This is a genomic window from Bradyrhizobium sp. USDA 4502, assembly GCF_054063355.1.
In genome coordinates this window covers 2295121-2352791 of record NZ_JBSSGF010000001.1, presented here as the reverse complement: position 1 = coordinate 2352791, position 57671 = coordinate 2295121, and the positions used below count along the sequence as shown (strand labels likewise).

Annotated in this window: 50 protein-coding genes and 2 pseudogenes (2 of these 52 only partly in view); 33 read left to right on the top strand and 19 right to left on the bottom strand. The window is 63.2% G+C overall.

Annotation, left to right across the window (positions count from 1 at the left end; all coding sequences use genetic code 11):
* The 9 genes from ACVW1B_RS10490 to ACVW1B_RS10450 all read left to right on the top strand — a co-directional run.
* Positions 1-223, top strand: partial view of a gluconate 2-dehydrogenase subunit 3 family protein gene (locus tag ACVW1B_RS10490; RefSeq protein ID WP_456780803.1) — the end only. The gene continues 572 nt to the left of window position 1, outside the view; 223 of the gene's 795 nt are visible here — the last part of the coding sequence; the start codon falls outside the window, past its left edge; it ends in the stop codon at positions 221-223.
* 11 nt (positions 224-234) lie between these two features.
* Entirely contained in the window at positions 235-1995 is a 1761-nt protein-coding gene (locus tag ACVW1B_RS10485) for a GMC family oxidoreductase (protein ID WP_456821590.1), read from the top strand.
* A 25-nt stretch (positions 1996-2020) separates the two neighbouring features.
* On the top strand, positions 2021-2398 hold the full coding sequence (locus ACVW1B_RS10480) for a c-type cytochrome (protein WP_456780805.1): 378 nt from the start codon (positions 2021-2023) through the stop codon (positions 2396-2398).
* A gap of 712 nt (positions 2399-3110) precedes the next feature.
* Entirely contained in the window at positions 3111-3746 is a 636-nt protein-coding gene (locus ACVW1B_RS10475; RefSeq protein WP_456780806.1) for a nitroreductase family protein, read from the top strand.
* Between the two features lie 35 nt (positions 3747-3781).
* Positions 3782-4327, top strand: coding sequence for a carboxymuconolactone decarboxylase family protein (locus ACVW1B_RS10470; RefSeq protein ID WP_456780807.1), 546 nt, complete (start codon positions 3782-3784; stop codon positions 4325-4327).
* A gap of 470 nt (positions 4328-4797) precedes the next feature.
* Positions 4798-5715, top strand: a complete 918-nt coding sequence (locus ACVW1B_RS10465) for an NADP-dependent oxidoreductase (RefSeq protein WP_456780808.1) — start codon at positions 4798-4800, stop codon at positions 5713-5715.
* Between the two features lie 64 nt (positions 5716-5779).
* Positions 5780-6697 (top strand): NADP-dependent oxidoreductase, encoded by a 918-nt coding sequence (locus tag ACVW1B_RS10460; RefSeq protein ID WP_456780809.1) that lies wholly within the window; start codon positions 5780-5782, stop codon positions 6695-6697.
* Positions 6698-6788: 91 nt separating this feature from the next.
* Positions 6789-7244, top strand: coding sequence for a (2Fe-2S)-binding protein (locus ACVW1B_RS10455; RefSeq protein ID WP_456780810.1), 456 nt, complete (start codon positions 6789-6791; stop codon positions 7242-7244).
* Positions 7245-7249: 5 nt separating this feature from the next.
* Complete coding sequence (locus ACVW1B_RS10450) at positions 7250-9457, top strand: molybdopterin cofactor-binding domain-containing protein (RefSeq protein WP_456780811.1); 2208 nt, start codon at positions 7250-7252, stop codon at positions 9455-9457.
* A 114-nt stretch (positions 9458-9571) separates the two neighbouring features.
* Here ACVW1B_RS10450 and ACVW1B_RS10445 read toward each other — a convergent pair whose 3' ends face one another.
* The 5 genes and pseudogenes from ACVW1B_RS10445 to ACVW1B_RS10425 form a co-directional block, all read right to left on the bottom strand.
* Positions 9572-11293 carry a glutamine--tRNA ligase/YqeY domain fusion protein gene (locus tag ACVW1B_RS10445; protein WP_456821589.1) on the bottom strand — a complete coding sequence of 574 codons (1722 nt, stop codon included), beginning with the start codon at positions 11291-11293 and terminating at the stop codon, positions 9572-9574.
* Positions 11294-11301: 8 nt separating this feature from the next.
* Positions 11302-11751: a DUF983 domain-containing protein gene (locus ACVW1B_RS10440; RefSeq protein WP_456780813.1), complete on the bottom strand. Its 450-nt coding sequence runs from the start codon at positions 11749-11751 to the stop codon at positions 11302-11304.
* A 70-nt stretch (positions 11752-11821) separates the two neighbouring features.
* Positions 11822-15002, bottom strand: a pseudogene (locus ACVW1B_RS10435) (efflux RND transporter permease subunit).
* The gene (locus ACVW1B_RS10430; RefSeq protein ID WP_456794083.1) at positions 14999-16126 is read right to left on the bottom strand and encodes an efflux RND transporter periplasmic adaptor subunit; all 1128 of its coding nucleotides are present in this window, start codon (positions 16124-16126) and stop codon (positions 14999-15001) included. The pseudogene ACVW1B_RS10435 and the gene ACVW1B_RS10430 overlap by 4 nt, the downstream one beginning before the upstream one ends.
* An 89-nt stretch (positions 16127-16215) precedes the next feature.
* On the bottom strand, positions 16216-17910 hold the full coding sequence (locus ACVW1B_RS10425; RefSeq protein WP_456780815.1) for a GMC family oxidoreductase: 1695 nt from the start codon (positions 17908-17910) through the stop codon (positions 16216-16218).
* Positions 17911-18185: 275 nt separating this feature from the next.
* On the opposite strand from ACVW1B_RS10425, the gene ACVW1B_RS10420 reads away from it, so the two are divergent.
* The 4 genes from ACVW1B_RS10420 to ACVW1B_RS10405 all read left to right on the top strand — a co-directional run bounded on the left by ACVW1B_RS10420 (position 18186) and on the right by ACVW1B_RS10405 (position 21439).
* Complete coding sequence (locus ACVW1B_RS10420) at positions 18186-19223, top strand: hypothetical protein (RefSeq protein ID WP_456780816.1); 1038 nt, start codon at positions 18186-18188, stop codon at positions 19221-19223.
* Positions 19224-19545: 322 nt separating this feature from the next.
* Complete coding sequence (locus ACVW1B_RS10415) at positions 19546-20097, top strand: cytochrome P460 family protein (RefSeq protein WP_456780817.1); 552 nt, start codon at positions 19546-19548, stop codon at positions 20095-20097.
* Positions 20098-20275: 178 nt separating this feature from the next.
* A complete protein-coding gene (locus ACVW1B_RS10410) occupies positions 20276-20809 on the top strand; it encodes a DUF1993 domain-containing protein (protein WP_456780818.1) in 534 nt (177 codons plus the stop codon).
* A gap of 69 nt (positions 20810-20878) precedes the next feature.
* Positions 20879-21439, top strand: coding sequence for a hypothetical protein (locus ACVW1B_RS10405; RefSeq protein ID WP_456780819.1), 561 nt, complete (start codon positions 20879-20881; stop codon positions 21437-21439).
* 7 nt (positions 21440-21446) lie between these two features.
* Here the strand turns inward: ACVW1B_RS10405 and msrA are convergent, their stop codons facing one another.
* Positions 21447-21977, bottom strand: coding sequence for a peptide-methionine (S)-S-oxide reductase MsrA (gene msrA, locus ACVW1B_RS10400; RefSeq protein ID WP_456780820.1), 531 nt, complete (start codon positions 21975-21977; stop codon positions 21447-21449).
* Positions 21978-22053: 76 nt separating this feature from the next.
* Complete coding sequence (locus ACVW1B_RS10395) at positions 22054-22500, bottom strand: DUF983 domain-containing protein (protein WP_456780821.1); 447 nt, start codon at positions 22498-22500, stop codon at positions 22054-22056.
* Between the two features lie 362 nt (positions 22501-22862).
* Between ACVW1B_RS10395 and ACVW1B_RS10390 the strand changes: the two genes are divergently transcribed.
* The 5 genes from ACVW1B_RS10390 (at position 22863) to ACVW1B_RS10370 (ending at position 27003) form a co-directional block, all read left to right on the top strand.
* Positions 22863-23264 (top strand): SPW repeat domain-containing protein, encoded by a 402-nt coding sequence (locus ACVW1B_RS10390; RefSeq protein WP_316396936.1) that lies wholly within the window; start codon positions 22863-22865, stop codon positions 23262-23264.
* A 244-nt stretch (positions 23265-23508) separates the two neighbouring features.
* Entirely contained in the window at positions 23509-24945 is a 1437-nt protein-coding gene (locus tag ACVW1B_RS10385; RefSeq protein ID WP_456792115.1) for an MFS transporter, read from the top strand.
* Positions 24946-25034: 89 nt separating this feature from the next.
* Positions 25035-25454 carry a cupin domain-containing protein gene (locus tag ACVW1B_RS10380; protein WP_456792114.1) on the top strand — a complete coding sequence of 140 codons (420 nt, stop codon included), beginning with the start codon at positions 25035-25037 and terminating at the stop codon, positions 25452-25454.
* A 434-nt stretch (positions 25455-25888) separates the two neighbouring features.
* Positions 25889-26152, top strand: coding sequence for a hypothetical protein (locus ACVW1B_RS10375; RefSeq protein ID WP_456780824.1), 264 nt, complete (start codon positions 25889-25891; stop codon positions 26150-26152).
* A 53-nt stretch (positions 26153-26205) separates the two neighbouring features.
* Complete coding sequence (locus tag ACVW1B_RS10370) at positions 26206-27003, top strand: hypothetical protein (RefSeq protein WP_456780825.1); 798 nt, start codon at positions 26206-26208, stop codon at positions 27001-27003.
* Between the two features lie 442 nt (positions 27004-27445).
* Here ACVW1B_RS10370 and guaA read toward each other — a convergent pair whose 3' ends face one another.
* On the bottom strand, positions 27446-29056 hold the full coding sequence (gene guaA / locus ACVW1B_RS10365) for a glutamine-hydrolyzing GMP synthase (protein WP_456821588.1): 1611 nt from the start codon (positions 29054-29056) through the stop codon (positions 27446-27448).
* Positions 29057-29193: 137 nt separating this feature from the next.
* Between guaA and ACVW1B_RS10360 the strand changes: the two genes are divergently transcribed.
* Positions 29194-29565: a nuclear transport factor 2 family protein gene (locus ACVW1B_RS10360; protein ID WP_456780827.1), complete on the top strand. Its 372-nt coding sequence runs from the start codon at positions 29194-29196 to the stop codon at positions 29563-29565.
* A gap of 222 nt (positions 29566-29787) precedes the next feature.
* The gene (locus ACVW1B_RS10355) at positions 29788-30120 is read left to right on the top strand and encodes a DHCW motif cupin fold protein (RefSeq protein WP_456780828.1); all 333 of its coding nucleotides are present in this window, start codon (positions 29788-29790) and stop codon (positions 30118-30120) included.
* 200 nt (positions 30121-30320) lie between these two features.
* Here ACVW1B_RS10355 and ACVW1B_RS10350 read toward each other — a convergent pair whose 3' ends face one another.
* Positions 30321-30770, bottom strand: coding sequence for a winged helix-turn-helix transcriptional regulator (locus ACVW1B_RS10350; RefSeq protein WP_456780829.1), 450 nt, complete (start codon positions 30768-30770; stop codon positions 30321-30323).
* Positions 30771-30885: 115 nt separating this feature from the next.
* Between ACVW1B_RS10350 and ACVW1B_RS10345 the strand changes: the two genes are divergently transcribed.
* On the top strand, positions 30886-32169 hold the full coding sequence (locus tag ACVW1B_RS10345) for an MFS transporter (RefSeq protein ID WP_456780830.1): 1284 nt from the start codon (positions 30886-30888) through the stop codon (positions 32167-32169).
* Positions 32170-32266: 97 nt separating this feature from the next.
* Here the strand turns inward: ACVW1B_RS10345 and ACVW1B_RS10340 are convergent, their stop codons facing one another.
* Positions 32267-33565: an RsmB/NOP family class I SAM-dependent RNA methyltransferase gene (locus ACVW1B_RS10340; protein ID WP_456821587.1), complete on the bottom strand. Its 1299-nt coding sequence runs from the start codon at positions 33563-33565 to the stop codon at positions 32267-32269.
* Between the two features lie 22 nt (positions 33566-33587).
* The gene (locus ACVW1B_RS10335; protein WP_456780832.1) at positions 33588-34010 is read right to left on the bottom strand and encodes an MAPEG family protein; all 423 of its coding nucleotides are present in this window, start codon (positions 34008-34010) and stop codon (positions 33588-33590) included.
* A 389-nt stretch (positions 34011-34399) separates the two neighbouring features.
* Between ACVW1B_RS10335 and ACVW1B_RS10330 the strand changes: the two genes are divergently transcribed.
* Positions 34400-35236 carry a metallophosphoesterase family protein gene (locus ACVW1B_RS10330; RefSeq protein ID WP_456780833.1) on the top strand — a complete coding sequence of 279 codons (837 nt, stop codon included), beginning with the start codon at positions 34400-34402 and terminating at the stop codon, positions 35234-35236.
* A gap of 6 nt (positions 35237-35242) precedes the next feature.
* Here the strand turns inward: ACVW1B_RS10330 and ACVW1B_RS10325 are convergent, their stop codons facing one another.
* Positions 35243-35500: a hypothetical protein gene (locus tag ACVW1B_RS10325; RefSeq protein ID WP_456823022.1), complete on the bottom strand. Its 258-nt coding sequence runs from the start codon at positions 35498-35500 to the stop codon at positions 35243-35245.
* Positions 35501-35644: 144 nt separating this feature from the next.
* A complete protein-coding gene (locus ACVW1B_RS10320) occupies positions 35645-36667 on the bottom strand; it encodes an NADP-dependent oxidoreductase (RefSeq protein ID WP_456821586.1) in 1023 nt (340 codons plus the stop codon).
* 704 nt (positions 36668-37371) lie between these two features.
* Here ACVW1B_RS10320 and ACVW1B_RS10315 point away from each other — a divergent pair.
* The 6 genes from ACVW1B_RS10315 to ACVW1B_RS10290 all read left to right on the top strand — a co-directional run bounded on the left by ACVW1B_RS10315 (position 37372) and on the right by ACVW1B_RS10290 (position 44532).
* Entirely contained in the window at positions 37372-39342 is a 1971-nt protein-coding gene (locus ACVW1B_RS10315; RefSeq protein WP_456821585.1) for an AMP-binding protein, read from the top strand.
* Positions 39339-40124 (top strand): ABC transporter ATP-binding protein, encoded by a 786-nt coding sequence (locus tag ACVW1B_RS10310; protein ID WP_050386723.1) that lies wholly within the window; start codon positions 39339-39341, stop codon positions 40122-40124. Before ACVW1B_RS10315 ends, ACVW1B_RS10310 begins: the two co-directional genes overlap by 4 nt.
* A 9-nt stretch (positions 40125-40133) precedes the next feature.
* Positions 40134-41063, top strand: coding sequence for a branched-chain amino acid ABC transporter permease (locus tag ACVW1B_RS10305; protein ID WP_080667122.1), 930 nt, complete (start codon positions 40134-40136; stop codon positions 41061-41063).
* 15 nt (positions 41064-41078) lie between these two features.
* Positions 41079-42206: a branched-chain amino acid ABC transporter permease gene (locus ACVW1B_RS10300; RefSeq protein WP_456821584.1), complete on the top strand. Its 1128-nt coding sequence runs from the start codon at positions 41079-41081 to the stop codon at positions 42204-42206.
* An 83-nt stretch (positions 42207-42289) separates the two neighbouring features.
* The gene (locus tag ACVW1B_RS10295; protein WP_456780837.1) at positions 42290-43615 is read left to right on the top strand and encodes an ABC transporter substrate-binding protein; all 1326 of its coding nucleotides are present in this window, start codon (positions 42290-42292) and stop codon (positions 43613-43615) included.
* A gap of 74 nt (positions 43616-43689) precedes the next feature.
* Positions 43690-44532 carry an ABC transporter ATP-binding protein gene (locus tag ACVW1B_RS10290; RefSeq protein WP_456780838.1) on the top strand — a complete coding sequence of 281 codons (843 nt, stop codon included), beginning with the start codon at positions 43690-43692 and terminating at the stop codon, positions 44530-44532.
* A 75-nt stretch (positions 44533-44607) separates the two neighbouring features.
* Here ACVW1B_RS10290 and guaB read toward each other — a convergent pair whose 3' ends face one another.
* Together guaB and ACVW1B_RS10280 are read right to left on the bottom strand one after the other, a co-directional pair.
* Positions 44608-46098, bottom strand: coding sequence for an IMP dehydrogenase (guaB, locus tag ACVW1B_RS10285; protein WP_456821583.1), 1491 nt, complete (start codon positions 46096-46098; stop codon positions 44608-44610).
* 182 nt (positions 46099-46280) lie between these two features.
* Positions 46281-46532: a hypothetical protein gene (locus ACVW1B_RS10280; protein ID WP_253609095.1), complete on the bottom strand. Its 252-nt coding sequence runs from the start codon at positions 46530-46532 to the stop codon at positions 46281-46283.
* A 139-nt stretch (positions 46533-46671) separates the two neighbouring features.
* On the opposite strand from ACVW1B_RS10280, the gene ACVW1B_RS10275 reads away from it, so the two are divergent.
* A complete protein-coding gene (locus ACVW1B_RS10275; protein WP_456821582.1) occupies positions 46672-48159 on the top strand; it encodes a DHA2 family efflux MFS transporter permease subunit in 1488 nt (495 codons plus the stop codon).
* A 694-nt stretch (positions 48160-48853) separates the two neighbouring features.
* Positions 48854-49435, top strand: coding sequence for a phasin (locus ACVW1B_RS10270; protein ID WP_456821581.1), 582 nt, complete (start codon positions 48854-48856; stop codon positions 49433-49435).
* A gap of 344 nt (positions 49436-49779) precedes the next feature.
* On the opposite strand, the gene ACVW1B_RS10265 is transcribed toward ACVW1B_RS10270, so the two are convergent.
* From ACVW1B_RS10265 to ACVW1B_RS10255, 3 genes and pseudogenes are all read right to left on the bottom strand, one after another.
* The gene (locus ACVW1B_RS10265) at positions 49780-50616 is read right to left on the bottom strand and encodes a Crp/Fnr family transcriptional regulator (RefSeq protein ID WP_083714948.1); all 837 of its coding nucleotides are present in this window, start codon (positions 50614-50616) and stop codon (positions 49780-49782) included.
* 233 nt (positions 50617-50849) lie between these two features.
* Positions 50850-51551 carry an RlmE family RNA methyltransferase gene (locus ACVW1B_RS10260; RefSeq protein ID WP_456821580.1) on the bottom strand — a complete coding sequence of 234 codons (702 nt, stop codon included), beginning with the start codon at positions 51549-51551 and terminating at the stop codon, positions 50850-50852.
* Positions 51552-51717: 166 nt separating this feature from the next.
* A pseudogene (locus ACVW1B_RS10255) lies at positions 51718-52762 on the bottom strand (Ppx/GppA phosphatase family protein).
* Between the two features lie 218 nt (positions 52763-52980).
* On the opposite strand from ACVW1B_RS10255, the gene ACVW1B_RS10250 reads away from it, so the two are divergent.
* Positions 52981-55353 carry a xanthine dehydrogenase family protein molybdopterin-binding subunit gene (locus ACVW1B_RS10250; RefSeq protein ID WP_456821579.1) on the top strand — a complete coding sequence of 791 codons (2373 nt, stop codon included), beginning with the start codon at positions 52981-52983 and terminating at the stop codon, positions 55351-55353.
* Positions 55354-55520: 167 nt separating this feature from the next.
* On the opposite strand, the gene ACVW1B_RS10245 is transcribed toward ACVW1B_RS10250, so the two are convergent.
* Positions 55521-56324: a hypothetical protein gene (locus ACVW1B_RS10245; protein ID WP_456821578.1), complete on the bottom strand. Its 804-nt coding sequence runs from the start codon at positions 56322-56324 to the stop codon at positions 55521-55523.
* 135 nt (positions 56325-56459) lie between these two features.
* Between ACVW1B_RS10245 and ACVW1B_RS10240 the strand changes: the two genes are divergently transcribed.
* Positions 56460-56960 (top strand): YaiI/YqxD family protein, encoded by a 501-nt coding sequence (locus ACVW1B_RS10240; protein WP_456821577.1) that lies wholly within the window; start codon positions 56460-56462, stop codon positions 56958-56960.
* A gap of 4 nt (positions 56961-56964) precedes the next feature.
* Positions 56965-57671 carry the 5' portion of an ABC-F family ATP-binding cassette domain-containing protein gene (locus ACVW1B_RS10235; protein ID WP_456780847.1) on the top strand. The gene runs 1111 nt beyond the window's last position, so the window shows 707 of its 1818 coding nt (coding positions 1-707); it begins with the start codon at positions 56965-56967; its stop codon lies beyond the right edge, outside the window.

Below are 57671 nucleotides of genomic sequence, written 5' to 3'. Positions count from 1 at the left end.
CGAGCGCGTCCAGCTCGCCTCGTGGTTCAACGAACTCGTCTATCCGCTATTTGAGCAAGCTTGTTTCGCCGATCCCGTTTACGGCGGCAATGTCGGCAAGGTGTTTTGGAAGGCGATCGGCTATCCAGGTCTCCCCGCGGTTCATTCCCAGGACATGGTCGATTTCCGTGGCAAGCCCTTCCCGGATGCCGCCAATCCGAAATCCATCGCCGACTTCGCGTAAGGGTAGAAATCATGGCTACACGCTTGAAACATCGCACCGTCGTTTTCGTTGGCGGCGGATTTACGGCGGCGCTGGCTGCTCGCCAGCTAACAGCCAAGGGCGTCGATGTCCTCGTCCTTGAACGTGGAATCGACCGCACCCACACTGCCGCAACAAGCCTGCCATCGCAGCGCGACGAACTGCGCTGGGACGTGCATGGTGATCTCTTTCAGGATTGGTCCGTCCAGACCTACACGCTTCGCCATAATGATGGCGAAGCGGCTCTGCCGATACGACGTCTCCAGGCCTTCAAGCCCGGCGAGGGAATGGGCGGTGCGGCCAATCACTGGAACGGGCAGACCTGGCGCTGGAGCGAGTCTGACCCTGTTTTGCGCACCCACCTTGAGAACCGGTATGGAAAGAAGGCCATTCCAGCTGAAATGGCGATCCAGGATTGGGGCGTCACCTATGCAGAGATGGAGTCCTATCACGATCAGTTCGAAAAGCTGTTCGGCATTGCCGGCAAGGCAGGAAATCTGCGTGGAAAGGTGCAGGAAGGCGGAAATCCGTTCGAGGGACCACGGCAGAGCGAGTTTCCGCAAAACCCTCTGCCTATCACCGAAGCGGGCGTGATCTTCAGCGAGGCAACCAAGAAGCTAGGCTACAAACCTTTTCCCTTGCCGGCAGCAAATTCGCCGGAGGCCTACACCAATCCCGATGGTATGCAGCTTGGTCAGTGCCAGTTCTGCGGCCATTGCGAGCGCTTCATCTGCGAAGCCAACGCCAAGGCGAGCCCCGAAGTTCTGCTTTATCCGATGCTGAGAAAGCGCGAGAGCTTCGAATTGCGTCTGGAAACGCATGTTCTCGATATTCTTTATGATCGTAAGGCAAAACGCGTGAGAGGCGTTCGCTACATCGATTGCGTAACCGGCGAGGAGTATGAACAGCCGGCCGACGTCGTCGTACTTTCTTCCTTCACGATGTCGAATATCAAGTTTCTGCTGATGGCGGGGATCGGGACGCCTTACAATCCCAAGACTGGTCACGGGCTGGTCGGCAAGAATTTCTGCCACCAGACGATGTTCGGCACGCGTGTCTTCTTCAAGGACCGCTGGATCAACCCGTTCCTGGCATCCGGTGCGTCACAGACCGTGATCGACGAGTTCAACGGGGACAATTTCGACCACAGCAGTCTTGGCTTCTTCGGAGGCGGCTACATCTACGCCAACGTGACGAACGGACGGCCGATTACGAGCCGGGCTGTGCCGCCCGGCACGCCGAAATGGGGCGCGGAGTGGAAAAAAGCCAACGCGGATTGGTACGCACATAATTTCAGCATAACTGCCCATGGCAGCTGGTATCCGCATCGGGAGAACTATGTCGACCTCGACCCGACCTATGTCGACGCCTATGGGCAACCGCTCTTGCGCATGACGTTCGACGTTCGCGAGAACGAGCGCAAGATGTCGGTATATCTGTCGAAAAAGATCGACGAGATCGCCAAAGCGACCGGTGCCGACATCGCACCGCCGACAGCCCCCCGCAAGGGGCCGTACGATAGTCGCGTGTATCAGACCACCCATGTCACTGGTGGCACGATTATGGGAAGCGATCCTGCGACGAGCGTCGTCTCCCCTCACCTGCAGCACTGGAATGCGCAAAACCTGTTTGTCGTCGGTGCATCCGTCTACCCCTTCAATGCAGGCTACAACCCGACAGGCCCGCTAGGGGCTCTCGCGCTTCGACTCGGCGACGACCTCAACGATTATGTCGCGCGCCCGCGCCACCTCTGATCCCGACCTAAAAAGGACGTTCCCTATGAAAAGCGCGGGAAAGATTGGCGCGTTTATCGCGGTGCTCGTACTTGCGGGAGCAACCGCGAATCGCGGCTACGCACAGGACGCCGAGCACGGAAAACCCATCTTCAAAGCTTGCGCAGCTTGCCATGCGACAGATCATGCCAGTCGCGCCGGGCCGGGCCTGGGGGGACTCATTGGCAGGAAGGCGGGTACGGTTCCCGGCTTCAGCTATAGTAACGCGATGAAGAAGTCCGACATTGTCTGGGATACGAAGACCCTCGATGCGTATCTGGAATCGCCACAGCAAGTGGTTCCCGGAAACAGGATGCCCTACGCAGGGCTGAAGAACCCGACGGACCGAACGGACCTCGTTGCCTATCTTGCTACGTTGAAGTAACGGCTCATTGAGCGAGGCGTCAGCAAGACGCCATCCATTCGCACGCTAAACATCGATGCCGCCGACCAATGTGTGCGGGCGTCGGAATTGCGTGATGCTGTGTCTGAAATCCTCACCGCCATGCGTTCTGGGCGTGCTGCCTGTGCGCTTCGAGAGCAGCGGCGATACGCGATGCGGTTCCCTGAAAAGACCGAAGGGGCGCACGCGCACAGCGCTTTTAGGAACGATACCCCGCGCTTATCGAATGCATGACCAAACGGAATTTCTAATTTCGCCGGCTGCGTCCGATCCTGAGGACCACTGGGTCGGCCGAGCACGCGGCCGCCTCGACATCGCATGAAGCCATTGCACCGGGCCACCGCGCCGCGCGCGGGCAACAAAGGAGACCCCCATGAAATTACCGAAGACCGTCGGCCCAGCTGTTGCGGTCTCCCTGGTCGCGGCCACCAAGGCGGCGCTCGCGTAGATGAGCGAAGCCGCTCCAGCCGGTCCGACCGCGAACGTGGTGGACGCTGATATGTGACTGGTCAAGCCGCCGCCCTACACCAAGCAGTTCTGGAAGCGAGGTCACACTGTTCTGCCTTCGTTTTCGGAAAACTACCCGTGGTTCCTGGCATTAGATGTCGAACGGACCCATCGCCGCAGCATTTTCAACAGAGAAAGCGAAAGCACTCTCGTACCTCAACCTATCCCTTCACCCATAGGAATCGCCATGACCGACGGAATCACCATGACCAACGGCGTCATCGAATGCATCCTGAGCCGCAGCGCCACCAAGTACTTCGACCCTGCCGCCACCTTGAGCGACGAACAAATCCGCGAGCTGGTGAGAATCGGCACCACCGCGCCGACGTCCTTCCACCTGCAGAACTGGCGCTTCATCGCCGTACGCACGCCTGAAGCCAAGGCTCGGTTGCGTCCGCTCGCTTGGGATCAGCCCGCGATCACCGAAGCAGCCGTTACCTTCATCGTCTGCGGTGTGTTGGCCGATTCCAGCGTTGTACCAGAGCGTCTGGCACCGCTGGTGGAAGCGGGCATCATGCCGGCAACGATGGTGCCTGAATGGGAAATCCCCGCACGCAATCTGTACATGGAATACCCGCAGCGCCAGCGCGACGAGGCAGTACGCACCGGCACGTTCGGCGCGGCGGCGATGATCTATGCGGCCCGCTCGCTGGGCCTGGGTTCGACGCCGATGATCGGTTTCGACGCCGAAGCGGTGCACCGCGAGTTCGGACTGGCCGAGGACGAAGTACCGGTCATGCTGTTGTCCGTGGGGCCGGAGCGTCCGGGAAACTGGGCGCAGAAGCCGCGCCGTCCGGTCGCAGACGTGCTGGATCTCGTATAAGTATTAGTAAAGCCCGAAACTTGCGGAAGAAGACGATGCAAAGAAGTGCAGCTCTAAAGCCGGAACAGGTGCCGGCCGATTCGAAACTGACCCTCGATACGATCACCAAGAACATCGGGTTCACCCCAAATATGATGGCGATCTTCGCGCAGAGCCCGATCGCGTTCAACGCGTGGGCCGCCCTGCTCGGCTCCTTGAGCAAGGCGCTGGACGTGAAGACGCGTGACAGCATCGGCCTCGCCGTCTCGGAAGTGAATGGCTGCAACTATTGCCTGACGGTTCACAGCTTTACGGCCGAGCATATGGCCAAGCTGCCGGCCGATGAAATCATTCTCGCTCGGAAGGGCCATGCCAGCGACCCGAAGCGGGATGCCGCCGTACAGTTTGCGCGCAAAGTCATCGAGACCCGCGGTAAAGTCAGTGACGCCGATCTGAAAGCCGTTCGCGATGCAGGCTACACGGATGCGAACGTCATAGAGATCGTCGCGCTGGTGGCTATGTACTCCCTGACGAACTTTTTCAATAACGTGTTCGATCCCGAGAAGGACTTTCCTGCCGTTGCGCGGGCTGGCTCGACCTGAACCGCACCGAGTTTCTCCGAGGGTGCCTGCAGGCGTCGCGTGATGCGAGCGTAACGCCAAAGCCCAGATGCAACCGGGAAAGTTTCCCGGGAACGAGTCTGGGCTTTTCGTATGTATCGACAAGGCTAGGATGATTTAGCACCACACCAAAATTCCACGATTATCTCCGCGGCCGAGCATGAAAAACCATATGCAGCTCCGGAGGATCGAAGGCGAAATCAAAGAGAGTCTCCCGCCGTGGATATTTTTTCCAAGTTAAAGGTGACGAGCGGCCGATCGTCATTGTGATGGCCGGCCCTATGGCGTGAGAAGCAGATGCTTGTTTCGCACCGTTGATTTCTGCGCGCCGAGCCGGTGGCATCGATTCCATACCCGAAGGTCATTGGACCATCGACTTTCTCCGTTCTATTTGCGCTCATCTGCAAGGTAATTCTGAAAATGACGGCATCCCACACATCGGGAGGTAGACGATGAAGGCGATCGTGGTAACGGACCAGGCTGCGGGAACGTCCGGGATGAAGCTGGCGGAGCGGCCCGAGCCGCAGGCAGCGATAAACGACGTCGTCGTTGAGGTTCACGCATCGGGATTCACCTCGGGTGAGCTGACATGGCCCTCGACCTGGACCGATCGCCTCGACCGTGACCGAACGCCGTCGATCCCCGGGCAGGAGCTGGCCGGAGTGGTCACCGCTCTCGGCTACGGCACGACGGGGCTGTCGGTCGGACAGCGGGTATTCGGCCTCTCGGACTCATATCGCGGCGGCACCCTGGCGGAATACGTGGCCGTCGAGGCACGCAACCTCGCGCCACTGCCGGGCGACGTCGACTTCACAGTGGGCGCGAGCGTGGCGATGCCGGGCCTGACCGCATGGCAAGGGCTGTTCCAGCATGGCCGTCTTCAGGCGGGGCAGAGCGTCCTCGTGCACGGCGCGGCCGGTGCAGTCGGTTCGATGGTGACGCAGCTCGCACGAGAGGCCGGCGCTTACGTCATCGGCACCGGACGCGCCCCCGACCGTCAGAAGGCGCTCGACTTCGGCGCGCAGGAGTTCGTCGACCTCAACAACGACGCGCTGGAAGACGTCGGCGGCGTCGATCTGGTGTTCGATGTCATCGGCGGCGACATCGGGAAGCGGTCCACAGGCTTGATTCGAGCCGGAGGAACACTGGTGACCATCGCCGGGCCAACCGAGGCGCGGCCGGCCAATGGCCTGACGATCGACTTTGTTCTCGTGTCCGATCGCGCCCAACTGAGTGAGATCGTCCAGCGAGTGCGTGACGGGCGACTGCGGACGAACATCGGCAACATCGCGACCCTCGACGATGCCGTCGCCGCTTTCAATCTGACCAAGCGGATCAGCGGGAAGACGATCATCCGCGTTCGTCCGTGAGCGACATGCGCCTGTCACTGCGACATTTCGACCAAAGAGACAAATAACCAAGGAGACAATTCACATGAAGGCGATCGTTGTGATGGACCAGGCCGCGGGAACGGCCGGGATGAAGCTGGCGGAGCGGCCCGAGCCGCAGGCAGCGATAAATGACGTCGTCGTTCAGATTCATGCGTCGGGATTCGTCCCGACTGAGCTGACGTGGCTCCCGACCTGGACCGATCGCCGCGACCGTGACCGAACACCGTCGATCCCTGGCCACGAGCTGGCCGGAGTGGTCACCTCTCTCGGCTACGGCACGACGGGACTGTCGGTCGGTCAGCGGGTGTTCGGCCTCGCCGACTGGTATCGCGACGGCACCCTGGCGGAGTATGTAGCCATCGAGGCACGCAAACTCGCGCCGCTGCCGGGCGACGTCGACTTCACGGTGGGCGCGAGCCTGCCGATCTCAGGCCTAACCGCGTGGCAGGGACTGTTCGAGCACGGCCGTCTTCAGGCGGGGCAGAGCGTGCTCGCGCACGGCGCGGCCGGCGCAGTCGGGTCGATGGTGACGCAACTCGCACGAGAGGCCGGCGCCCACGTCATCGGCACCGGACGCACCGCCGACCGTCAGAAGGCGCTCGACTTCGGCGCGAAAGAGTTCGTCGTCCTCGAGAACGACGCCCTGGAAGACGTCGGCAAAGTCGATCTGGTGTTTGATGTCATCGGCGGCGACATCCAGAAGCGGTCCGCGGGCCTGATTCGAGCCGGAGGAACGCTGGTGACCGTCGTCGGACCGGCCGAGGCGCGGCCCGCCGACGGCCGGGCGGTCGACTTCGTTGTCGACTCCGATCGTGCCCAACTAACTGAGATCGTCCAGCGGGTGCGGGATGGACGACTGCGGACGAACATCGGCACCGTCTCGAGCCTCGACGATGCCGTCGCCACCTTCAACGCGACCGAGCGACGCGCGGGGAAGACGGTCATCCGCGTTCGTCGATGAGCAACGCGCGCCCAGTGATCCGTGCAGCCGGACGATTGCAATCCAGGTCGGCTGGCTGTGTCCTATCAGCCCCAGCCACCAAGAGGCACGCATGGCTTTCACGTTGAAGATCAACGGCACACCTCATGAGGTCGATGTCGACGGCGACACCCCGCTTTTGTGGGTGTTGCGCGACGTGCTCGGCATGACGGGAACCAAGTTCGGTTGCGGCCAAGCGCTTTGCGGCGCCTGCACCGTGCATCTCGACGGCCGGCCGGTCCGCTCCTGCCAGACCCCGGTCGACAGCGTCGGCGATAGTCCGATCACCACGATCGAGGCGATCGGCCAAGCGCCGCAGGGCGCGGCCTTGCAGAAGGCGTGGCTGGAGCTGGAGGTGGTGCAATGCGGCTACTGCCAGTCCGGCCAGATCATGTCGGCGGCGGCGCTGCTGAAGGACACGCCGAAGCCGACGGATGACGACATCGACGCCGCCATGTCGGGCAATGTGTGCCGATGCGGCACGTATCAGCGCATCCGCGCTGCGATCAAACACGCGGCGGGAGTCTGAGATTCATGGATGAGCTTATTCTGAGACAGCAGATTGCCGATGAAACAGCGGTGTCACGGCGCGCCGTTCTTCAGGGCACAGGTTTGCTGCTTGGTTTTGCGCTGACCGGTGCAAGCACGGACTCCGTGTTCGCGGCGCCCGCTTCGCGGGTGGTTGAAAACGAGGTCATGGGTACTTTCGCCCCGAATGGATTTATACGGATCAATCCAACCGGCACCGTGGCCCTGGTCATGCCGATGGCCGAGATGGGTCAGGGGGTTTACACCGCGCTCTCGATGCTTCTGGCCGAAGAACTGGAAGTGGGGCTTGACCAGATTCAGGTTCTGCATGCGCCGGCAAATGATGCGCTTTACGCCAACACGTTCCTGCACATTCAAACTACAGGTGCTTCCTCCTCTGTACGAGCCTTCTGGACGCCCCTGCGTCAGGCAGGGGCAATGGGTCGTGATCTGCTGATTGCGGCTGCTGCCAAGCAGTGGAACGTCGATTCAAAGACTTGCCATGCCAAGAACGGCGTCGTGTTCAATGCGTCCGGATCGAAGCATCTGAGCTACGGCGAACTTGCGAAGGCTGCGGCGAAATTGCCTGTGCCGCCTGCAGCAAACGCCAAATTGAAGGATCCGAAGGCTTTCACACTGATCGGCACGCGTGCCAAGCGCGTGGATTCATCGATAAAGGTCGATGGGCGCGCGCTCTACGGCATCGATACGCTATTGCCGGGAATGAAGTTCGCCGCGGTTGCTATTTCGCCTGTGCTCGGCGGCAAGGCGAAAACGGTGGACGAGAGGGCTGCGCTGGCAGTGAAGGGCGTCCGGCAGGTGGTCAATATCGATGAAGCGGTTGCCGTCGTGGCGGATCACATGGGTGCGGCGAAGAAGGGCCTCGCGGCGGCGGCCATCACGTGGGACGACGGGCCGAACGGCAAGGTTAGCAACGCCGATATCGTCAAGCAATTGGAGGAGAACTCCAAGAAGCCGGGTGCGGTTGCCCGTAACGATGGTGATGCAGGGAAAGCTCTTTCCCAAGCGGCGCAACGGCTCGAAGCCGTCTATCAGGTGCCTTTCCTGGCCCATGCGGCGATGGAGCCGATGAACTGCACCGTTCATCTGCAGAAGGATCGTTGCGACGTTTGGGTCGGGACGCAGGCGATGTCGCTCACGCGGTCTCTGGTCGCCGAACTCAGCGGTCTGCCAAGGGATGCGATCAAAATTCACAATCATCTGATTGGCGGTGGCTTCGGCCGAAGGCTGGAGGCCGATGGCACGGTGCTGGCCGTCAAGATCGCCAAGCACGTCGATGGCCCGGTGAAGGTGATCTGGAGCCGCGAGGAAGACATCCAGCACGATATGTATCGGCCGTACTACTTCGATCGACTGTCGGCCGGACTTGATGCGGTCGGCGAGCCGGTTGCCTGGACGCATCGGATCGCCGGCTCCTCAATCGCCGCTCGCTATATTCCCTATTGGTTCAAGGACGGATTGGATCTCGATGCCGTAGAAGCGGCGGCCAAGCCGCCATATGCGCTGCCCAATATCCACGTCGACTATGTCCGGGTCGAGCCCCCTGGTGTCCGGACGGCTTTCTGGCGCGGCGTCGGACCAACTCACAATGTTTTTGTGGTCGAAAGCTTCATGGATGAGCTCGCGCATGCCGCAAAGCAGGATCCTGTCGCTTATCGCAAGGGATTGCTGGGTCACAATCCGCGAGCGCTTGCTGTTCTGTCCCTTGCCGCGGAAAAATCAAGGTGGGGATCACCACTTCCCGCACGGCATGGCCGCGGGATTTCGGTACAATTCGCATTCGGAAGCTACCTGTCGCAGGTCGCTGAGGTCGAAGTGGCGGCCGATGGCTCTGTCAAGGTCAAGCGGATCGTCTGTGCGGTTGATTGCGGCATGTACGTCAATCCGGATACGATCGAAGCACAGGTTGAGGGTGGAACGCTTTTCGGGCTGACCGCTGCGCTCCATGGGTCAATCACTTTCAAGGATGGACGCGTCGAGCAGAGCAATTTCGACAGCTATCTGCCGATGCGTATCGACGAGGTGCCGGTGGTGGAGACGCACTTGATTAAGAGCGCAGAGGCTCCAGGTGGAATTGGTGAAGCTCCGACAGCCATTGTCAGTGCTGCAGTGACAAATGCGATCTTCGCCGCCACCGGCAAGCGCCTGCGCAGCCTGCCGATCGATACGAATTCGCTGAAGTCGTCGTCATAGTCCTTGCCCATCATCCGTCATCCCTGCCCGTCGCAGCGCGTACGCGATGACTGTCCGGAGCCGACTGGCCCGACTGGGACGATTCCGCGAGACGCACCACTCGAGGGACTGGCCTCAGATGGTATGGCTCTGCGAGGGTCGTAGCAAGGAGTTGCTCCGTGGGTGCTGTAGCTTTCTCGGGCTCTCGCGCAACGAGGCGGTTCGATTGAAGACCAGCCGTTCGGGGCGGGAATCATCATCGTGGCTGAAATAGCCTTGGCGCTCAAACTGCAACGCCTCGCCATGGGGATCGGAGGCGGTTGCGCGCTCGACGAGGCAGCCGCGTAGCGTATGCATGGAATGTGGGTCGAGGTCGGCTGCGAGGTCCGTCGGGCTCGGCCTCGCTGCTAAGAAGAGCCGGCCGTAGAGCCTGACCTCTGCTGGCAACGCATCCACGGCGCTGATCCAGTGGATTGTCGCCCCGACTTTTCGCCCGCCGGCGCCCCCCCTGCTGTCGGGGTCGTAGGTGCAGCGTAGCTCGACCACACGGCCCGCCGCGTCCTTCACGACATCACGGCAAGTGATGAGGTAGGCGTAGCGGAGCCTCACCTCGCGGCCCGGCGCCAGGCGCCGGAAACCGTGTGGTGGCGCCTCGTGGAAGTCGTCTTGCTCGATGTACACCTCGCGGGAGAACCGGACGACTCTCGTCCCGAAGGCCGGGTCCGCCGGGTGGTTTGGCGCATCAAACTCCTCTATCCGGCCCGCATAGTAGTTCTCGATTGTCAATTTGAGCGGCTTGAGCACCGCCAGTCGTCGGGGAGCCCGCTCATTAAGGACATCCCGGATCGCTGCGTCCAGGACACCGTCGTCGACCGTGCTGTTGGCCTTCGAAACTCCGATGCCGCGTATGAACCGACGCACCGCCTCGGGAGGCACGCCGCGTCGGCGCAGGCCTGCAAGCGTCGGCATTCTCGGGGCATCCCGGCCCGCCACGCGGCCGTCGCGCACTAGCTCCGTCAGCACGCGTTTTGAGAGGACGGTATGCGTAATACCCAGGCGAGCGAACTCATACTGTCGGGGTCGCGATGGCATCGGGAGGTTGTCGAGGAACCAGTCGTAAAGAGGTCGGTGATCCTCGAACTCGAGGGTGCACAGCGAGTGGCTCACCCCTTCGATGGCGTCGCACTGGCCGTGCGCGAAGACATAGCTCGGGTAGATGTGCCAGGCCGTGCCGGTGCGCGGATGGCTGGCGTTGAGAATACGGTAGATGACGGGGTCGCGCAGGTTGACGTTCGCTGACGCCATGTCGATTTTCGCGCGGAGAACCCGCTCGCCGTTCCTGAACTCGCCGGCGCGCATCCGCGCGAACAACTCAGCATTTTCCTTCACGCTGCGGTCGCGAAACGGGCTGTTCCGGCCATGGCTCGTCAATGTCCCCCTGCCCTCTCTGATATCGTGTGCGGACTGGTCGTCCACGTAGGCCTTGCCGATGCGAATGAGATGGCAGGCCCAAGCGTAGAGCTGCTCGAAGTAGTCGGAGGCGAAGTGGAGGCCCTGCGCCCAATCGAATCCGAGCCACTGGACGTCGCGCTTGATCGCGTCGATGTACTCCACCCTCTCCTTTGCCGGGTTCGTATCGTCGAGGCGCAAGTTGCAGCGGCCACCGAATTCCTTCGCAAGCTCGTAATTCAGCACGATCGACTTCGCGTGCCCCAGGTGGAGGAAGCCGTTCGGCTCGGGTGGAAAGCGCGTGACCACGACACGCGTGCGGCCGGTCTCGACGTCAGACGCTATGATGCCGCGAATGAAATTGCTGGCGCTCGCGCCCGCTTCTCCGAAGTCGTTCTGCTGAGACACCTTCCGCCTCAAGCCTGGAGTTCGTCGGGCGGGTGCACGCCGAATCCGTGCATCCTGAGCGCCCATTGCAGCGCCACGACGGCGCCCTTGACCGGCTGCAGGAGAGCTATCGAGGCCAAGGCCGTACTCGGAAGGTAGACGCCAAGCTGAAACGTCAGCGACGGTGCATAGTCCACCTCGATCCAGAGAATTACCGGAACCAAGACGTGTCCGACGATGACGATCACCAAGTATGCCGGCAGGTCGTCGGCCCGGTGGCCGGTGAAATCGAGGTGGCAGACAGAGCAGTGGTTATCGACCTTGAGAAACGCACAAAACAGGCGACCCCGCCCGCAGCGCGCGCACCTTCCTCGAATGCCCCTCCAAAGGGAGAGGCTAACTTTGCGCCCGGCGGCAGTTTCTGCTGACGTCCAGTCATGGTCGTGACTTCCAACATTGCCTTCAACCGTCGTGGCCATCGCCCGTCCTCCTGCCTTACACGGCAGCATGAGTTGTTCCGGCTTCATCGCGCATCGGCGTCACCGCAACTCACTCCGCCGCGACCGCTGTCGTCTGGGTCGGCTTGCCCTCGTTGTTGCCTTCCGCGAGATTGCGCACCACCATGTAAAAGATCGGCGTGAAGATCAGCCCAAACAGCGTGACGCCGAGCATACCGAAAAACACGGCGACGCCGACCGCCTGGCGCATTTCCGATCCGGAGCCGGTGGAGATCACGAGCGGCAGCACGCCGAGGATGAAGGCGAACGAGGTCATCAGGATCGGCCGCAGTCGCAACCGGCAGGCCTCGATCACCGCCTCCAGCCGCGGTTTACCCTCAAGCTCAATGTCCCGCGCGAACTCGACGATCAGGATCGCGTTCTTGGCGGCCAATCCCACCAGCACAATGAACCCGATCTGGGTGAGAATGTTGACGTCCTGGCCCATGATGCGGACCCCGATAGTGGCGGCAAGCAAGCACATTGGCACGATCAGGATGACGGAAAACGGCAAGCTCCAGCTCCCGTATTGCGCGGCCAGAACCAGATAGACGAACAGCACGCAAATCGGGAACACGAACAATCCGGTGTTGCCGCCGGTAACCTGCTGATAGGACAGGTCGGTCCATTCGAAGGAAAAGCCACTCGGCAATTTGTCCTCGGCGAGCTTCTTCATAGCGGCGATCACGGTCGCCGAACTCGTCCCCGGCAAGCCTTCGCCTTGTAGCTCGGCCGTCGGATAGAGATTGTAGCGGGCGACGCGATCGGGGCCCGAGACGTCCTTGAACTCTACGACGCTGCCGAGCATCACCGTGTCGGCATTGGCGTTGCGGGTCCGTAGTCGCGCAAGATCAGGACGCTCCTTCCGGAACGGCAGATCGGCCTGCGCGGTGACATGATAGGTACGGCCGAATAAGTTGAAGTCGTTGACATAAGTCGAGCCGAAATAGGTCTGGATCGTGTCGGTGATGTTCTGGATGGGAACGCCGAGCTTCTGCGCTTTGACTTGATCGATGTCGACGAAGACCTGCGGGGTGTTCGAGGAGAACGGCGAGAACACAGTGGGGGCGAGGAGCAGAGGCGACTTGCGCGCCGCTGCGACGAGTTCGTCAGTCGCAGCCGCCAACAGCTTCGGACCACGGCCTTGCCGGTCCTGGATGCGCATGGTGAAGCCGCCGCCGGTGCCGATGCCGGGGATCGGCGGTGGCGGGATCACGATGATGAACGCACCTTCAATGGCCGATAGCCGCTTGCGCAGATTTGCCGTTATCACCTGCGCGTTCAGCCCCTTCTTGCGGCGCACCTCCGGTTCTTCGAACACTGGAAACAGCGCCGCCGAGTTGCTTGCCTGTGTGCGGGTCGCTCCCGACAGACCTGCAAAGACCGCGATATGCGAAATTCCGGGCGTATCGAGCGCGATGCTCTCGATCCTGCGAACGATCTCAGTGGTCCGCGCCAGCGAGGCCGCGCCCGGCAGTTGCGCGGATATGATCACGTAGCCGCGATCCTGTGCCGGAATGTAGCCCTGGGGCGTGGTGACAAGCAGCCAGCCGGCGCTGCCGATCAGGACCACATAGACGAGCAGCATCACCACGCGATGCCGGATCACGAAGCCTGCAACGTCAGCATAATAACGCGACAGCCAGTCGAAGCCGCGGTTGAACAGCCTGATGAACCATTCCCAGCCGCGCGCGATCAGATTCCAGCCGGCCGACGGCCGCTTCTCCTCGTGCGGAAGGAGGATCTGCGAAGCCAGTGCCGGCGACAGGGTCAGCGAACAGAAGCAGGAAATTGCTGTCGCGACCGCGATGGTGACCGCGAACTGCTGGAAGAACTGCCCGGTAATGCCACCGAGAAACGCGGTCGGCACGAACACCGCGCACAGCACCAGCGCAATCGAGACCAGTGCGCCGCCGACTTCCTCCATGGTCTTCAGCGTGGCTTCGCGCCGGCTCAAGCCGCGCGCGAGATGCCGCTCAACATTTTCGACCACGACAATGGCGTCGTCGACCACGATGCCCACCGCGAGCACGAGGCCGAACAGCGTGAGATTGTTGATGCCGTAGCCGAGGGCTGCCATGGCCGCAAAGGTACCAACCAGCGATACCGGGATCGCCACGATCGGGATGATCGCCGGACGCCAGCCTTGCAGGAACACCAGCACCACGACGACAACCAGTGCCATCGCTTCATAGATCGTCTTGATCAGCTCGCTGATGGACTGCCGGATGAACTCGGTCGGGTTGTAGCCGATATTGTAGTCGAGCCCCTTGGGGAAGCCGACCTTCAGCTTCTCCATCGTGTCCTTAATGCCCTTGGCGGTCGCAAGCGCGTTCGATCCTGGCCGCTGTGTCACCCGCAACGCCACCGCTGACTTGCGGAACAGGAAGCTGTTGGTGGAATAGTCGAGCGCGCCGAGGTCGATCCGCGCCACGTCGCGCAGGCGAACGATGCGGCCGTCCTGGCCCGACTTGACAACGATGTCCTCGAATTGGGATGGATCCTTCAGCCGGCCAACGAAGGTAAGGTTCGGCTGGAAGGCGCGGTCAGCAATCGGTGGGCTCGCAAGCTGGCCGCCCCGCGATCTGCAGGTTCTGGGTGCGGACCGCCGCAACCACGTCGTTCGAAGTCAGGCCGAGATTGGCGATCTTGTCGGGATCGAGCCAGAGCCGCATCGAATAATCGCGCGCGCCGAAGATCTGGATGTCGCCGATGCCGTCAAGCCGCAGCAACTGGTCGCGCACCTGCAGCAACGCATAGTTGGAGATGTAGAGCTGGTCGAGCGAGTCGTCGGGCGACAGCATGAACACGACCATGAGGATGTCGGGCGAGTCCTTCTTGGTGACGACGCCGTTGCGCTGCACTTCCTCCGGCAATTGCGGCTGGGCGATTGCGACGCGGTTCTGCACCAGCACCTGCGCCTTGTCGAGGTCAGTTCCGAGCTTGAAGGTGATGGTGATGGTGAGCTGGCCATTCGAGGTCGCCTGGCTGTACATATACAGCATATCCTCGACGCCGTTGATCTGTTGCTCGATGGGAGCGGCCACGGTATCCGAGATGGTCTGCGCGGAGGCGCCCGGATATTGCGCGGTTATCACCACGGTCGGCGGCACCACTTCCGGATATTCGGCGACCGGTAGCGTCCGATAGGCGATCGCGCCCACGATCAGGAGCACGATCGACAGCACCATCGCCAGGATGGGCTGGTTGACGGAAAGACGCCCGAGATTCATGTCTTGCTCCCGCCAATTTCGATCATGTGCGGGTTAACCTTGGCGCCGACGCGGGCACGCTGGATGCCGTCGATGATGACGCGGTCTTCGGGTTTGAGGCCCGTGCGGATCACGCGCAGGCCCTCGTTGATCGGTCCGAGCTCGACCGCGCGCGCTTCCACCGTGTCGTCATCCTTCACCACGAATACGATCTTGCGCGACTGGTCAGTCGCGATAGCCGCATCCGGCAACAGCAGCGCTTCATAGGGCGAGGAGCCGATCAGCCGCACGCGACCGAATTGTCCGGGCAGAATGGACAGATCGTGGTTGGGGATGATCGCGCGGTTGCGCAGCGTGCCGGTCGACGCGTCCAGCCGGTTGTCGAGGAAATCCATCTTTCCTTCATGCGAGGGTTTGGTCTCGCCGGTGAGCGTCACCTGCACGGGGTTGGCCGTGTCGCGCGAGCTCGGCCGCCTGCCCTCGAACCACAGCTTGTTGTTCTTCAGATAGGTCGCCTCGTCCAGGTCGAAATAGATGTAGATCGGATCGAGCGATACGATCGAGGTCAATAGCGTCGCGCTGCCCTCGCTGCCCTGCACGAGATTGCCCTCGGTCACCAGATGGCGGCTGACGCGGCCGGTGATCGGCGCCACCACATGCGTGAATTCGACATTGAGCTGTGCGGCCTTCAACGCGCCGTCGGCCTGGGTCTCGGCGGCACGCGCCGCCTGCAGCTGCTGGCGGCGCTGATCGACGACTTGTTCGGAGACCGCGCTGGTCTGCACGAGGGTCAGGCCGCGCTCGAGATCGCGCTTGGCAAGCTCCCCTTTGGCGCGCGCGTCGGCGAGTTGCCCTTCGGCTTGCAGCTTAACCGCCTCGAACGGGCGCGGATCGATGATATAAAGCAGATCGCCAGCGCGGACGGTCGCACCATCCTTGAACTCTACACTATTGACGAAGCCGCCGACGCGGGCACGGACCTGAACCTCCTGGATCGCCTCGAAGCGGCCGGTGAACTCGTCCCAGTCTGTGACGGTCCGTTTGACCGGTTGTGCCACCATCACCCGCGGCGGCGGAGGCGCGGCCGCCTGCGATTGCGCCCTCTCGTGGCAGCCAGCAAGCGCGAGCGCGAACAGCAGACCGATCGGAGCGCCGCCGCATCGTGCAAAGCGGCGAAACGAACCGCGATCGAGCCGGGGCGCCGGAGCCGGGTACTCCGTTTTGTCAGTCGCACTCACTTCCGCATCCCCGAGGACCTAGAATGTTGCAATTGAAGGAGAGATCGACGGGCTGGGAAACTGCCAGCGCCGTCGCCAGCTTGCGCCGGAGCTTCCCAAGACCGGTTCATATCCTCGACCAGCATTGCCGCGGCGTGGCGCGCGAGCGCCTGGGTCGGGGCGTTCGTGTTGCCGCTAGTGATGTTTGGCATGATAGAGGCGTCAATCACCCGGAGGCCCTCGGCCCCGCGGACCCTGAGCCTTGCGTCAACCACCGCTCGCGCATCCTGGCCCATCCGGCACGTGCCCACCGGATGAAACATCGTCGTGACGGCACGCTTCACCCATTCGCCGATCTCGGCATCCGACTGGATGCGCGGGCCGGGCTCGATCTCTTCCGTGATCACCAGCGCCAGCGACTCCTGCGCCATTACCTTGCGGATCGCGCGCACCGATTCCACCGCGGCCCTCAAGTCTTCTTCCTCGCCGACGAAGTTCGGGTTGATGAGCGGCATCGACGTGGGGTCGCTGTCGGCCAGCCGCACCCAGCCACGGCTCTTGGGCTGAAGCACCACGAGTTCGAAGGTGATGCCCGAGCGGTCGCCCGTCGGGCTGATTCCATCGGCCGCGATGATTGGCACGTGATAGCATTGGATCGTGGGTTCGGCGGTGAAGTCGGACGGATTCCAGTGAGAAACCGTCTCGATGCCGTTGCCCGACGCCGGGCCATCCTTGGTGACGAAATAGCGCAGGCCCGCCTTCACGCTGCCGAGGCCCTGCGCGGCAGCCTGATAGCCGAGATCGCCCTTCACATAGGCACGGACTGGCACGATCGCGTGGTCGTGGAGATTTTCGCCGACCTCCGGAGAATCGATGATCACCGCGATACCGTGCTGGCGAAGTTGCTCGGCTGGCCCGATGCCCGAGTGCATGAGGATCGTTGGGCTATGGACCGTGCCGGCCGACAGCACAACCTCGCCGGCCATGATCCTCCGCAGACCGTTGTCCACGAGCTCGACGCCGACAGCCCGCTTGTTCTCGACGAGAATGCGAAGGACCATCTTGCCGGTGAGAAGAGTAACGCGGCCCGAGGCGAGGTGTGGACGCAGATAAGCGTCGACCGCGCTGCACCGCCGCTGGTTCCCGACTGTCGATTGCACCGGCGAGACGCCGATCTGGCTCTTGCCGTTATAGTCGGGATTATAGGGGATCCCATATTCCTGGAAGGCCTTGAGGCAGTATTGATTCAGCTCGTTGATGCCCTTGGGCAACTGAACCGCCAGACCACCATTGATGCCGTGATATTCGTCGTGGAAGGTGTCGTTGTCTTCCTGCGCCACGAAGACGGGAAGCAGGTCTTCATACGACCACTTGCCAGTGTCGCCGACCGCGTCCTGCCACGCGGCGTAGTCGCGCATCTGACCCCGGACGTAGGCCATCGCGTTGATCGAGGAGCCGCCGCCGAGCACCTTGCCCGAGCGATATGCTCGCTTGGTGCCGTGCTGGGGAACCGTCTCATATTTCCAGACATGCCGGTCGTGGGCCAGTATTTTGGCGAAGCCGGCAGGAATGTGGATGAACGGATCGCGATCCGTGTCGCCCGCTTCGATCAGCGCGATCGAAGCATCGGTGTGTACGGCGAGATAACTCGCAACGACGCAGCCGGCCGCGCCCGCACCAACAATGACGACGTCGTATTGTTCCTGGGACATCAATTTCTTTCTGTTTCGCGATATTTGTATCGTTCAATCAACAACAGGAGCTGGCGCAGCAAGATCGCTGCGCCGGATGCTGAGATTAGTTGGACCAACTTTTGGAAAATGACTTTGCAATGCCGGCAAGGGAAATCACCTCTCGCCATGGAGTCGATAGACGCTTGTTATTGCCGCTTGCCGCGCAGCGTGATACGCGAAGGCAACTTTTCAAACCTGCCTTGGAAGTCGTCTCGCACACCGGTTTCTTTGTTGTGGCTTTATAGGTGTCTATGATGGAAGCACTCGTTCGCCCTCAGAACCGCAGAAGTTTTCTTGAGAAGCACGTTGATTACGTGGCTCTGGTTCCCGCAGCGGCGGCGATTTGTTATCCATTTCTGCTCAATGCTTTTCATGCCATCGTCGACACGCAGGCCGTAAGCCTGCCACCGCTCGCAATCGCCAGCGCGACCTCCATCCTGGTCGTTGCGTTTATCGTGCCGTTTCTTGGGATCGCTCTGGCTTGTCGTCCGACGTCCAATCCCGGTTCAAGACGCCTCGCCTATGCCAGCGTGGTATCGCCAACGCTCTATGTCTTTCTCGGCGTTGTCCAGACCTTGATCAAGAGTCCCATTCCCGACGAGGTCGTCTGGTGCGCAATTTGGCTCGCAATTGCGATCTGGTCGCAGTCTGCCCGAGATCCGGTCGCTGCAGCTGTGCCTGCAGTCGGGACCTGGCGCGTGGTCCACGGGGTAACGGCTGTGGTCCTGTCCCTATATGTGGTGTTTCATCTCACCAATCATCTGTTCGGCCTTATAGGGCCGGATGCGCATGCGGCCGTCATGAAAATCGGACGCGTGGTTTATCGCTCTGCCGTAGGTGAACCGTTGTTGGTGGCGGCCATGCTTTTCCAGATCGGTACCGGCCTCTTTCTGGCGTGGCGCTGGAGCGCCGCAACGCATGACTTCCAGCGGACCTACCAGGTCGCTTCGGGAGCCTATCTCTCAGTGTACATTCTCGGCCACATGAACTCGGTCTTCGTCTACGCCCGAAGCTTCCTCGGCATACCGACAGATTGGAATTTCGCGATCGGAGCCCCGACTGGGCTCATTCATGACGCATGGAATATCCGTCTGCTGCCTCACTACGCGCTCGGCGCCTTCTTTGTCCTGAGCCACCTTGCTTCAGGGCTGAGAGTGGTGCTGATCACGCACGGTGTCGACCAACGTAATGCCGATCGCCTTTGGGGTGTCTGTGTCGCGATGAGCGCCATCGTCGCGGCCGCGATCATCGCGGGAATGTGCGGCGTCAGGATCGGTGCATTGGCTTCGTGACTAGCGAACGTGATTATCGCGGTCGCATACGCCGTTCTGCCTAAGACGCGCGGGAATTCCCGAGTACGGCGCACTCCTCGACGGCTGATCGCAGATGGCCGGTCGCCGACGCCCCGCAGCGCTTTTGGACGACGATACCCACGCTTATCGAATGCATGTCCAAACGGAATTTCCAATTTCGCCGTCTCCGTCCGATTCTGAAGCCCACTGGGCTGGCCGAACACGCGACCGCCTCGACATCGATTGAAGGCATTGCGCCGAGTCGCCGTGCCGCGCGCAGGCAGCAAAGGAGACCCCCGTGAAATTATCGAGGAAAGTCGGCTTGGCTGTCGCCATCTCGCTGGCCGCCGGCACCGTGGCGGCGCTCGCTCAGTATAGCGGCGCGGCACCGGCAGGCCCTACTGCGAACGTGGTGGACGCTGCCGGACACCTTCGCGTGCCGGCCGACTACCGAACCCTCTACCAAGCGCTCGGGAGCTGGGCGATTGCCGCCGACAGCGGTCAAGGTTCGAAGGAAATGCACGCCGTCTACGCATCCCCGGGGGCGATCGACGCCTACCGGAAGACGGGGCATTTCCCGGACGGCGCCGTTCTGGTGAAAGAGGTCTTCGCGACCTCGACGAACGAGATGACCACCGGCACAGTAAGCCACGCCGACAAGCTTAAGGGCTGGTTCGTCATGGTGAAAGACAGCAAGGGAACGCATCCCGGCAATCCGCTGTGGGGCGACGGGTGGGGATGGTCGTGGTTCGACTCGGACAAGCCGCTCAAGACTACCTCGACCGACTACCACACCGATTGCCAAGGATGCCACGTGCCCGCCAAGGACACCGACTGGATTTACGTGAATGGATATCCCGTCCTGCGTCGCTAGGCGGCCGCATACGCAGGCGTTCTCCTCTTGCAGCGGTTTCGCGGAGGCCAGTGTCGTGTCTGGCGAGTTGGTGCGGCGAGCCAGAAGATTGAAGAGCTTATTGTGACGATTTGCTTCGGTCCGCGACCTTTCGGGTCCGTCCGACGTTCAGATTACAAACGAGCGCATGGAGGTCGGCATGTCCTTCTCGGTATATGACATCACAGTCCCTGTCATGCTGCATGGCTTGAACGTGATGGACGACTATCTTGATCACGCCCAAGCGCTCGAGCGGACCAAGGGATTTGAGCCTGGGAGGATCCTTGCTGAACGGCTCGCGCTCGACATGCTCACTTTCGGAGAACAGTTCTCCGTAAGCTGCAACAAGGTCGAGGCGCACATGGCAAAGTTGATGCAGCACGATCCGCCAGCACCCAGTAACACCCCGATGATGTATCCGGCGTTGAAAGGGCGGCTCCTTGAGACTCGCGGATTCCTGCAAAGCGTGCAGCCGGACGAGATTTCTGGCGCCCAGTCCCACACATACGAGCTGACGCCGCCTATAGTGCGCGGGTGGTTTGGCGGCGAAGACTACATCCGCCACCTGGTGCTGCCCGACTTCTTCTTCCACATCTCGATTGCGCACGCGATCCTCCGTCACCTCGGAGCGAAGATCGGGAAGCGTGCCTACCTCGGCAACCTCACTCAGCAAAGCGGCGGTGACTACTCGTGAGAGCCGGGCGCGGTGCGCGGCACGCGCCGAGGCCCTCAAGACAGGAAAGCAAGCTCAGGGGATGACATTGTGAGCGATTTGCGAGAGGTCATTGGCGCGCTGCAAAGTGAAGTTGAATTCGAGGCTGCTGTAAGAGAGTTGGGAGCCGCGGGGATCGACCGCGCTCGCATAAGCTTCCTCGCGCAGGAAGAGATCGCAGCGTCTTGTGCGGGCGCTGTTGGCTGCGACATCAAGCAGCTGCCTCGCATCGAGATCGGCTTGAGCGATGACCGCCAGCAGGTTCGCACGCTTGCGACCTCGCTCGCGGCCACTGTCGCGTCGTTCGCCGGCGCCGGTGCCGTCTTGGCAACAACGGGCGGAGCGGCCGCGCCGGCTATGCTAGCTGGGTTGGCTGCCGGGGGTGGTGTGGGCGGGCTCGCGGCCTTGTTCGGGCAGCGACACGAAGCCCAGGTGCATGAGTGGACCGAGAGCCAGATACTCAACGGCGGCATCGTGGTGATCGTCCACCCCGCCAGTGCAGAACAGTTCGAGGCCGCTACCGCTATTATGCGCCGGCACCGCGGAGCCGACGTGTTCGCGACGCCATCAGCCCTAGCAACGAGCCTCACCCTGACTCAGCATCGCCGCTAGTTGCAGGTCAGTTTCCGTCGGTTCGCGACTTCTGGAATGCTTTAGCTGACGGCAGTCGCCAGTTCGGTCGGAAGAAGTGGCAGCTGTAGCCGCCCGGGTGTCGTTGCAGATAGTCCTGATGCTCGGGCTCCGCCTGCCAGAACAGTTCCTCGGGGTTGATTTCAGTCACCAAGGGACCGGGCCACAAACCAGAGGCTTCGATTTCGTCAATCGTCGCGAGCGCCGTGTCCTTCTGCTGCTCGTCCGTGTAGAAGATGGCGGAACGGTAGCTCGGCCCAAAGTCACTCCCCTGCTGCTCGTACGTTGTCGGGTCGTGGACCTGGAAGAAGCATTCAAGGATGGCCCGGTAGGTTACGACCGTGGGATCGAAGACGATCTCGATTGCCTCGGCGTGCCCCTGGTGGTTGCAGTAGCTCGGATTGGGGAGATCGCCGCCAGTATAGCCGACTCGCGTCGAGACCACGCCTCGCAGTCGGCGGAACATATCCTGCATGCCCCAGAAGCATCCGCCGGCCAACACCGCCTTCTCAGTCGTCATGTCAGGATTCCTCCGACCGGCCAAACGCCGCTGCGCGAGAGTAGCGGCTGCCAATTCTGTTGAGGCACCTTCCCCCTCAAGTCTGGAATTCGTCGGACGGATGCTCGTCGAAGCCGTGCATCCTGAGTGACCATTGCAGCGCCACGACGGCGCCCTTGACCGGCTGCAAGAGAGCTATCGAGGCCAAGGCCGTAATCGGAAGGTAGACGCCAAGCTGAAACGCTAGCGACGGCGCATAGTCCACCTCGATCCAGAGTATTATCGGAACCAAGACGTGTCCGACGATGACGATCACCAGGTAGGCCGGCAGGTCGTCGGCCCGGTGTCCGATGAAATCGAGGCTGCAGATAGAGCAGTGGTCGTCGACCTTGAGAAATGCGCAAAACAGACGACCGCGCCCGCAGCGCGGGCACCTTCCTCGAACGCCCCTCCAAAGGGAGAGGCCGACGTTGCGCCCGGCAGCAGTCTCTGCAGACCTCCAGTCGTTGTTACTTCCAGCAGGGCCTGCAACCGTCGTGGCCATCGCCAGTCCTCCTGCTTCACACCGCAACACAGTATTCGGCGACGGCGCGCAAACGTCATGAAGATAGGGCATGTAGTCGATAACCCGGCGTGATCGCGATGGCCTGCGCGGGTCGTGCGTCAACTGCGCGCGGCGCGATCGACGGCGCGCCGCGCCGGGCGAGCGGAATAGAAACAATAACGACCGGGCATTTCTAATGGTCGGCGTATCGGCATAGCCTTTCTGTGCGTCCAGCCGGGCTGACCCGTGGCGGTCGTACGGAGTGCTCGCCAGCAAAGGACGGCGTGATCGTCCTCGTGGGTGGCTGGTCCTCCGCGTCGCAAGGATCCGCTCGAACAACCAAGCACATGGGAGTATCGCCGATGTCGTTCCGCTTCATCACCAAGTCCATCCACGCCTACCTGATCGATTATCCCGTCGCGATCGTTTTGATCGCAGCGCCGTTCGCGCTGAAGCTCGGCCAGAGCGGACCGGTCGCAATGTGGCTTTCGGTTGTTGTCGGTGTCGCGGCGCTACTCTTGGCCGCCCTGACCGACCATCCCACCGGGCTCGTCCGCATCATTCCCTACTGGCTGCACCTTTGGGTCGATCGCGCGGTCGGGGTGGTGTTTGTCGTCGCCCCGTTTGCCTTCAAATTCTTCGGACTCGACGCCTGGTACTACTGGGTCCTCGCTGCCGCTGTCCTACTCACGACGTCGGTTTTCAACGCGCCTGAGAAGCCAGTCGCGATGCGTTCGGGATTGGACACGCGCACGGCGGGTTGAAGGCGGCAAAGAGCTCGTCGGCTTCGACCGCTTTCTTGACGTGCAGGCGTGCCTCAACCGTGGTGTCGCGCGTCCGGCGGCGCCGCGCGGGCCGGAAGTGACGGTGGCTTAGCGAGAGGCTGCTTGAGGTCAAATTGATGTTGCGAGGAGTGTTCCGCGAACGGACACGGCGGCGCGGCTTCTGGCTGCTGGCCAATGAGCGCGCGCGCCGCGAATCGCGCGACCTGACCTGAGAGATTAGGTCGTGAGCAGCGCGTCTCTAATCCTGACCGACCGCAGCCTGGCGCTCTCTGAGCCTAAGGCCGTCGGCGCGCAGGGCAGCACAAAGGTGCTCGCCGCGTCGAGCCTGGGCAGCTGCCTCGTGTTCGTCAGCGGCGCCGTCGTCACGGTCGCGCTCGCGGCGATTGGCCGAGACATGCGCCTGTCGCCGCTCGACCTGCAGTGGGTGATGAACGCCGAACTCCTGCCGCTCGCGGCCCTGACCTTGGTCGCCGGCGCTCTGGGTGACCGGTTTGGACAGAAGCGGATCTTCCTCGCGGGGATTGCTCTCTATGGCCTCGGCGCGACCGCGATTGGTTTCGCGCCGAGTTTCGCCCTGCTCATCGCCAGCCGGTTCCTGCAAGGCTTGGGCGAAGCCTTGATCCTGCCCAACGGCCTTTCCGTGCTCGGGCGGGCCTTTCCCTCAGAGAAGAAAGCCCGCGCGGTCGGCATCTGGTCCGCCGCCGCGGCTGTCGCCAGCGCAGTCGCGCCCGCAATCGCCGGCGCGATCCTGGATCACGGGTCGTGGCGGATGACCTTTCTAATGCTCCTGCCCGTGGTCGCCGGCGCGCTGGCCGCCGGCATTGTGTGGATACCCACGGACTCCCCGACCAGCCACGCCCGGGTCGACGTCGGCGGGGCGATCTCTTCGACAGCCGGCCTCGGCGGGCTGGGCGCGGGCCTGACCAGCCTCACCAACGGTTCCGGTCTGACCCTTTGGGTGCTCGTCACCCTGATCATCGGTCTGGGCGGCTTAGCCTGCCTCATCGTGACCGAACAGCGATTGGGCGAGAACGCCATGCTGCCCCCGTCCCTCATCACCTCGCGGTCGGTCGTCGGCGCGAACCTGTTCACCGCGCTCCTCTACGGAGCGCTCACGGTCATGCTAACCTTGATCCCGTTCGTGATGATCCGGGGCGCACACCTGCCGACGCTGATGGCGGGGCTGGCCTTCATTCCCCTGCAAGTGCTGATTACGGTCGTCTCGCCACTCGCCGGCATACTCTGCCGCGGGTTCGGCCGGCGCTTGCCATTGTTCGCCGGCGGCGCCGTCGTCGCCTTGGGATGCGCCCTGACGCTACGTGTCGGTTCGAACGCGACCTATTGGGCGGACATCTTCCCGCCAATCCTGTTGCTGTCGCTGGGCATGAGCCTGGCAATCGCACCGTTGACGACCCTCGTCCTCACCTCCGTCGAGTCCGATCGCGCCGGGACCGCATCCGGTGTCAACAGCGCGGTCTCACGCGCCGGGTCCCTCTTCGCCATCGCCCTGCTCGGCGGCGTCCTGCAGCAGGGCGGTTCTGCGCTGTTCTCGGGATTTCACATAGCGATGGCTGTCGCCGCGGTCGCGTGCGTTCTCGCCACGCTCGCGGTGTTCATTATCGAGCCGGGGCCCCACATCGACTTCATCCCACCAGACTGACCCGTTCGGTGTCCGCAATCAGCAAGCCGGCGAGGCGGGAGGAAGCAATGAAGAACGAAGACCAACCTATAGGCAGAAGGAGAAAGTCCATGAAGATCCGAACCGTCATCTCCGCCACCTGCGCCGCCCTCACCTTCTCGATGGCCAGCCCCATGCTCGCCCATGACAGTGACGCCGAAACCGTCACGAAGAACTTCGAGGCGACCATTCCCAATATCGCTGGCAAGTCGCTAATCGCCGTGGAAGTCGTTTACGCGCCCGGCGCGGCCTCCGCACCCCACACTCACGCGAATTCGGCTTTCATCTACGCCTATGTGGTTTCCGGCGCCATCAAGTCGAAGGTGAACGACGGAGAGACGCGCGTCTATCGGGCAGGCGAGAGCTGGTCCGAACCGCCGGGCGCTACCCATTCGATCAGCCGAAACGCGAGCAAGACCGAGCCGGCAAAGCTGCTCGCTGTCTTCGTCCTCGACACCAATGACGCCCCTCTGACCAAGCCCATCAAGTAAACCTTCAGACGGATTGAAAAAGAACGAGTATCCGGAAGCCATGAAAGGCTCTCGCTCCGCCGGTACCCGACGAGGCTCATTCGGGTCATGCGTTACTGGCTGCATCTCTGGGCGGACCGCGCATTCGGTGTGGTCTCCATCACTGCCCCTCCGGTTTCCATTTCACTCGGCTTGTCGCCTGCCACTACCGCACCTCGCAAATTTGAGGCAGCGTCTGAAAGCGATAATGCGCCATGAAGGAGGTGCGACCTTCCCATCAGTCGCAAGGCCCTCGTGGGCAGGGCCTAAACCTTGGTGTGGTCCTCTCAGCCAAAGATCCGATGAGGATCAACCTCTGTGCAATGGCTTGGCCCATCTCTCGGAGGCTACGCTTCGGCATAGCGGCTGATGTGTTGAGCGGCATCAGGAATAGGAGAGGTTTATCGATGATAACAATGGGTGCAACCGCATTTTCGGGTTTTGCTCGTAGGACGGCTGAGTTTGTCTCCGACTTCGCCAGTGTCGTTCGCAACCTGACTATGGACGTGCGCGACAGCTACCGACCCGAGCTGCACTACATGCGCGGCCCCGGCCCGAAATGGCTCGCCAAGAATCAGAGTTGGCTGAGATTCGGTTCTGAAGCTGTAACGCTGGACGGGCAGCGCCAGCTGTCGCCGGTGCATATACGCGGTCCTAACGCGACTAACACCACCCGATAGTCGGCCGAGGTTATGTAGTCATGCTCGCTCACTGGGCGACCACCCGAGCTTGGATGTTGCTCAGCGCCCCCACCCTTCGCATCGCATTGCTCGGCTTGGTAGCCATGCTGGGCTGCTCGGCGTATGCCGGCGTCGCCCTCGAAGAACGCAGATTGCCGATGAAGTTCAGCTGGGTCGCTTGCCAGCCGAATTGCCGAGGCTGGATCAGCGCAGTCGGCATCGTCACCGCCGACACTCCAAGCGATTTCGATGCTTTCGCGCGCGATCATCAGCTCAAGGGCGAAACTGTCGTGCTGGATTCCAGCGGCGGATCGGTCAACGACGCGATCGCGCTCGGACGGCGGTTTCGGGCGCTCGAAATGGTCACGACCGTCGGGGTGAGCGTGCTTACCCCCAGCGCACGTAGCGGCGAGCGCGCCCACGTGTCGCCGGAGGCCTACTGCGAATCCATGTGCGTTTTTCTGCTGCTGTCGGGCAAGTCGCGTTACGTGCCTGGACAGGCGCATGTCCGCGTACATCAGATCTGGATGGGCGACCGCGCTGAGAATGCCCGGGCCGCGAGCTACAGCGCATATGATCTCATGACCGTTGAGCGCGATATCGGAAGTCTCGCCAAATACACCTTCGATATGGGCGGCGCGGGTGATCTGTTGTCACTATCGCTAAACGTTCCGCCATGGGAAGATTTACATGAACTGTCCAGGGAAGAATTGCGAGTCACTAATCTCATCACTACCGACAAAGTTGCTGAGCTGGGCAGCCCCACTGCAGCGGTGGTCGAGTTGACGCCCAAATCGCTACAAGGTCTGTTCGTAAGCACTGCAGCGGCGGCCTCCGCTGGGCAAGAGTAGCGAGTAGTTCGCCTCCAGAAATGTCAAAGGGCAACGCTGTTTCCTAAGTGTCAGAAACGGGAACGTCTTGAGTTGCCCGCTCCGCGTCCGCTTTCCCCTCAGTACGGACTTCGCCAGGTCATTTCGAAGCGGGATCTCAGAACAGGATCTTGCAAACTCGCGCCAATGGGCCCGTTTCTAACAACGGCCAAGAACAGCATTAAACAAGCAAATTTGGGCCGCTTTGCGCCAAAACCCTGCCGGTGCTCGAAGCTAAGGTTTGGGCCTCCGGCCCTTCTATACGATCCAACGCGCTGCGATACTCCATTAGTGAACACGCAATGGATTTTGGACTTCTACCGGGATAAGCCAAGCTCACCACTTCGGTCAGAATTCTCAATGCGAAGGAAGCGAGAACAACTCGACGAGACCACGCTAAACCACGCGATGCCAGCAGGCCGCACTACTCCCACTCGATCGTCCCCGGCGGCTTGCTGGTCACGTCGTACACCACGCGGTTCACGCCCTTCACCTCGTTGATGATGCGCGTCGCGGTCTCGCCTAAGAACTTCATGTCGAACTGGTAGAAGTCCGCGGTCATGCCGTCGGTCGAGGTGACGGCGCGCAGGCCGACGACGTATTCGTAGGTGCGGCCATCGCCCATCACGCCGACGGTCTTGACCGGCAGCAGCACCGCAAAAGCCTGCCAGATCGCGTCGTAAAGGCCGTGCTTGCGGATCTGATCGATATAGACGGCATCGGCGTTGCGCAGGATGTCGAGCTTTTCCCTGGTGATGTCGCCGGGGCAGCGGATGGCAAGGCCTGGGCCCGGGAACGGGTGGCGGCCGACGAACACTTCGGGCAGGCCGAGCTCGCGGCCGAGCACGCGCACCTCGTCCTTGAACAGCTCGCGCAGCGGTTCGACCAGCTTCATGTTCATGCGCGCCGGGAGGCCGCCGACATTGTGGTGCGACTTGATGGTCACCGACGGGCCGCCGGTGAAGGAGACGCTTTCAATCACGTCGGGATAGAGCGTGCCCTGCGCCAGAAATTCCGCGCCGCCAATCTTCTTGGCTTCCGCCTCGAACACGTCGATGAACAGTCGTCCGATGGTCTTGCGCTTCACCTCGGGGTCGGTGACGCCCCCGAGCTCGCCCAGAAACTGCTTCGACGCGTCCACATGGACCAGCGGGATGTTGTAGTGGTTGCGGAACAGGTCGACCACGGTCTTGGCCTCGTCGAGCCGCAGCAGGCCGTGATCGACGAACACGCAGGTGAGCTGGTCGCCGATCGCCTCATGGATCAAGACCGCCGCCACGGCGGAATCGACGCCGCCGGACAGGCCGCAGATCACCTTGCTCTTGCCGACCTGGGCGCGGATCTTCTCGATCGCCTCCTCGCGGAACGCGCGCATGGTCCAGTCGCCGGTGAGCCCTGCGACCTTGCGCACGAAGTTGCGCAGCAGCTTGGCGCCGTCGGGCGTGTGCACCACCTCGGGATGGAACATCAGGCCGTAATATTTGCGCGTCTCGTCCTGGATGATCGCGAACGGCGCATTCGGCGAGGTGCCGGCGACGGAGAAGCCCGGCGGCATTTTTGTGATGCGGTCGCCATGGCTCATCCACACCTGGTGCTTCTCACCATGGCCCCAGATGCCGTCGAACAGCTGGCTGTCGGTCTTCACCTCGACATCGGCGCGGCCGAACTCGCGATGATGCCCGCCCTCGACCTCGCCGCCGAGCTGGGCCGCCAAGGTCATCTGGCCATAGCAGATGCCGAGCACGGGAACGCCCGACTCGAAGATCAGCTGCGGCGCGCGCGGCGAGCCGGTCTCGTGCACGGACTCAGGACCGCCGGAGAGGATCACCGCTTTCGGCTTCATCTCGTTGAAAGCGGCCTCCGCCTTCTGGAACGGCACGATCTCGGAATAGACGCCCATCTCGCGGACGCGGCGGGCGATCAGTTGCGTCACCTGGCTGCCGAAATCGACAATCAGAATCTTGTCATGCGCCGAGGCCACGGAGGGCGTCGACGGCGCTTGAGCTGTGTCTTGGGCTGTGTGCTGGGCTGTCATGGCAAGCAGATACGCGACGGCGCCCGCCCCCGCAACCGCGCTCGAAGGGGCGCCCACATTCTTCTTTGGGCATGGACAAATCCGTATAGGTCAGTATTATTGACCTAATTTGGCCATAAGCCACATGGAGGAAACCAATGCCGGATTTTCACGAGCCGCCCCGCCTTGCGGCGCTCGGCCGCGACTGGATCGCCGCCTGGAACGCGCGCGATCTCGAGCGGGTGCTGGCGATGTATGCCGAGGATGCCGAGATGACCTCGGACCGGATCCCGCCGCTCGGCTTCGGCGCGTCGGGAACCGTGCGCGGCAAGGCGCAGCTGCGGGCCTATTGGAGCGCGGCGCTGGCGAAATTGCCCGAGCTGCATTTCGAGCTGATCGACCTCTATGTCTCGCCCGACAGCGTCGTCGTGTTCTACCAGAACGAACGCGGCAAGAAGATCTGCGAGTATTTGCGGCTGGATGATCAGGGCAAGATCAGGCAAGGCTCGGCGAACCATCTGGTGGGTTGAGGTTGCCGCATGCAGTAATCCGTCACCCTGAGGAGGTCGCGAAGCGACCGTCTCGAAGGGCGACGGCCCGGCTCCATCCCCATCCTTCGAGGCCCGCCGAGCGCTGCTGGCGCACCGCTCGACGCGCACCTCCAGCGACAACGGCTTCGCCGTTGCGCGGGGATGACGCCGGCATTTGGAGATGCAGACGCGTAGAGTCACAGAACGTCAGGAACCACCCCCATGAAAATCCCGTCCCTGCCCTTCACCGTCACCGACTGGAGCAAGCTCGAACCTTCAGTGCATCCCGGCGAGACCGGACAGGCGTTGTGGCGCACGCTCAACATCGGCGAGCTGCGGGTGCGGATGGTCGAGTATTCGCCCGGCTACCTCGCCGATCACTGGTGCGATCGCGGCCATGTGCTGTTTGTTGTCAGCGGCGAGCTCGACACCGAGCTGCGCGACGGCCGCACATTCACGCTGATGCCCGGCATGAGCTACCAGGTCTCCGATTTCGGCGACGCCGCGCACCGTTCGTCGACCAAGACAGGTGCGACGCTGTTCATCGTGGATTGATCACACGTCATCCGTCACCCCCGCGCAAAGGCTTCGCCTTTGTCGCTGGAGGAGCGCGTAGCGCGTCTCGAAGGGCGACGGCCTGGCTCAATCCCCGTCATTGCGAGCGTAGCGAAGCAATCCATCGCGCCGCTTGCCGAGACATGGATTGCTTCGTCGCTTCGCTCCTCGCAATGACGTGGAGAGAGTTCGCCCTTCGCTCACCGCCGCCGCGCCACCTTCCTCACCTTCGTATCCGCCCAGCCCAGCGGCTTGCCGTTCTTCGACGGCAGCACGAGCTGCCCGACCGCCTGGCCGGCCTGGTCGAGCAGCACCGAATGCGGCTCGCCGCGCGCAAAGAGATGCGCCTCGCCCCATTGCCGCAAGCCGACCACGATCGGGAACAGGTCGTGGCCCCGCCTGGTCAGCACATATTCCTGATAGGCGCTGCCGTCGGAGGCCGCGACCTGCTCGAGCACGCCGAGCTCGATCAGCGTGCGCAGCCGTGTCGTCAGCATGCCCTTGGCGATGCCGAGATTCTTCTGGAAGTCGCCGAACCGGCGCAGGCCGTCAAACGCGTCGCGCACGATCAACAGCGACCACCAGTCCCCGATCGCGTCCAGCGCGCGCGCCACCGGGCATTCCGCTTTTGCAAATGCGGTCCGCTTCATCGCGCTCCCGCCTCCCTCGATCACGATTCCGAACTGGTCTTAAAATAGGACTAGACAGCGTCCGACGCAACTGGTCTCATGATGAGACCAGATTGCGAATTGCAGCGGAGGCAAGATGACGAACCAGACCATGGCTGAGGCCCGGCCGGCCGAGGACCATCACAAGACAAACGACAAGACCGGCGACGCAACGCCGCGCGCTCTGTCGCCCGCCGTCGTGCTGCTGTTCGCCGTCGCCTGCGGCCTCAGCGTCGCCAACATCTATTTCGCGCAGCCGCTGCTCGACACCATGGCGCAGGATCTCTCCATCACGCCGGCGGTGATCGGCGGCGTCGTGACGCTGACCCAGGTCGGCTACGCCTTCGGCTTGATGCTGATCGTGCCGCTCGGCGACCTCTGGGACCGCCGCAGGCTGATCGTCGGCCAGACCGTGCTGTCGGCGATCGCGCTCACCATCGTCGGCACCGCGCCGAACGCCGCGGTGCTGCTGGTCGGCATGGTGCTGGTCGGGCTGCTTGCCGTCGTGATCCAGGTGCTGGTCGCCTACGCCGCGACGCTGGCGGCGCCGGCCGACCGCGGCCGCACCATCGGCACCGTCACCAGCGGCGTGGTTTCGGGCATCCTGCTGGCACGGTTTGCCGCCGGCGCGCTGGCCGATCTCGGCGGTTGGCGCGTGGTCTACCTCACCTCGGCCGCGCTGACGCTGGTGCTGGCGGCGCTATTGGCACGCGCGCTGCCGCAGCATGCGCCGCAGGCGATGGCCGGATCGTCCTACGCCAAGCTGTTGCGCTCGACGCTCGCGCTGTTCGTCGAGGAGCAGGTCTTGCGCGAGCGCGCGGTGTTCGCGCTTTTGATCTTCGCGAGCTTCAGCGTGTTCTGGAGCTCGGTCGTGCTGCCGCTCGCGGCACCCCCGCTCTCGTTGTCGCATACCACGATCGGGATGCTCGGGATCGCAGGCCTCGCCGGCGCGCTGGCGGCACGCAATTCCGGTCAGCTCGCCGACCGCGGCTGGGGGCAGCGCACCACCGGCTTGTCGCTGCTGCTGATGCTCGCCGGCTGGGTGCCGATCGCCTGCCTCAACACCTCGCTATGGCTGGTCGTGGCCGGCGTCCTGATGATCGACTTCGCGGTGCAGGCGATCCATGTCACCAACCAGAGCCTGATCGTCGCCGCACGCCCCGACGCGGCGAGCCGGCTGGTCGGCGGCTACATGGTGTTCTATTCGATCGGAACAGGTTTTGGCGCGATCAGCTCGACAATGGCCTATGCGGCCGCCGGCTGGCCCGGCGTCTGCGTGCTGGGTGCCGCGATCAGCGCCTGCGCGCTGCTGTACTGGGTGATCGTGGTGAGCCGGATGCCGGCGGCAGTTGGTGCGGCGTATGATTGCGGGCACTCATGACGTGGATTTCGTCATTCCGGGGCAATGCGTAAGCATTGAACCCGGAACCTCGGGATTCCGGGTTCGTCCTACGGACGCCCCGGAATGACGATCGCTGTTACGCCTTCCTCAGTACCGAGACGAAGAACCCATCCGTGCCGGTGCGGCGCGGCGTCATCAGCAGGCCCTCCGGCGACAGCAGCGCGGCCTCGGCAAAGGCTTCGGCCTTGTCCCACAGCACCGCTGCGGTCTGCTCCGGCGGCTGCACGGAAAACTCCGGATGCCGCGCGATGAAGGCCCTGACCTGCTCGCCGTTCTCCTCCGAGAGCACCGAGCAGGTGATGTAGGCGATCCGGCCGCCGCCCTTCACCAGCGGCGCGGCGCGCTCCAGCACCTCGGCCTGATCCTTCAGCCGCACCTCGAGCGCGCCGGGGCGCATGCGCCATTTGGCGTCGGGATTGCGGCGCCAGGTGCCGGTGCCGGTGCAGGGCGCGTCGATCAGCACGAGGTCGGCGGACGCCTTGATGTCGGACAGCACCTCCTCCTCGCCGCGCGGCGTGCGTACATCGCAATTGTGCACGCCGGCGCGCGACAGCCGCTCATGGATCGGCGCGAGCTGCCGCTTGTCGCTGTCGGTCGCGATCAGCCGGCCCTTGCCCTGCATCATCGCCGCCACCGCCAGCGTCTTGCCGCCGGCGCCGGCGCAGAGGTCGATCACCTGCTCGCCGGGCTTGGCCGCCGAGAACAGCGCGGCGAGCTGCGAGCCCTCGTCCTGGATCTCGATGGCGCCCTTGATGAAATCCTCCTCGGCATGGATGCCCGGATTGCGCGCGTCGGCGCCGAGCTCGATGCGCAGGCCGAGCGGCGACCACGGCGTTTCCCTGGCGCCGAGATGCGAAAGCCGCGGCAGCACCTTCTCGCGCTTGCCGCGCAGCGTGTTGACGCGCAGATCGAGCGGCGCGCGGCTCGCCATCGCGGTCGCTTCCGCGGCGCGGTCGTCGCCGAATACCCTTGCCAGATGCGGGTCGAGCCAGTCCGGATAATCGCCCGCGACATGCGCCGGCGCATCCTCGAGCGAGCGTGAGGCCAATGCGGCCTCCTCGGTCGCGGTCAGCGGATCCGGCGCGAACCGGCCGCCGTCGCACAGAGCCTGGATCGTGGCGATGTCCATGCCGCGTTCGAGCTTGAGCATGCCGAGCAGGCGCGACCGGGCGCTGGCGTCATCCATCAACCAGGCCGCGGAGGATTGCCGACGCAGCACGTCCCAGATCAGGCCGGAGATCGCGGCGCGATCGCCGGAGCCGGCATAACGGTGCGCGGTGCCCCATTCCTTCAGCGCTTTCGCAGCGGGAATGCGCTGTGCGTCGATGGTGGCGATCAGCTCGATCGCGGCGGAAAGCCGGGCAGCGGGGGTCATTGATCTCTTTCGGTTGGGCGCATCAGATCAGCAGCAGCAGTCTGAGCGCGAAATACAGCCACATGGCCGCCAGCACCAGCGCGCCGGCGAGCCAGACGAGCGAGCGCGGCCGCACGTCGTTGGAGGTGACGAACACGCCGGCATGGGCAAACCGCGTCACCACGAACACCCAGGACATCAGCACGATGAACAGATCGGCACGGCGCAGCGGCAGCGCAATAGCGATCAGGACATAGAACAGGATCGGCAGCTCGAACTGGTTGGCGAAGCAGTTGCCGAACTTGGTGGCCTGGGCCGGCCAGTTCGGCTCGCGCAGCGCGATGTCGGCGATCTTGGTCTCACCGCTCGTCAGCGCCCTCGTGCGCGTCGTCGCCATGGCGAACAACAGCGCGAAGGTGATCCCGATCTGGATGAAGACCGGTAACAGAACCATTTGAACCGACATCAAAAATCTCCCTCAGCCGCGGGCGCCCGCCGCCCTCTTAGCCGCCACTCGCCCCCAACACAATGAAGCGTGCGCGGTAACCCGTTGAACCATGATCCGAGCCCGGGTGACCAACTCCCAGGACCAATGGCGGTTTCAGCCCCGCACGGTTGACGCGATCAGCGTCATCACCCCGATCCTCGACAGCGCGGCCCGGGCAGCGGCGTGCCCGGCATGGTGACGGCAGGACTCGCCGGCGTCGGTGCGGCAACTGGCGATCGAGCGACCGCCAAGGCGCAAAACCAAACAACACATCAAACAGGGCTTCAAACGAGGCATCCAACAAGACGGCAAAATCGTCATCGTTCCGACTTCGCGCCGACCTATGCTCCGGCCGAAAGGAGCGATGCATGCCCCAATTTCGCCTGACACAGATCTCCGACACCCATCTCGCGCGCCGCTTCAAGCCGCTGATCGACAACTTTCATCGCGTCAGCGAGCACATCGACGCGACGCGTCCCGATCTCGTGCTCAACTCCGGCGACGTCTCGTTCGACGGGCCGACCAGCCGCGACGACCTCGCATTCGCCAAGGAGCTGCACAACGCGCTGCCGGTCGATTGCCTCTATCTGCCGGGCAATCACGACATCGGCGACAATCCGACCGCGGTCGGCCCCACGCCTTCACAATTGCCGACCGAGGAGACGCGCGGCGCCTTCACCTCGGTGCTCGGCGAGGACCGCTGGCATTTCGACGCTGCTGGCTGGTGCTTCATCGGGCTGAATTCGCTGATCATGAACACCGGCCTCGACAGCGAGGCCGAGCAGTTCGACTGGCTCGCAGGCGCGCTCGACAAGGCGGTCGGCAGGCCGGTCGCGCTGTTCCTGCACAAGCCGCTCTATCTCGACCTGCCCTACGATGCCGAGCGCGCCGAGACCGCGATCCGGTTCGTGCCGCAACCGGCGCGTCGCCGCCTGATCGAGATGCTCGGCAAGGTCGATTGGCGTCTGGTCGGCAGCGGCCATGTGCACCAGCGTCGCGACTATACGTTCGAGCATGTCAGACACATCTGGGCGCCCTCGGCCGGCTTCATCATCTCCGACGCGCGGCAGGAGGTGATCGGCATCAAGGAAACCGGTCTCGTCGAGTACCGCTTCCAGCCCGACAGTTTCGAGGTCCGCCACGTCAGGGCGAAGGGCCAGGTCGATGTCGACCTGGACATGCTGCTCGGCAAGCAGCCGGCCTGAGCCGCGTCAGCTCCGCGCCGCGTCGTGCAGGTCCTGCTTGATCACGGTGAGCAGCGCCTGAAGCGAGTCCCTGTCGGGCTGTGGTGCCGCCTGCGCGGGCCGTACGCGAGATACGTGCGGCATGAAGCGGACCGGCGTCGTATCCGGCTGCTCCTCGACGAATTTTCCATGCAGGACGTCGTCGCGGCGGCCCATGACGAACATCGTCGCCCAATAGCCGACGGCGAGGAGAATGATCCCGACAACAATAGCTTCAAAAATCATGGCTACACCTGAAATATAGCCATATTGAATCAACTGCTGCGGGTCTCCGTCAAGCAAATGGGGGCCAAAAGGCCCCCAAATCCCCGCCATTGTGGCGCATTTGATACTTTGTTGCGCGGAATGGGAGCTTCCGGGGCCTGTAACTCAGGCCTTGTCCGGCCCGACCCGGACCAGCTGCTTGCCGAAATTGGCGCCCTTGAGCAGGCCCATGAAGGCCTCCGGCGCGCTGTCCAGGCCCTCGGTCACGAACTCCTTGTACTTGACCTTGCCCTCGCGCACCCACTGCGACATGTCGCGGAGGAAGTCGCCATGCATGGCGGCGAAGTCGCTGACGATGAAGCCGCGGAAGTTCAGCCGCTTGGTCAGGATGTTGCGCATCATCGCGCCGGCCCATTTCGGGGCATGCGCTTCGGTGTCGTTGTAATGCGCGATCAGACCGCAGACCGGGATGCGCGCGAACGCGTTGAGCAGCGGAAACACCGCGTCAAACACTGCACCGCCGACATTCTCGAAATAGACGTCGATGCCCTTCGGGCAGGCTTCCTTCAGCTTCGCCGCGAGATTGGGATCGCGGTGGTCGAGGCACTCGTCGAAGCCAAGCTCGTTCTTGACGTAGGCACACTTGTCCTTGCCACCGGCGATGCCGATCGCCCGCGCGCCCTTGATCTTGGCGATCTGGCCGACCGCCGAGCCGACCGCGCCGGACGCCGCCGCGACCACCACCGTCTCGCCCGCCTGCGGCTTGCCGATCTCGAGCAGGCCGGTATAGGCGGTCATGCCGGGCATCCCGAGTACACCGACCGCGGTCGAGATCGGCGCGATCTTCGGATCGATCTTGGCAAGGCCCTTGCCGTCGGACAGCACATGCGTCTGCCAGCCCGCGCGCGACAGTACGATATCGCCCTTGGCAAAGCCGGGATTGTTGGAGGCGATCACCTCGCTCACCGTGCCGCCTTCCATCACGCCTCCGACCGGCACCGGTGCGGCATAGGACGGACCGTCGGCCATGCGGCCGCGCATATAGGGATCGAGCGACAGCCAGATGGTGCGGAGCAGCACCTCGCCCGCACCCGGTGCCGGCGGCGTGTAGTCCTCGAGCCTGAAATTGGCCGACGTGGGCTCGCCGTGCGGGCGCGAAGCCAGAACGATGCGCTTTCCTTGGGACATGATTTCCTCTTGGGATGATTGGTTCGTGGCGCACACGTAGTCATGCAATCCACCTCCCCGCAAGGGAAATGGATTTGCTGTCTTCGCGTTGCGTTGTTTGAAATGTTGTTTGAAATGACAGCCATCATGCCAGGCACATTGGCGCCAACGCGATACCGTCACGTCGCGGCGGTTCGCAGGGCCCCCTGGTGGCGGCAGTTTGTCACGGCGCGCCACCGGCAGACGAAGCGGCCGTAGTCAAGTCGCCTCATCCGACCTCGCGATCCGGCACGGCGGAGCCAAGGCGGTCAGGCGGCCCTCCATGGTCGCAACGAGGGCGGCCGCCCAGCTGATCGGCAACCGGTTTCCGGTCGCCCTCGAAACCTGAGTGGCGCAGGACTCCGGTCAGCTTCGCGGGACCGTCCGATGGACGTGAGGCTCTCCGAAGCATTGGGGTTACCTCTTGAGAGCCGATCAGCGTCTTCGCGCCGCAATGTCCGTCTGGTGGCGGCCGGATTCACCTTCGGCGAATTGGCAGCCGGTAGACCTATCTCTGCCGGGCGCGCCCGCGGCAAAAACGCGACCTATCAATCTGGCACTTGTCGGACTTTCGATTCGCTGTAATCTCGGACCATGCGGCACTCGCATGTCTGCTACCCAAAAATGGGGCAGGCATCACCATAACAGGAGCGAACCAACGCTTCGGTTTTTGGATCGAGACCGACATGGCCGGCGACGGATCGTATGATACGTTTCCCAAATTGCTGCTGCGAAACACGGCACAATTTGGCACGCGGCCAGCGTTCCGACATAAGGATCTCGGCATCTGGCAGAGCTGGACCTGGGCTGAGGTTGCCGAGATCATACGTAGCTACGCTGCCGGCTTGCATCGCCTTGGCTTGCGGCCAGGTGAGACAATCGCGGTCGTCGGCTCCAATCGGCCCAAGCTTTACTGGACCATGATGGCAGCGCAGACGCTGCGCGCAATCCCCGTTCCGGTCTACTCCGATGCAGTGGCTGATGAGCTTGCTTTTGTTCTCGCTCACGCCGAGGTGACGCTGGTCGCGGCGCAGGACCAGGAGCAGGTCGACAAGGTCCTGTCGGTGTCCGACCGACTGCCGCAACTCAACAGGATTATCTACGACGAACCGCGCGGAATCGACGGCTACGACCACGGTCGACTGATCGCAATCGGCGATATCATCAATGACGGCCGCGCCGCGCTTGCAGCCGACGCAGCACTTGGCGAACGGATCGATGAATCCATTCGGGCCGGCAACGGTTCGGACATCGCGATCATCCTCTACACCTCGGGAACGACCGGCGCACCCAAGGGCGTCATGCTGTCGGCACGAGGCTGCATCGATGCTGCAACCGACACCACGCGGTTCGACAAGTTGACCGACAAGGACGTGGTGCTGGCCTATCTGCCGCTGGCTTGGGCGGGCGATCATTACGCCAGCTATGCGCAAGGCTTGGTGGCCGGATTCTGCATGGCGTGCCCCGAGAGCAGCAACACAATCGAGCAGGATCGGCATGAGATAGGACCAACCTTCTACCTGGCCCCGCCACGCGGTTACGAGGCCATGCTGACGCGGCTGATGGTCCGGATGGAGGACGCGGCGCCGATCAAGCGGCGATTGTTCAGCTACTTTCTGGACGTCGCGCGGCGGTATGGCGAGCAAGTCTTGACGGGACGTCCGGTGCCGCTGTCAGGCCGATTGCTCTATGCGCTCGGACGCTGGCTGGTCTACGAACCTCTCAAGAACGTTCTTGGCCTGTCTCAGGTGCGCGTCGCATACACTGGAGGCGAAGCTATCGGTCCGGATCTGTTCGCGTTCTACCGCGCGATCGGACTGAACCTGAAACAGCTCTACGGCCAGACCGAAGCGTTCCTCTATGTAACGTGTCAGCCCGATGGCGAGATCTATCCGGATACGGTTGGTCCGCCGGCGCCCAACGTCGACATCCGCATCGCGGACTCGGGCGAAGTGCAGTTTCGCTCGCCCGGCATGTTCCTCGGATATTTCAAGGATCAGGCAAAGACCGCGGAAGCGACGACGTCCGACGGATATGTCAGGACCGGCGATGCGGGCTTTTTCGACGAGAAGACCGGGCATCTGAAGATCATCGATCGTGCGAAGGACGTCGGTCGATTGGCTGACGGCACGATGTTTGCTCCCAAGTACCTTGAGAACAAGCTGAAGTTCTATCCCAATATCAAGGAAGCGATCACGTTCGGTGACTCCAGAGAGTTCGTATGCGCCATGCTCAACATCGACCCGGTCGCGGTCGCGAATTGGGCGGAACGCAACAACGTCGCCTACGGGTCCTATCAGGAGCTTGCCGGGCATCCGCTGGTCTACGACATGGTCGCCAGAGACGTTGCCGCGGTGAACCGCTCCCTGGCAGGGGAAACGGTGCTTGCGGGCGCCCAGATTCGCCGCTTCCTCATTCTGCACAAGGAGCTCGACGCGGACGACGGCGAGCTGACCCGCACGCAGAAAGTGCGCCGCCGCTTCATTGCCGAACGCTATGCGTCGCTGGTCACGGCACTCTACAACGGAGCGCATGACGCCGACATTTCCACGGAAGTGACGTTTGAGGATGGCCGGAAGGGCACGATCGCGGCACGAGTCGAGATTCGCGACATGCAAATCATCGGTCCGGCAGAATCGCTGGGAAGAGCGGCATGAGAGCGCCAAACGCCAACGAAATCCTGCTGCAGGTCGAGGGCGTGGCACTGGCCTTCGGCGGCGTCAAGGCGCTGCGGGACGTCTCGTTCAACGTCAAAAAAGGCGAAATTCGCGCCATCATTGGCCCCAACGGCGCCGGCAAAACCTCAATGCTGAACGTCGTCAACGGGTTCTATCACCCCAACCATGGCGCCATCACCTTCAAGGGAAGCACCCGGTCCAAAATGCAGCCGTTCGAGGCGGCGCGCGGCGGCATCGCGCGCACCTTTCAGAATGTCGCCCTGTTCAAGGGCATGAGCGCGCTCGACAACATCATGGCAGGCCGCACCTTGAAGGTGCGCCGGGGGCTGTTGTGGCAGCTGCTGCGTTATGGCCCTGCCCTCGCAGAGGAGATCGAGCATCGGCGCAAGGTCGAGGAGATCATCGACTTCCTGGAGATCGAGACAATCCGCAAGGTACCCGTCGGGCGTCTGCCATACGGCTTGCAGAAGCGTGTCGAACTCGGTCGCGCCCTGGCGATGGAGCCCGACCTTCTGCTCCTGGACGAGCCGATGGCAGGCATGAACCTCGAGGAGAAGGAGGACATGTCGCGGTTCATCATTGATGTGAACAACCATTACGGCACGACCATCGCCCTGATCGAGCACGACATGGCCGTGGTCATGGATCTGTCGGATCGCGTAGCGGTGCTTGATCACGGCGTGAAGATCGCCGACGGCACGCCTGATGAAGTGAAGAGAAGCCAAGCTGTCATCGACGCATATCTTGGCGTCGCGCATTGAGGTGCGTCCATGATCGCACTGGGTCAGTTTCTCGAGGTCCTGATCGGCGGATTGATGTCCGGCGTGCTCTATTCGCTGGTCGCGCTCGGCTTCGTGCTGATCTTCAAGGCATCCGGCGTATTCAACTATGCGCAGGGAGCAATGGTGTTGCTCGCGGGATTGGCGCTGGTTCGCGCCCTCGACCTCCTGGTCGCCAACGGCCTTCCGCTTTGGGTCGCGGTCATCCTCGCTATCGGCTTTGCCGCCGTGATCATGGCAGCAACCGCCTGGCTCATCGAGCGGTTCGTGATCGGACCTCTGGTCAATCAGGATGGCTTGACGCTGTTCATGTCGACGATCGGCGTGACATTCGTTATCGAGGGCGCCGCGGAGATGATCTTCGGATCGGATGTCTACCCGCTGCGGCTGTTCCCGACCGACGCCTGGTTCTTGTTTGAAGGCCTGTTCCCGGGCGGGATTCTGGTCAACAAGCTGGATGTCTGGGGCGCATTGATCGCGGGCGTCCTAGTCGCCGGCCTCGCGGTCTTCTTTCAGCGCACCAAGACCGGTCGCGCGCTCAGAGCCGTGGCCGACGACCATTTGGCCGCGCACTCGATCGGGATTCCAATCAGCTGGATTTGGTTCGTGGTCTGGCTCGTTGCCGGCCTCGTTGCGCTCGTCGCGGCGACCGTGTGGGGGACCAAGCTTGGCGTGCAGTTCTCCATCACGTTTCTCGCGCTGAAGGCTTTGCCGGTCCTGATCATCGGCGGCCTCACCTCCATTCCCGGAGCCATCGTCGGCGGGCTCATTGTCGGGGCCGGTGAGAAGCTCGCAGAGGTATATCTCGGGCCATCCATCGGCGGCGGCATCGAATATTGGTTTGCCTATGTGCTGGCGTTGGCGGTGCTGCTCTTGCGGCCGCAGGGCCTGTTCGGCGAGCGGATCATCGAACGTGTCTGAGGCAAGGAGGTCGTTGTGCTCTATCGCGAAGCTGGCCAGTTCAAGGTGACCTATGCGGAGGACATGGCGATCTTCCCGATCCGGCAGGATCGTATTGCCCTCGCCGTCTTGCTCGCGATTGCTTTCATTGGCGTGCCGCTGTTGGCCACCTTCCGGATCTGGCCGTTCGGCACCGACTATCTGTTGTGGGCCATCCTGCTGCCCTTCCTCATCCTGGCGCTCGCCGCCATCGGGACAAACATTCTCGTCGGCTATTGCGGCCAGATTTCGCTCGGCAGTGGCGCGTTCATGGCCATCGGCGCCTATTCCGCCTACAAGCTGGCGACCGGCGTTCATATCCCGCTTGCCTGGCTTGGCTTCGCGATCGCGATCCCACCGTTGCCCGTGCTGGCATCCATTCTGCTTGGCGGGTTCATGGCGGCGGGTGCCGGAATCCTGTTCGGCATTCCCAGTCTCCGGATCAAGGGTCTCTACCTGGCGGTCGCAACGCTCGCCGCGCAGTTCTTCTTCGATTGGGCGTTCCTGCGGATCCCGTGGTTCACCAACTACGCCCCGTCGGGATCAGTGAATGCGCCGGAACTGGATTTCTTCGGCATGGTCGTTCGCTCGCCGGTCGAGCGTTACCTGCTGTGCCTGCTCTTCGTGACCGTTATGGCGGTGTTGGCGAAAAATCTCGTGCGCGGCAATCTCGGCAGGCAGTGGATGGCGATCCGCGACATGGATATCGCCGCCGAGCTGATCGGCATCAGGCCGCTCTATGCAAAACTAACGGCTTTCGCGGTCTCTTCGTTCATCATCGGGGTGGCGGGTGCGCTCTGGGCGTTCGTCTACCTCGGTTCATGGGAGCCGCTTGCGTTCTCGATCGACCGCTCGCTTGAGCTTCTGTTCATGGTCATCATCGGCGGGCTCGGCTCGATCATGGGTTCGTTCATCGGAGCAGCGTTCATCCTCATCGTGCCGATCATGCTGAATGTGATTCCGACCAAGCTCGGCCTGCCACTGTCGACGCAAACGATCACTCACCTCCAGTTCATCATCTTCGGATCCTTGATCTGCTATCTGCTCATCAAGGAACCCCATGGCTTCGCCCGGCTGATATCGATCGGCAAGGAGAAGCTCAGACTTTGGCCGTTTCCCTACTGAGGGAGCGATCGTGCCTTGATCGCAATGGAAATGGCGGCCGCTGACAACGAAGAGGAAGGAAGTACCGCAAGGAGGATATCAATATGGCAAGTATTCCACGCAGGTTACTGATACTCGCGACCGCCTTGGCCGGCGCGGCGCTTAGCGCACCGGCCGCAGCGCAAAACGAACAGTTCATCCCAATTCTGTCCTACCGGACCGGACCGTACGCTGTGAACGGCGCGCCCTACGCAAACGGCGTGGTAGACTACTACAACCTGATCAATGAACGTGACGGCGGCATCAACGGCGTCAGGATTCTGATCGAGGAATGCGAGACGGGCTACGCGACCGACAAGGGAGTGGAGTGTTACGAGCGTCTCAAGAGCAAAGGACCAACCGGCGCGGCCTTCATCAATCCGCTGTCGACCGGGATCACCTTCGCACTCACCGAAAAGACCGCGGCTGACAAAATCCCGATCATTACGATGGGGTATGGCCGTGCCGATTCCAAGAACGGCGCCGTGTTCGCATATAATTTTCCATTGCTCGGCACGTATTGGTCCGCGGCCGATATCGCGATCCAGCACGTCGCCAAGGAACTTGGCGGCTTCGACAAGCTGAAAGGCAGGAAGATTTCGCTGCTGTACCATGACAGCCCCTATGGCAAAGAGCCAATTCCGATGCTGCAGGTGCTGGCGCAGAAGTACGGCTTTGAGTTCACGCCGATCCCCGTCACGCATCCCGGCGTCGAGCAGAAGTCGCAATGGCTGGCGATCCGCCAGAATCGGCCGGACTATGTCCTGGTCTGGGGCTGGGGCGTCATGAACAGCACGGCAATCAAGGAGGCCGCCGCCGTCGCCTATCCGCGCGACAAGATGATCGGTGTTTGGTGGTCAGGCGCGGAGCCGGATGTGACGCCGGCGGGCGATCAAGCCAGCGGTTACAAATCGTTGATGCTTCAGCATGGCGCAGGAAAATTCCCCGTGCACGCCGACATAGAGAAGTACGTCTACGCCAAGGGAAAGGGTTCGACAGAACCCGGCAAGATCGGCGAAGTCCTCTACAACCGCGGCATCACGAATGCCATGCTCGGCGTAGAGGCGATCCGCAAGGCGCAAGAAAAATTCGGCAAGCAACCGCTGACGGGCGAGCAGGTCCGTTGGGGGCTTGAGAACCTCATACTCACCGATGCACGAATCAAGGAGCTCGGCTTTGAGGGTATGTTGAAGCCGGTCAGCATTTCCTGCTCCGACCACGAAGGCGCGCGCTACGGGCGCGTCCAGCAATGGGATGGCAAGGGTTGGAAAGTGATCTCCGACTGGTACACGGCTGACGAATCGCTGATCGAACCACTCGTCGCCGATGTGTCCGCGAAGTATGCCGCGGAGAAGAAGATCAAGCCGCGCGACTGCGCAAAGGAAACCTGACCCGTGCGAGTGATCCGGGAGGCAGGATTGCCTGCTCCCGGATCCCAGCCCCTGCTCAGTTTGGAGGTCTGCGCATGTCAATCGCCAAGGTCGTCACCGCTGCGACGGAAGCGGCAGCGCTGATTTTATCGGTCAACAATATCGAGGTTGTCTACGATCACGTCATTCTCGTGTTGAAGGGCGTCTCGCTGGAGGTCCCGCGAGGCGGCATTGTTGCGCTTCTCGGCGCCAACGGCGCCGGCAAGACGACGACGCTGAAGGCGGTCTCCAATCTGCTGCACGCAGAGCGCGGCGAGGTCACCAAGGGCTCGATCCTGTTCAACGGCGTCGAGGTGAAGTCCCTGTCGCCAAACGACGTGGTGCGACGCGGCTGCATCCAGGTGATGGAGGGGCGGCGCGCCTTCCCTCATCTGACGGTCGAGGAGAACATCCTGACCGGCGCCTTTACGCGGACGGACGGAAAGCTCGCGATCGCGCAGGACCTTGAACGTGTCTACGCTTATTTCCCCCGCCTCAAGGAGCGACGCAATTCCACCGCCGGCTATACGTCGGGCGGCGAACAGCAGATGTGCGTGATTGGCCGCGCGCTGATGTCGCGCCCGAAGATGATCCTGCTCGACGAACCATCGATGGGCCTCGCGCCGCAGATCGTCGAAGAGATCTTCGAGATCGTGAAGGATCTCAACGCCAGGGAAGGTGTGTCGTTTCTTCTCGCCGAGCAGAACACCAATATGGCGCTCAGATATGCGAGCCACGGCTACATCCTCGAAAACGGCCGCGTGGTGATGGACGGCGAAGCGCACGCGCTCGCCGCAAATGAGGACGTCAAGGAGTTCTATCTTGGCGTCGCCGGAGAGAAGCGAAAATCATACCGCGATGTGAAGCACTACAAGCGACGCAAGCGCTGGCTCGCCTAGCGGATGATGGCGTCCCGGACTCCCGGGACTCCGGGTTCGGCCCTTCGGACCGCCCCGGAATGACGGTGCTTGTGCTTACACCCCGCCCGGATAGTTCGGGGCTTCGCGCGTGATGGTGACGTCATGGACGTGGCTCTCGCGCAGGCCGGCGCCGGTGATGCGGACGAATTCGGCCTTGTCGTGGAAATCCCTGATGTCCTTGGCGCCGACATAGCCCATCGCCGCCCTGAGCCCGCCGGCGAGCTGGTGCATCACATTGCCGACCGGGCCCTTGTAGGGCACCTGGCCCTCGATGCCTTCGGGGACGAGCTTCAGCGTGTCCTTGATGTCCTGCTGGAAGTAGCGGTCGGCCGAGCCGCGCGCCATCGCGCCGACCGAGCCCATGCCGCGATAGGCCTTGTAGGAGCGGCCCTGCCACAGGAAGACTTCGCCCGGCGTCTCGTCGGTGCCGGCGAGCAGCGAACCGACCATGGCGATGTCGGCACCGGCGGCGAGCGCCTTGGCGAGGTCGCCGGAATATTTGATGCCGCCGTCGGCGATCACGGGCACGTCGGCCTTCTTCGCGGCCGCGACCGCATCCATGATCGCGGTGAGCTGCGGCACGCCGACGCCGGCGACGATGCGCGTGGTGCAGATCGAGCCCGGGCCGATGCCGACCTTGATGCAGTCCGCGCCGGCATCGATCAGCGCCTGCGCGCCGCCCTCGGTCGCGACGTTGCCGGCCACCACCTGCACCGCGTTGGAGAGCCGCTTGATGCGGTTGACGGCGCTGAGCACGTGGCGCGAATGGCCGTGCGCGGTATCGACCACGACGACGTCGACGCCGGCATCGATCAGCCGCTCGGTGCGTTCATAGCCGGTCTCGCCGACCGTGGTGGCGGCGGCGACGCGCAGGCGGCCGTGCTCGTCCTTGCAGGCGAGCGGATGGGCGACCGCCTTCTCGATGTCCTTGACGGTGATCAGGCCGACGCAGCGATACTGGTCGTCGACGACGAGCAGCTTCTCGATGCGATGCTTGTGCAGCATCCGCTTCGCCTCGTCCTGGCCGACGCCCTCGCGCACCGTGACGAGGTTCTCGTGCGTCATCAGCTCCGAGACCTTCTGCCGGGGATCGCTGGCGAAGCGCACGTCGCGGTTGGTCAGGATGCCGACCAGCTTGCCCGGCACGTTCTTGGCGGCACCGGTGACGACCGGAATGCCCGAGATGCCGTTCTCCTTCATCAGGGTCAGCGCATCGGCGAGGGTGGCGTCGGGGCCGATGGTCAGCGGATTGACCACCATGCCGGACTCGAACTTCTTGACCTGCCGCACCTGCGCGGCCTGCCCTTCCGGATCGAAGTTGCGGTGGATGACGCCGAGACCGCCGGCCTGCGCCATCGCGATCGCCATGCGCGCCTCGGTGACGGTGTCCATCGCGGACGCCATGATCGGGATGTTGAGCGAGATTGCGCGGGTGACGCGCGAGCGAATATCGACTTCCGAGGGAAGCACGTCGGACAAACCGGGCTTCAGCAGCACATCGTCGAACGTGAAGGCTTCGCGGATAGCCGGAAATCCCGTGGCCATTGCCAACTCCTTTATCTGCGGCCCAGCCGCGATGGTCTTACGGATGAACGCTACCTGCGGCGACGCTCGCTGCGTCACCGTCGAATCGGCGCCCATCGGTGGGGTTGACGCTGGTCGATAGCATGGCGGCATGACGAATCAAAGTGTTTGCCAGCCATGCACAGGCCTTTTTAGGGTCCGGTTCAGGGCGCCCGGTAACCCGGCGGCGGCCCATGGCGGCGGATCGCCTCGACCATTTCGCGATGGCGCCGGTCCTCGCGCTTCATGTGGACCGCGATCACGGCATGGGCCGACGGCACCAGCAGCAACACGTGGAAAAACAGCCCAAAAATCGCGCAAAACACGATCAGGACCAGATTAAAGATGGCCGAAAACGGCTGTCCGTTCAGGAGCAGTCCGATCGGCGGCAGGAGAGCGGCAAGGACGTAGATCACGGCGAACCTTTGGACACGGGCGGATGCATACCAGCGTCACGCAGGATTTAGGGCGTTTGGCCGGTTCCGCAATAGCGTGGCCGAGGGCAGGATGATATGGCCCGCTCGCCCGCCTTTTCAGCACAGCTGTCCTATTTTGATGAACAAGCAACGCCTGATCCCGCTCATCGTGGCCACCGCCCTGTTTATGGAGAACATGGACTCCACGGTGATCGCGACCTCGCTGCCGGCGATCGCCGCCGATATCGGCACCAGCCCGCTGACGTTGAAACTGGCCATCACCTCCTATCTGCTGTCGCTCGCGGTGTTCATCCCGGCGAGCGGCTGGACCGCGGACCGCTTCGGCGCCCGCATCGTGTTTGCCGGCGCCGTCGGCGTGTTCATGCTGGGCTCGATCGGCTGCGCACTGTCGTCCTCGGTGACCGATTTCGTGTTCGCCCGCATCCTGCAGGGCCTCGGCGGGGCGATGATGACCCCGGTCGGGCGGCTGGTGCTGCTGCGCTCGGTCGACAAGAGTGCGCTGGTCAACGCGATGGCCTGGGTGACGGTCCCGGCGCTGATCGGCCCGGTGATCGGGCCGCCGCTCGGCGGCTTCATCACCACCTATTTCTCCTGGCACTGGATCTTCCTGATCAACATCCCGATCGGGCTGCTCGGCATCTTCCTGGCGCTGAAATACATCGATCCGATCAAGAGCGAGAATCCCGAGCGCTTCGATCTCGTGGGACTGGTGCTGGCCGGGATCGGCCTCGCCGGCATCGCCTTCGGGCTGTCGGTGGCCGGGCTCAATCTGCTGCCGTGGCCGATCGTCGCCGCGCTGGTCGGTGTCGGCACGGTCTCGATGACGCTTTACGTCATCCACGCACGGCGGACCGGTTCGCCGGTGCTCGATTTCGGCTTGCTGCGGCTGCCGACCATGCGCGCGTCGATCGTCGGCGGCTTCATGTTCCGGCTCGGCATCGGCGCGCTGCCGTTCCTGCTGCCGCTGTTGATGCAGGTCGGCTTCGGCCTGTCGCCGTTCCAGTCCGGTCTCGTCACCTTTGCGTCGGCGGTCGGCGCCATGGGCATGAAGACGCTGGCGGCGCGCATCATCCGCGCCTTCGGCTTCCGCAACATGATGACCGTCAACGCGGTGGTCAGTTCGGCCTTCCTCGCCGCCTGCGCCCTGTTCACGATCTCGACGCCGCTGATGCTGATCTTCACCATCCTGGTGGTCGGCGGCTTCTTCCGCTCGCTGCAGTTCACCGCGATCAACACGGTGGCCTATGCCGAGGTCGAGGCGCCGCAGATGAGCCGGGCCACCACCCTCGTCAGCGTCAACCAGCAGCTCGCGGTGTCCGCGGGCGTCGCGGTCGGCGCGTTCTCGGTTGAAACCACGCTGGCGCTGCACCACCAGACCGAGCTCTCCGCCGACGTGTTCGCGCCGGCCTTCATCGTGGTCTCGCTGATCTCGGCGGCCTCGGCCTGGTTCTTCTGGCAGATGCCGGCTGAGGCCGGCAACGAGATCGCCGGCCGCAAGGCGATCGACATATCGAGCCGCAAGGGCGCCGAGAAGCGCGCCGCGACGGAAGCCGTCAAGGTCGCCACCGAGGACACCCAGAACGCACGCGATCAGCGGCTCGGCTAGTCGATCGAACGAGCCGTCTCCGAGGCACGGACACCGCGAGTCGCCGTCAGGTCACGACCAGGCCATCAGGGGTGGCCGGTCATTCCGCCTGGCTGTCCTCGATCCGGACGTTCGATTAGTTCGTATGTAGGAACGTGGGTCGCTTCCAACCACGATTCCAGCGCAGCTCCGCAGACCGTGCAGATCGCATCACCCGTATGCGGCACCAAGAACTTCTCTTCGGTGCGTCTGTACTCGGCGCCGCAATTGCATTGAACAATGGTCGCCATCTGGGAAATATGCGCTTGCGTCGCCCGATTTTCCAGTCCTGCAAGAAACGGCCCCAGTGCGCGAAACCTGACGCTGCACCAAGGCCGCCAACCCAGTTGGGGTTTTCTCCCGGTGGGCTTGGGGGGCATTGGCCGGGAGCAAAGGAGTCGACTCCAGCCGCGCACCGAGGTTCCAAGCAGTCGCGTCGAAATGTCGTGCTGCGCGCCTTCAGATCGGGATGACACCCGACTACCCACCCTCCTGAGGCAAGCGGTCGGGATGTCCAGCCGCATCGGCTGCGCCTCCGCCGCGATCGGTGGCCGAACGCCCCACAGTGCCACCATACGACGGTCGTTTCGTCCCGGAAAAAAATCTCCGCGAGAGTCAGAAAGCGAACGGAAGCTGCACCTCCGATCCTGCATAGTCCTGCTCAAGCGGGCACGCGGTGACCCGGCATCAGCAAAAAAACCAAGTGGAAGGGAGCACTCCAGCTGCGCTTCCCCAGCGTCCGTGCACCGCGAGGCGCGGATTTTCCTTGATTTTGTTTCGCTTGAAAGGATCAGAGCCAGTGAGTGACGTCCAGACGAATGAAGTGAGCGACAATCCGAAAGCCGGCGGCTTCAGCCTGCCCCTGTTCGCGCTGCCCCAGGCCTTTCAGGGCATCGCCGAACAAAATGCGACACGCGCCCGGGAACAGTTCGAGAAGGTCAAGGAAGCCTCGGAGGAAATCTCCGTCTTGCTCAAGGAGGCATATGCGGTCAACGCCAAGGGCGCTGCGGATTACGCAGCCAAGGTGATCGAGATCTCGCATTCCAACGCCAGTTCGGCCCTCGCTTTCATATCCGAACTCGCCGGCACCAGGTCGCTGTCGGAAGTCATCCAGCTTTCGGCCGATCACGGCCGCAAAAATTTCGAAGCGACGACCGCGCAGAACAAGGAGCTCTGGGAGATCGCGAAGAAAGTCGCGACCGAGACCTCCGAGCCGATCAAGAAGAGCTTTGCCAAGGCCTTGAAAACACCTTCCTGAGGAGCCGCCCCCCCCCCCCCCCCGCTCCCAGGCCGGCTGGACCAAGCGTCTCCGTCAGAAGAGGCACGGTCCAGCCGACGGTGCGCGGGACCAGCAATTCCTGACATTGGAGGAGGACCAAGGTGGGCGTCATCATGATCAAATGCCCGCGGACGGGACGTGCGATCAATACCGGCATGAAATCCGACCGTGAGACGTTCCGGTGCAGCACCGTGTTCTTTTCGCGCAGCTATTGCACGAGCTGTCGGACCAATCACGAATGGTTCGCCAGGGACGCGTGGGTGCACGAACCCGAGCACGAATTGCGCAAGGCGTCCTGACATCCGCGCTTGCGTAATCCTTATTCAATGGCTTCGTGATCGCTCAGCACCCGCGCCGCGCGTATGTGCATGAACCTTGTCGCCATTGGTCCACGGTCCGGCGTGCGAACGCCGAGGTCCATGTGGCGGCGCGCCGTGACCGGACGACCTCATCCCTTCCGCAGATATGATGCGGTCGATCCTGCCGCGCATGATCTCGTAGCATTCACAGGCCGCGGTTTCGAGCCGCGGCCTGTCGACCTCGATCGAGCTCCGCCGGTTGGAGCGGATTGCGCCCGAGGCGCGAAGCTTGTGCACGACGTGGGTCACGGTCGTTCGTCGCACGCCCAGCAATTCCGACAGCGTCTCCTGCGTCAGCGGCAGCGTGTCGTCGCCGATCTGATCGTGAACCTGCAACAACCACCGGGCCAGGCGGGCCTCCACGGAATGGAGCGCATTGCACGCCGCGATATGCTGGAACTGAACCAGCAGCGACCGCATATGGAGCTGCACCGCGCTGCCAAGCGCGTGACTGTGCGCGAGCGCGGCGTGAAATCGTGCCGGCGAAATCTGCCACGTCGTGCCCGCGACGCGAACCACCGCGGTCATCGGCGAGCGTATCGACCTGAGTGTCGACAGGATGCCGGCGGCGCCCTCATTGCCGATCATTGTCGTCGCAACGGCCTGTCCGTTCGGCATGTCCATAACGAACGCGATCAATGCCGTGCAGGGAAAATAGATCTGTTCGACGAGGTCGCCCGACCGCACCAGCACGGCGTCGCGTTCGAGCGATATCTTGCGGAGATGAGGCGCAAGCAAATCAAGGTCGGCGGGCGGCAAGGCCGCCAGAAGGCGATTACCTATACTCGACCTGCGTTCCATCACGGAAGAGCTCCGCAAGACGGAGGCGCGGCTCGCTGCACAAACCTGCCGTGGCGCCAGGCCGAAATACGCAACGAACTGACCGCGCCGGGAAGATAGAATACGCCGTAACGGGAAGAGTTCCAATGGATTCAGGTCAGCTCGCGACGCGCTCGCGTACCGGGCAGCGCTCCGGCCGGGCCCTATGAGGGATCTGGATTGCCTTCGCGGAGGCTTCGGCGAACGCGTCGTCGCTACGTCCCGCGCGATGACGGCTGTTGCTGCCCGCGAAATCCCGTCGCCAGCACATAGCGCTCCGACGAATCCTGCCGGCTGGCGGACGGCTTGACGTGGCGGACGGTGGCGAAATCGCGCTTCAGCTGCGCCACCAGCTCGGCGTCGGCGCCGCTCTGGAACACCTTTGCCAGGAACGTGCCGCCGGGATTGAGCACCTCGCCGGCGAAATGCGCGGCGGTCTCGACCAGGCCGATGATGCGCAGCTGATCGGTCTTGCGATGGCCGGTGGTGTTGGCGGCCATGTCGGACATCACGATGTCGGCGCGGCCGCCCATCATCGCGATCAGTTTTTCCGGCGCGTCGTGGTCGAGGAAGTCGAGCTGCGCGAAGGTGACGCCGGGAATCTCGCCCATCTCCAGCAGATCGATTGCGACCACCTTGCCCTTGCCGTCGACAGCACCGGTCCGCTTGGCCGCAATCTGGCTCCAGCCGCCGGGCGCCGCGCCGAGGTCGACCACGGTCATGCCCGGCTTGAGCAGACGGTATTTGTCGTCGATCTCGAGCAGCTTGAAAGCTGCGCGGGAGCGGTAGCCCATCGCCTTGGCCTTGGCGACATAGGGATCGTTCAGCTGGCGCTCGAGCCAGAGTTTTGACGACAGCTTGCGCTTGCCGGCGCTCTTGACCGTGACGTGCAGCCGCCCGGTGGTGTCTTTCGCCATACTGCTTCTCTACTCCCTCGCCCCGCTCTTGCGGGGAGAGGGTTGGGGTGAGGGGCTGGTTCCGCAATGAAGGTGAGAGATGCGCTCGTGGAAAGTCCCCCTCACCCGGATTGCATTGACATGCAATCCGGCCTCTCCCCGCAAGCGGGGCGAGGCAAGAGAAGCTCTAGCACGCCCGCAGCGCGCCGTCCTCGCGCATCATCTCGACCAGCATGCCCTCGCGCAGGCCGCGATCAGCGACGCGGAGCCGCGGCATCGGGAACGCGTTGCGGATCGCATCTAGGATCGCGCAGCCCGGCGAGCACCAGATCGGCGCGCTCGACGCTGATGCAGTTGTTGTTGACGCGCGCCTCATAGCTCATGCCGAGCAGCTTCTGGATCGTCGCGGTAACGTCGCAATCGTTCATCCAGATGCCGTCGATGCGGCGGCGGTCGTAGCGCGACAGATTGAGGAACACGCCGGCGAGCGTGGTCACGGTGCCGGAGGTGCCGAGCATGTGCATGTCGCGCAGATCCTTGCCGTGCTCGGCCGCGAACGGCGCGACGTGCCGCGCAACCTCATCGATCATCCGCGCATACAGATCCCTGGTGACGTTCTTGCCGCCGAAATGTTCGGCCAGCGTGACGACGCCGAGCGGGATCGACATCCATGCCTTGATGCGTGGCGCCGCGTCGGGCGCGTTGGGGTCGCGCTCGATCCGCACCAGCTCGGTCGAGCCGCCGCCGATATCGAACAGGATGGCGCCCCGCCCCTTCGGATCGAGCAGCGGCGAGCAGCCGATCACCGCGAGCGTCGCCTCGGTCTCACGATCGATCACCTCGAGCTTGATGCCGGTCTCGGCCGCCACCCGCGCACGGAAGCTCTCGGCATTGCCGGCGGCGCGGCAGGCCTCGGTGGCGATCAGGCGGAGCCGGCGCGCCTTGCGATAGCGAATCTTGTCGCTGCAGATGGCCAGTGCGGCAATCGCCCGCTCAATCGCGGCCTCGCTGATCGAGCCCGTGGCGGCGATGCCCTCGCCGAGCCTGATGATCCGCGAGAATGAATCGACCACGCGGAACCCGTCGCCGGTGGGACAGGCGATCAACAGCCGGCAATTGTTGGTGCCAAGGTCCAGCGCGGCGTAGACGCCACTTTCCGCCGCTGCCGCAACCAACCCTGGCGGGGCTTCGCTGGCCGGGGGGCCGTCGCAAAGCCGCACATGGTCGTTCATCAAAACTGTCTTTCCGCGGGACCCCAGGGGGATCCGTAGGATCCTTTAGGCCCGCCGAATAATTATCGTTCACGGAAACTTTAGCAGCGTCAAAGCCCTACGCAAACTCCGTTCACATTGGGTCCATGCCCAATCGGGCGTTGTCGTTAAGGGGGGTGTGCGTTATCTCCTCAGCGCCCCCAAACTCCAGCAAATCCGGGCATTTCAGGTCATTTTCGATGCAAGATCACACGCCGCCTGCCTCCCTCGAAAACGCTATCGCACTGCAAAAATACGGTGTCGGACAGCCTGTTCGACGAAAGGAGGACGACACCCTGGTGCGCGGCAAGGGCAAATACACCGACGATTTCTCGCTGCCCGGCCAGGCCTATTGCTGGATGGTTCGCTCCTCGCATGCCCACGGAATCATCAAGGGCATCGATAAGGCGGCGGCCGGGGCGATGCCGGGCGTGCTCGGGGTCTGGACCGGCGCTGACCTTGCGGCCGCCGGCTACAACCCCTTCACCTGCGGCCTGCCGCTGAAGAACCGCGATGGCTCCCCGCTCAAGCAGACCAACCGCCCCGCGCTCGTGACCGACAAGGTGCGCTTCGTCGGCGATCCCGTCGCCTTCGTGGTCGCGGAGACCGCGGCGCAGGCGCGCGATGCCGCCGAGGCCGTCGAGGTCGATATCGAGCCGCTGCCCGCGGTGACCGACGCAGCTGAAGCCGCCACGCCCGGCGCGCCGCAGCTCTATGACGACATCCCTGATAACGTCGCGCTCGACTATCACTATGGCGACACCGCCAAGATCGAGGCGGCGTTCGCCGGCGCGGCGCACGTCACCAAGCTCGACATCGTCAACACCCGCGTCGCCGTGGTCTCGATGGAGCCGCGCGTCGCCCTCGCGCATTACGACAAGAAAACCGAACGCTTCACGCTGCAGGTGCCGACCCAGGGCGTCTCCGGCAACAAGGCGATCCTGGCGCGCCTGCTCAACGTGCCCGCCGACAACGTCCGCATCCTCACCGGCAATGTCGGCGGCTCGTTCGGGATGAAGAACCTCAACTATCCCGAATACACCTGCATCGCGCATGCTGCGCGTGAACTGGGCCGTCCGGTGAAGTGGCTGGACGAGCGCTCGACCAGCTTCCTCTCCGACAGCCAGGGCCGCGCGCAGCTGATCCATGCCGAGCTCGCGCTCGATGCCGACGGCAAGTTCCTCGCGGTGCGGCTGTCCGGCTACGGCAATCTCGGCGCCTACATCACCGGCGTCGCGCCGGGCCCGCTGTCGCTCAACACCGGCAAGAACCTCGCCAGCGTCTATCGCACGCCGCTGCTCGGCGTCGACATCAAGACGGTCCTGACCAACACCACGCTGATGGGCGCCTATCGCGGCGCCGGCCGGCCCGAGGCCAATTACTACATGGAGCGGCTGATCGATGCGGCCGCCGACGAGATGGGCATCAACCGCTTCACGCTGCGCAAGCGCAACTTCATCAAGCCGTCGCAGCTGCCGTTCCCGGCGGCGTCCGGCGTCACCTATGACAGCGGCGATTTCGCCGGTGTGTTCCAGAAGGCGCTGGAGATCTCCGACTATGAGAACTTCGCCAAGCGCAAGAAGGAGAGCAAGAAGAGCGGCAAGCTGCGCGGTATCGCCGTCGGCTCCTATCTCGAGGTCACCGCGCCGCCGAGCGGCGAGCTCGGCAAGATCAGCTTCGAGCCCGATGGCTCGGTGAAGCTCACCACCGGCACGCTGGATTACGGCCAGGGCCACGCCACGCCGTTCGCGCAGGTGCTGTCTGACCAGCTCGGCGTGCCCTTCGAGAAGATCACCCTCGAACAGGGTGACAGCGATCTGGTGCGCTTCGGCAACGGCACCGGCGGCTCGCGCTCGATCACCGCAACGGGGCAAGCGATCGTCGAGGCCTCGGCGCTCGTCGTCGAGAAGGGCAAGAAGGCGGCCGCGCACATGCTGGAGGCCTCCGAGGCCGACATCGAATTCGGCGCCGGCCGCTTCACCATCGCCGGCACCGACCGCTCGATCGGCATCATGGAGCTCGCCGAGCGGATGCGCTCCGGCAAGATGCCCGAGGGCACGCCGGACACGCTCGGCGTCGATCACGCCACCAAGGAGACGGCGTCGACGTTCCCGAACGGCTGCCACGTCGCCGAGGTCGAGATCGATCCCGACACCGGCGTGACGCGGATCGTGCGCTACTCGGCGGTCAACGATTTCGGCGTCGTGGTCAATCCGATGATCGTCGCGGGTCAGCTGCACGGCGGCGTCGCGCAGGGCATCGGCCAGGCGCTGATGGAGGAAGTCAGCTACGACGCATCAGGCCAGCCGATCACCGGCTCGTTCATGGACTACGCGCTGCCGCGCGCCGGCGACGTGCCGTCGATGCTGGTCGGCGATCATCCTTCGCCGGCGAAATCCAACCCGCTCGGCACCAAGGGCTGCGGCGAGGCCGGCTGCGCCGGCAGCCTCGTCTGCATCGTCAACGCCGTGGTCGACGCGCTGTCGGAGTACGGCATCAAGCACATCAACATGCCGCTGACGCCCGAACGCGTCTGGCGCGCGATCCAGGACGCCAAGGCGAGCGCGGCATAAGGGCTCTCCTGCTCCCTCGCCCCGCTCTTGCGGGGAGAGGGCTGGGGTGAGGGGCTCCATCCGGCGAGCAAGGTCGTTGTAACTGGAATTGTGCCTTGCCCCTCACCCGGATCGCATCTGCGATGCGATCCGACCTCTCCCCGTGAAGAACGGGGAGAGGTGGAAAGTTACGCCGCGGCCTGCTCGCGCGGCTGGGTGATCGCGATGTGCCAGCAATGCGCGAGCGGCGCGCCGTTGCCGAGCACCAGCGCATCGAGCTCGACGAAGCGGTGGCCCTTCTTGTCGTAATTGCCGGTCACCTTGGCGCGCGCGGTCAATTCGTCGCCGATCTTGCCCGCTGACAACAGCTGCATGCGGGTGCCGACATGGATCCAGGGCCCGAGGATCGCATTGTCGACCAGCACCTTGTTCATCACCCGCGGCAGCAGGCCGGGATGGCCGAGACCCTCGCGCAAGTAAATCGGGTCGGTCTCCCTGATATCGGCGAGATATTCCTTCGCGGCATCGCCCGACCAGTCGCGCGGGATGGTGCCGAGCCACTTGCCCTCCTCATAGGACGACGCACTGACCGGCTTGCGCTCGGCGACAGCTGCGATCTGCTTGTAGTCGTCGAGCACGAATTTCGGCGCCGACGGCGGCAGCGATGCGGTGCCGGTCGCGCAGAGCTCGCCGCGGCTGTGGAGTTCGATCGTCAGCCCATTGCCGGTCTCCTGGCCGGTCAATTCCGCGATCTCGCCGTCATAGACCGGCTTGACGAAGCGCGCCTCGATCAGGCCGCGCGCGAGGAAATCGCGGCCCCATTTCTCGACCGGCAGGTGCATCATGTAGGCCATCACGTCGACGCCGGGCACCAGCCCGCCGGAAAAGCCGAACTTGCGGGCCACCGTGTCGTCGTGGATCTTGTTCTCCGACAGTTTCGAGGTGTTGTACGCCGAGACGCGGTAGGTCAGCGAAGGCGTCTTCGAATCCATGGGGTTTCCCCTTATTTCCGTTGTTTTTCTCAGGCAATCGTAGTCGAACCGGGCAGCGTGACAAGCCTCTCGTTTTGCTCGCTATTTTCCGCCCGATGGAGTACACGCAGGCCGCGCCTGCCAACCCTGGAATCGATGACTGAAACCCCTGCTCCCACCCGCATCTATGTCGACGCCGACGCCTGCCCGGTGAAGGACGAGATCTATCGCGTCGCGATCCGGCTCGGCGTGTCCGTCAGCGTGGTCGCGGGCAATTTCATCCGCGTGCCGCAGGATCCGCTGATCGAGCGCATTGCCGCCGGTTCCGGCATGGATGCCGCCGACGACTGGATCGCGGAACGCGTGCATGAAGGCGACGTCGTGATCACGGCGGACATCCCGCTGGCGAGCCGCTGCGTCAAGGCCGGCGCCGATGTGATCGCGCCGAACGGCAAGCCGTTCACCGAACAGTCGATCGGCATGACGCTCGCGGTGCGCAATCTGATGACCGATCTGCGCTCGTCGGGCGAGATCACCGGCGGGCCGAAATCATATTCGCCGCGCGACCGCTCGACCTTCCTGTCGACGCTCGACCAGACCATCCGCCGTATCCAGCGCCGTCGCGCCGAGCAGGCGCAGGCGAGCCAGCCGGGTTAGCGCGATGGCTCCGCCTCCTCTGATCCAGCTCAAGGACATCAGCCTGACCTTCGGCGGCACGCCGCTGCTGACGGGCGTCGAGCTGTCGGTCTCCGCCGGCGAGCGCGTCTGCCTGATCGGCCGCAACGGTTCCGGCAAGTCGACCCTGCTGCGGATCGCGGCCGGCCTGGTCGAGCCTGACGCCGGCAGCCGCTTCGTGCAGCCCGGCGCCACCATCCGCTATCTGCCGCAGGAGCCGGATTTCGGCGAGCACAAGACGACGCTCGCCTATGTCGAGGCCGGCCTCGGGCCCGGCGACGACCATTACCAGGCACGCTATCTGCTTGAGCAGCTCGGCCTCACAGGCGAGGAAGATCCCGCGCATGTCTCCGGCGGCGAGGCGCGCCGCGCGGCGCTGGCGCGCGTGCTGGCGCCCTCGCCCGATATCCTGCTGCTGGACGAGCCGACCAACCATCTCGACCTGCCGACCATCGAATGGCTCGAGGCCGAACTGGAAAGCCGGCGCTGCGCGCTGGTGCTGATCAGCCACGACCGCCGCTTCCTCACCAATCTGTCGCGCACCACGGCCTGGCTCGACCGTGGCCAGATCCGGCAGATCGAGCGCGGCTTCGGCGCCTTCGAGGCGTGGCGCGACGAGGTGCTGGCGGAGGAAGAGCGCGAGCAGCACAAGCTCGACCGCAAGATCGTCAACGAGGAGCACTGGCTGCGCTA

What these genes read in the sequence shown, in the direction of transcription:
- ACVW1B_RS10410 (WP_456780818.1), top strand. Translation starts at nt 20,276, where the DNA reads ATGTCCTTCTCGGTATATGACATCACAGTCCCTGTCATGCTGCATGGC.
- ACVW1B_RS10425 (WP_456780815.1), bottom strand. Translation starts at nt 17,910, where the DNA reads ATGTCCCAGGAACAATACGACGTCGTCATTGTTGGTGCGGGCGCGGCC.
- ACVW1B_RS10450 (WP_456780811.1), top strand. Translation starts at nt 7,250, where the DNA reads ATGGATGAGCTTATTCTGAGACAGCAGATTGCCGATGAAACAGCGGTG.
- ACVW1B_RS10275 (WP_456821582.1), top strand. Translation starts at nt 46,672, where the DNA reads ATGAACAAGCAACGCCTGATCCCGCTCATCGTGGCCACCGCCCTGTTT.
- ACVW1B_RS10320 (WP_456821586.1), bottom strand. Translation starts at nt 36,667, where the DNA reads ATGTCCCAAGGAAAGCGCATCGTTCTGGCTTCGCGCCCGCACGGCGAG.
- ACVW1B_RS10265 (WP_083714948.1), bottom strand. Translation starts at nt 50,616, where the DNA reads ATGGAACGCAGGTCGAGTATAGGTAATCGCCTTCTGGCGGCCTTGCCG.
- ACVW1B_RS10295 (WP_456780837.1), top strand. Translation starts at nt 42,290, where the DNA reads ATGGCAAGTATTCCACGCAGGTTACTGATACTCGCGACCGCCTTGGCC.
- ACVW1B_RS10340 (WP_456821587.1), bottom strand. Translation starts at nt 33,565, where the DNA reads ATGACCCCCGCTGCCCGGCTTTCCGCCGCGATCGAGCTGATCGCCACC.
- ACVW1B_RS10390 (WP_316396936.1), top strand. Translation starts at nt 22,863, where the DNA reads ATGTCGTTCCGCTTCATCACCAAGTCCATCCACGCCTACCTGATCGAT.
- ACVW1B_RS10375 (WP_456780824.1), top strand. Translation starts at nt 25,889, where the DNA reads ATGGGTGCAACCGCATTTTCGGGTTTTGCTCGTAGGACGGCTGAGTTT.
- ACVW1B_RS10480 (WP_456780805.1), top strand. Translation starts at nt 2,021, where the DNA reads ATGAAAAGCGCGGGAAAGATTGGCGCGTTTATCGCGGTGCTCGTACTT.
- guaB (WP_456821583.1), bottom strand. Translation starts at nt 46,098, where the DNA reads ATGGCCACGGGATTTCCGGCTATCCGCGAAGCCTTCACGTTCGACGAT.
- ACVW1B_RS10250 (WP_456821579.1), top strand. Translation starts at nt 52,981, where the DNA reads ATGCAAGATCACACGCCGCCTGCCTCCCTCGAAAACGCTATCGCACTG.
- ACVW1B_RS10355 (WP_456780828.1), top strand. Translation starts at nt 29,788, where the DNA reads ATGAAAATCCCGTCCCTGCCCTTCACCGTCACCGACTGGAGCAAGCTC.
- ACVW1B_RS10310 (WP_050386723.1), top strand. Translation starts at nt 39,339, where the DNA reads ATGAGAGCGCCAAACGCCAACGAAATCCTGCTGCAGGTCGAGGGCGTG.
- ACVW1B_RS10260 (WP_456821580.1), bottom strand. Translation starts at nt 51,551, where the DNA reads ATGGCGAAAGACACCACCGGGCGGCTGCACGTCACGGTCAAGAGCGCC.
- guaA (WP_456821588.1), bottom strand. Translation starts at nt 29,056, where the DNA reads ATGACAGCCCAGCACACAGCCCAAGACACAGCTCAAGCGCCGTCGACG.
- ACVW1B_RS10315 (WP_456821585.1), top strand. Translation starts at nt 37,372, where the DNA reads ATGGCCGGCGACGGATCGTATGATACGTTTCCCAAATTGCTGCTGCGA.
- ACVW1B_RS10345 (WP_456780830.1), top strand. Translation starts at nt 30,886, where the DNA reads ATGACGAACCAGACCATGGCTGAGGCCCGGCCGGCCGAGGACCATCAC.
- ACVW1B_RS10290 (WP_456780838.1), top strand. Translation starts at nt 43,690, where the DNA reads ATGTCAATCGCCAAGGTCGTCACCGCTGCGACGGAAGCGGCAGCGCTG.
- ACVW1B_RS10485 (WP_456821590.1), top strand. Translation starts at nt 235, where the DNA reads ATGGCTACACGCTTGAAACATCGCACCGTCGTTTTCGTTGGCGGCGGA.
- ACVW1B_RS10305 (WP_080667122.1), top strand. Translation starts at nt 40,134, where the DNA reads ATGATCGCACTGGGTCAGTTTCTCGAGGTCCTGATCGGCGGATTGATG.
- ACVW1B_RS10440 (WP_456780813.1), bottom strand. Translation starts at nt 11,751, where the DNA reads ATGGCCACGACGGTTGAAGGCAATGTTGGAAGTCACGACCATGACTGG.
- ACVW1B_RS10370 (WP_456780825.1), top strand. Translation starts at nt 26,206, where the DNA reads ATGTTGCTCAGCGCCCCCACCCTTCGCATCGCATTGCTCGGCTTGGTA.
- msrA (WP_456780820.1), bottom strand. Translation starts at nt 21,977, where the DNA reads ATGACGACTGAGAAGGCGGTGTTGGCCGGCGGATGCTTCTGGGGCATG.
- ACVW1B_RS10380 (WP_456792114.1), top strand. Translation starts at nt 25,035, where the DNA reads ATGAAGATCCGAACCGTCATCTCCGCCACCTGCGCCGCCCTCACCTTC.
- ACVW1B_RS10350 (WP_456780829.1), bottom strand. Translation starts at nt 30,770, where the DNA reads ATGAAGCGGACCGCATTTGCAAAAGCGGAATGCCCGGTGGCGCGCGCG.
- ACVW1B_RS10245 (WP_456821578.1), bottom strand. Translation starts at nt 56,324, where the DNA reads ATGGATTCGAAGACGCCTTCGCTGACCTACCGCGTCTCGGCGTACAAC.
- ACVW1B_RS10325 (WP_456823022.1), bottom strand. Translation starts at nt 35,500, where the DNA reads ATGATTTTTGAAGCTATTGTTGTCGGGATCATTCTCCTCGCCGTCGGC.
- ACVW1B_RS10455 (WP_456780810.1), top strand. Translation starts at nt 6,789, where the DNA reads ATGGCTTTCACGTTGAAGATCAACGGCACACCTCATGAGGTCGATGTC.
- ACVW1B_RS10470 (WP_456780807.1), top strand. Translation starts at nt 3,782, where the DNA reads ATGCAAAGAAGTGCAGCTCTAAAGCCGGAACAGGTGCCGGCCGATTCG.
- ACVW1B_RS10465 (WP_456780808.1), top strand. Translation starts at nt 4,798, where the DNA reads ATGAAGGCGATCGTGGTAACGGACCAGGCTGCGGGAACGTCCGGGATG.
- ACVW1B_RS10240 (WP_456821577.1), top strand. Translation starts at nt 56,460, where the DNA reads ATGACTGAAACCCCTGCTCCCACCCGCATCTATGTCGACGCCGACGCC.
- ACVW1B_RS10395 (WP_456780821.1), bottom strand. Translation starts at nt 22,500, where the DNA reads ATGGCCACGACGGTTGCAGGCCCTGCTGGAAGTAACAACGACTGGAGG.
- ACVW1B_RS10460 (WP_456780809.1), top strand. Translation starts at nt 5,780, where the DNA reads ATGAAGGCGATCGTTGTGATGGACCAGGCCGCGGGAACGGCCGGGATG.
- ACVW1B_RS10475 (WP_456780806.1), top strand. Translation starts at nt 3,111, where the DNA reads ATGACCGACGGAATCACCATGACCAACGGCGTCATCGAATGCATCCTG.
- ACVW1B_RS10330 (WP_456780833.1), top strand. Translation starts at nt 34,400, where the DNA reads ATGCCCCAATTTCGCCTGACACAGATCTCCGACACCCATCTCGCGCGC.
- ACVW1B_RS10335 (WP_456780832.1), bottom strand. Translation starts at nt 34,010, where the DNA reads ATGTCGGTTCAAATGGTTCTGTTACCGGTCTTCATCCAGATCGGGATC.
- ACVW1B_RS10360 (WP_456780827.1), top strand. Translation starts at nt 29,194, where the DNA reads ATGCCGGATTTTCACGAGCCGCCCCGCCTTGCGGCGCTCGGCCGCGAC.
- ACVW1B_RS10420 (WP_456780816.1), top strand. Translation starts at nt 18,186, where the DNA reads ATGGAAGCACTCGTTCGCCCTCAGAACCGCAGAAGTTTTCTTGAGAAG.